Annotated in this window: 59 protein-coding genes (2 of these 59 only partly in view); 32 read left to right on the top strand and 27 right to left on the bottom strand. The window is 67.0% G+C overall.

Annotated features, from left to right (window positions below):
* From AU198_RS15820 to AU198_RS15850, 7 genes are all read left to right on the top strand, one after another.
* A protein-coding gene (locus tag AU198_RS15820; protein ID WP_064349106.1) for a hypothetical protein crosses the window boundary here: on the top strand, positions 1 to 88 show its 3' portion. The gene continues 398 nt to the left of window position 1, outside the view; only the last 88 of its 486 coding nucleotides appear in the window; the start codon falls outside the window, past its left edge; it ends in the stop codon at positions 86 to 88.
* Positions 85 to 1,050: an AAA family ATPase gene (locus AU198_RS15825; protein WP_064349107.1), complete on the top strand. Its 966-nt coding sequence runs from the start codon at positions 85 to 87 to the stop codon at positions 1,048 to 1,050. The genes AU198_RS15820 and AU198_RS15825 overlap by 4 nt, the downstream gene beginning before the upstream one ends.
* Positions 1,047 to 2,297, top strand: a complete 1,251-nt coding sequence (locus tag AU198_RS15830; RefSeq protein WP_064349108.1) for a DUF58 domain-containing protein — start codon at positions 1,047 to 1,049, stop codon at positions 2,295 to 2,297. The genes AU198_RS15825 and AU198_RS15830 overlap by 4 nt, the downstream gene beginning before the upstream one ends.
* Positions 2,298 to 2,329: 32 nt before the next feature.
* On the top strand, positions 2,330 to 2,716 hold the full coding sequence (locus AU198_RS15835) for a hypothetical protein (RefSeq protein WP_064349457.1): 387 nt from the start codon (positions 2,330 to 2,332) through the stop codon (positions 2,714 to 2,716).
* A gap of 89 nt (positions 2,717 to 2,805) precedes the next feature.
* On the top strand, positions 2,806 to 3,825 hold the full coding sequence (locus tag AU198_RS26670) for a DUF222 domain-containing protein (RefSeq protein WP_064349110.1): 1,020 nt from the start codon (positions 2,806 to 2,808) through the stop codon (positions 3,823 to 3,825).
* 836 nt (positions 3,826 to 4,661) lie between these two features.
* Positions 4,662 to 5,966, top strand: coding sequence for an MFS transporter (locus AU198_RS15845; protein ID WP_064349113.1), 1,305 nt, complete (start codon positions 4,662 to 4,664; stop codon positions 5,964 to 5,966).
* Positions 5,963 to 6,238: a hypothetical protein gene (locus tag AU198_RS15850; RefSeq protein ID WP_064349114.1), complete on the top strand. Its 276-nt coding sequence runs from the start codon at positions 5,963 to 5,965 to the stop codon at positions 6,236 to 6,238. Before AU198_RS15845 ends, AU198_RS15850 begins: the two co-directional genes overlap by 4 nt.
* 19 nt (positions 6,239 to 6,257) lie before the next feature.
* On the opposite strand, the gene AU198_RS15855 is transcribed toward AU198_RS15850, so the two are convergent.
* On the bottom strand, positions 6,258 to 6,608 hold the full coding sequence (locus AU198_RS15855; protein WP_064349116.1) for a hypothetical protein: 351 nt from the start codon (positions 6,606 to 6,608) through the stop codon (positions 6,258 to 6,260).
* A gap of 148 nt (positions 6,609 to 6,756) precedes the next feature.
* On the opposite strand from AU198_RS15855, the gene AU198_RS15860 reads away from it, so the two are divergent.
* A complete protein-coding gene (locus AU198_RS15860; protein ID WP_064349118.1) occupies positions 6,757 to 7,683 on the top strand; it encodes a DMT family transporter in 927 nt (308 codons plus the stop codon).
* Positions 7,684 to 7,691: 8 nt separating this feature from the next.
* On the opposite strand, the gene AU198_RS15865 is transcribed toward AU198_RS15860, so the two are convergent.
* The 3 genes from AU198_RS15865 to AU198_RS15875 all read right to left on the bottom strand — a co-directional run bounded on the left by AU198_RS15865 (position 7,692) and on the right by AU198_RS15875 (position 10,992).
* On the bottom strand, positions 7,692 to 8,501 hold the full coding sequence (locus AU198_RS15865; protein WP_064349119.1) for an ANTAR domain-containing protein: 810 nt from the start codon (positions 8,499 to 8,501) through the stop codon (positions 7,692 to 7,694).
* A gap of 10 nt (positions 8,502 to 8,511) precedes the next feature.
* Entirely contained in the window at positions 8,512 to 8,856 is a 345-nt protein-coding gene (locus tag AU198_RS15870) for an STAS domain-containing protein (RefSeq protein WP_231744684.1), read from the bottom strand.
* Positions 8,857 to 9,024: 168 nt separating this feature from the next.
* A complete protein-coding gene (locus AU198_RS15875; protein ID WP_064349122.1) occupies positions 9,025 to 10,992 on the bottom strand; it encodes a SpoIIE family protein phosphatase in 1,968 nt (655 codons plus the stop codon).
* A gap of 183 nt (positions 10,993 to 11,175) precedes the next feature.
* Between AU198_RS15875 and AU198_RS15880 the strand changes: the two genes are divergently transcribed.
* The 5 genes from AU198_RS15880 to AU198_RS15900 all read left to right on the top strand — a co-directional run bounded on the left by AU198_RS15880 (position 11,176) and on the right by AU198_RS15900 (position 15,450).
* Positions 11,176 to 11,535, top strand: coding sequence for an STAS domain-containing protein (locus tag AU198_RS15880; protein WP_197416126.1), 360 nt, complete (start codon positions 11,176 to 11,178; stop codon positions 11,533 to 11,535).
* Between the two features lie 121 nt (positions 11,536 to 11,656).
* Positions 11,657 to 11,923, top strand: coding sequence for a hypothetical protein (locus tag AU198_RS25835; RefSeq protein WP_082691051.1), 267 nt, complete (start codon positions 11,657 to 11,659; stop codon positions 11,921 to 11,923).
* Between the two features lie 25 nt (positions 11,924 to 11,948).
* A complete protein-coding gene (locus tag AU198_RS15890; RefSeq protein ID WP_064349127.1) occupies positions 11,949 to 13,535 on the top strand; it encodes a S53 family peptidase in 1,587 nt (528 codons plus the stop codon).
* On the top strand, positions 13,532 to 14,725 hold the full coding sequence (locus tag AU198_RS15895) for a zinc ribbon domain-containing protein (RefSeq protein WP_064349129.1): 1,194 nt from the start codon (positions 13,532 to 13,534) through the stop codon (positions 14,723 to 14,725). The genes AU198_RS15890 and AU198_RS15895 overlap by 4 nt, the downstream gene beginning before the upstream one ends.
* Positions 14,722 to 15,450 carry a hypothetical protein gene (locus AU198_RS15900; RefSeq protein WP_064349130.1) on the top strand — a complete coding sequence of 243 codons (729 nt, stop codon included), beginning with the start codon at positions 14,722 to 14,724 and terminating at the stop codon, positions 15,448 to 15,450. Before AU198_RS15895 ends, AU198_RS15900 begins: the two co-directional genes overlap by 4 nt.
* A 5-nt stretch (positions 15,451 to 15,455) precedes the next feature.
* Here the strand turns inward: AU198_RS15900 and AU198_RS15905 are convergent, their stop codons facing one another.
* The 3 genes from AU198_RS15905 to AU198_RS15915 form a co-directional block, all read right to left on the bottom strand.
* A complete protein-coding gene (locus AU198_RS15905) occupies positions 15,456 to 17,624 on the bottom strand; it encodes an elongation factor G-like protein EF-G2 (protein ID WP_064349131.1) in 2,169 nt (722 codons plus the stop codon).
* 99 nt (positions 17,625 to 17,723) lie between these two features.
* Positions 17,724 to 18,131, bottom strand: a complete 408-nt coding sequence (locus tag AU198_RS15910) for a TIGR03668 family PPOX class F420-dependent oxidoreductase (protein ID WP_064349132.1) — start codon at positions 18,129 to 18,131, stop codon at positions 17,724 to 17,726.
* A complete protein-coding gene (locus AU198_RS15915) occupies positions 18,131 to 18,706 on the bottom strand; it encodes a hypothetical protein (RefSeq protein ID WP_064349133.1) in 576 nt (191 codons plus the stop codon). Before AU198_RS15915 ends, AU198_RS15910 begins: the two co-directional genes overlap by 1 nt.
* A gap of 179 nt (positions 18,707 to 18,885) precedes the next feature.
* Between AU198_RS15915 and AU198_RS15920 the strand changes: the two genes are divergently transcribed.
* From AU198_RS15920 to AU198_RS15935, 4 genes are read left to right on the top strand one after another with little or no spacing between them, the layout of a single operon-like run.
* The gene (locus tag AU198_RS15920; protein WP_064349135.1) at positions 18,886 to 20,016 is read left to right on the top strand and encodes an ABC transporter substrate-binding protein; all 1,131 of its coding nucleotides are present in this window, start codon (positions 18,886 to 18,888) and stop codon (positions 20,014 to 20,016) included.
* A gap of 31 nt (positions 20,017 to 20,047) precedes the next feature.
* A complete protein-coding gene (locus AU198_RS15925) occupies positions 20,048 to 20,893 on the top strand; it encodes an ABC transporter permease (protein ID WP_064349136.1) in 846 nt (281 codons plus the stop codon).
* Positions 20,890 to 21,672: an ABC transporter permease gene (locus tag AU198_RS15930; protein WP_064349137.1), complete on the top strand. Its 783-nt coding sequence runs from the start codon at positions 20,890 to 20,892 to the stop codon at positions 21,670 to 21,672. Before AU198_RS15925 ends, AU198_RS15930 begins: the two co-directional genes overlap by 4 nt.
* On the top strand, positions 21,669 to 22,709 hold the full coding sequence (locus AU198_RS15935; protein ID WP_064349139.1) for an ABC transporter ATP-binding protein: 1,041 nt from the start codon (positions 21,669 to 21,671) through the stop codon (positions 22,707 to 22,709). Before AU198_RS15930 ends, AU198_RS15935 begins: the two co-directional genes overlap by 4 nt.
* A 75-nt stretch (positions 22,710 to 22,784) precedes the next feature.
* On the opposite strand, the gene pyrE is transcribed toward AU198_RS15935, so the two are convergent.
* Positions 22,785 to 23,369, bottom strand: coding sequence for an orotate phosphoribosyltransferase (pyrE, locus tag AU198_RS15940; RefSeq protein WP_064349141.1), 585 nt, complete (start codon positions 23,367 to 23,369; stop codon positions 22,785 to 22,787).
* A 14-nt stretch (positions 23,370 to 23,383) separates the two neighbouring features.
* Positions 23,384 to 24,184: a HugZ family pyridoxamine 5'-phosphate oxidase gene (locus tag AU198_RS15945; RefSeq protein ID WP_064349143.1), complete on the bottom strand. Its 801-nt coding sequence runs from the start codon at positions 24,182 to 24,184 to the stop codon at positions 23,384 to 23,386.
* A gap of 79 nt (positions 24,185 to 24,263) precedes the next feature.
* On the opposite strand from AU198_RS15945, the gene treS reads away from it, so the two are divergent.
* Positions 24,264 to 26,081, top strand: coding sequence for a maltose alpha-D-glucosyltransferase (gene treS / locus AU198_RS15950; protein WP_064349144.1), 1,818 nt, complete (start codon positions 24,264 to 24,266; stop codon positions 26,079 to 26,081).
* The gene (locus AU198_RS15955) at positions 26,078 to 27,412 is read left to right on the top strand and encodes a maltokinase N-terminal cap-like domain-containing protein (protein ID WP_064349145.1); all 1,335 of its coding nucleotides are present in this window, start codon (positions 26,078 to 26,080) and stop codon (positions 27,410 to 27,412) included. The genes treS and AU198_RS15955 overlap by 4 nt, the downstream gene beginning before the upstream one ends.
* 6 nt (positions 27,413 to 27,418) lie before the next feature.
* On the opposite strand, the gene AU198_RS15960 is transcribed toward AU198_RS15955, so the two are convergent.
* Complete coding sequence (locus AU198_RS15960) at positions 27,419 to 27,979, bottom strand: TetR/AcrR family transcriptional regulator (protein ID WP_064349460.1); 561 nt, start codon at positions 27,977 to 27,979, stop codon at positions 27,419 to 27,421.
* Between the two features lie 355 nt (positions 27,980 to 28,334).
* Here AU198_RS15960 and AU198_RS15965 point away from each other — a divergent pair, with 355 nt between their 5' ends.
* The gene (locus AU198_RS15965) at positions 28,335 to 28,757 is read left to right on the top strand and encodes a hypothetical protein (RefSeq protein ID WP_502689298.1); all 423 of its coding nucleotides are present in this window, start codon (positions 28,335 to 28,337) and stop codon (positions 28,755 to 28,757) included.
* Here the strand turns inward: AU198_RS15965 and glgX are convergent, their stop codons facing one another.
* On the bottom strand, positions 28,758 to 30,905 hold the full coding sequence (glgX, locus tag AU198_RS15970) for a glycogen debranching protein GlgX (protein ID WP_064349147.1): 2,148 nt from the start codon (positions 30,903 to 30,905) through the stop codon (positions 28,758 to 28,760). It lies immediately after the preceding gene.
* Between the two features lie 109 nt (positions 30,906 to 31,014).
* On the opposite strand from glgX, the gene AU198_RS15975 reads away from it, so the two are divergent.
* On the top strand, positions 31,015 to 31,836 hold the full coding sequence (locus AU198_RS15975) for an enoyl-CoA hydratase/isomerase family protein (RefSeq protein WP_082691052.1): 822 nt from the start codon (positions 31,015 to 31,017) through the stop codon (positions 31,834 to 31,836).
* Here AU198_RS15975 and AU198_RS15980 read toward each other — a convergent pair.
* The 9 genes from AU198_RS15980 to AU198_RS16015 form a co-directional block, all read right to left on the bottom strand.
* The gene (locus tag AU198_RS15980) at positions 31,833 to 32,384 is read right to left on the bottom strand and encodes a nicotinamidase (RefSeq protein WP_064349148.1); all 552 of its coding nucleotides are present in this window, start codon (positions 32,382 to 32,384) and stop codon (positions 31,833 to 31,835) included. The two genes, AU198_RS15975 and AU198_RS15980, sit on opposite strands and share 4 nt — an antisense overlap.
* Positions 32,385 to 32,395: 11 nt before the next feature.
* Positions 32,396 to 33,724: a hypothetical protein gene (locus AU198_RS15985; RefSeq protein WP_064349149.1), complete on the bottom strand. Its 1,329-nt coding sequence runs from the start codon at positions 33,722 to 33,724 to the stop codon at positions 32,396 to 32,398.
* Complete coding sequence (locus AU198_RS15990; protein WP_064349150.1) at positions 33,724 to 34,149, bottom strand: hypothetical protein; 426 nt, start codon at positions 34,147 to 34,149, stop codon at positions 33,724 to 33,726. Before AU198_RS15990 ends, AU198_RS15985 begins: the two co-directional genes overlap by 1 nt.
* Positions 34,146 to 34,313: a hypothetical protein gene (locus AU198_RS26455; RefSeq protein ID WP_197416127.1), complete on the bottom strand. Its 168-nt coding sequence runs from the start codon at positions 34,311 to 34,313 to the stop codon at positions 34,146 to 34,148. Before AU198_RS26455 ends, AU198_RS15990 begins: the two co-directional genes overlap by 4 nt.
* A complete protein-coding gene (locus AU198_RS15995; protein WP_064349151.1) occupies positions 34,310 to 36,160 on the bottom strand; it encodes a hypothetical protein in 1,851 nt (616 codons plus the stop codon). Before AU198_RS15995 ends, AU198_RS26455 begins: the two co-directional genes overlap by 4 nt.
* A 204-nt stretch (positions 36,161 to 36,364) precedes the next feature.
* Positions 36,365 to 37,543, bottom strand: coding sequence for an alcohol dehydrogenase catalytic domain-containing protein (locus AU198_RS16000; protein ID WP_064349462.1), 1,179 nt, complete (start codon positions 37,541 to 37,543; stop codon positions 36,365 to 36,367).
* Between the two features lie 84 nt (positions 37,544 to 37,627).
* Positions 37,628 to 38,602, bottom strand: coding sequence for an EspK C-terminal domain-containing protein (locus AU198_RS16005; protein ID WP_231744685.1), 975 nt, complete (start codon positions 38,600 to 38,602; stop codon positions 37,628 to 37,630).
* Positions 38,603 to 39,819: 1,217 nt separating this feature from the next.
* Positions 39,820 to 40,740, bottom strand: a complete 921-nt coding sequence (locus AU198_RS16010) for an ESX-1 system-associated protein (RefSeq protein ID WP_231744686.1) — start codon at positions 40,738 to 40,740, stop codon at positions 39,820 to 39,822.
* A 197-nt stretch (positions 40,741 to 40,937) separates the two neighbouring features.
* A complete protein-coding gene (locus tag AU198_RS16015; RefSeq protein WP_082691072.1) occupies positions 40,938 to 41,273 on the bottom strand; it encodes a type VII secretion target in 336 nt (111 codons plus the stop codon).
* 307 nt (positions 41,274 to 41,580) lie between these two features.
* Between AU198_RS16015 and AU198_RS16020 the strand changes: the two genes are divergently transcribed.
* The gene (locus AU198_RS16020; protein WP_064349154.1) at positions 41,581 to 42,246 is read left to right on the top strand and encodes an O-methyltransferase; all 666 of its coding nucleotides are present in this window, start codon (positions 41,581 to 41,583) and stop codon (positions 42,244 to 42,246) included.
* Here AU198_RS16020 and AU198_RS16025 read toward each other — a convergent pair whose 3' ends face one another.
* Positions 42,247 to 42,918 (bottom strand): IclR family transcriptional regulator, encoded by a 672-nt coding sequence (locus AU198_RS16025; RefSeq protein ID WP_064349155.1) that lies wholly within the window; start codon positions 42,916 to 42,918, stop codon positions 42,247 to 42,249. It abuts the gene before it with no gap.
* Positions 42,919 to 42,984: 66 nt separating this feature from the next.
* Here AU198_RS16025 and AU198_RS16030 point away from each other — a divergent pair, with 66 nt between their 5' ends.
* From AU198_RS16030 to AU198_RS16050, 5 genes are all read left to right on the top strand, one after another.
* Positions 42,985 to 44,322, top strand: coding sequence for an FAD-binding oxidoreductase (locus tag AU198_RS16030; protein ID WP_064349156.1), 1,338 nt, complete (start codon positions 42,985 to 42,987; stop codon positions 44,320 to 44,322).
* Position 44,323: 1 nt separating this feature from the next.
* Positions 44,324 to 45,097 (top strand): DAPG hydrolase family protein, encoded by a 774-nt coding sequence (locus AU198_RS16035; RefSeq protein WP_064349157.1) that lies wholly within the window; start codon positions 44,324 to 44,326, stop codon positions 45,095 to 45,097.
* Positions 45,098 to 45,122: 25 nt separating this feature from the next.
* The gene (locus AU198_RS16040; protein WP_082691054.1) at positions 45,123 to 45,638 is read left to right on the top strand and encodes an MBOE_33420 family protein; all 516 of its coding nucleotides are present in this window, start codon (positions 45,123 to 45,125) and stop codon (positions 45,636 to 45,638) included.
* A 40-nt stretch (positions 45,639 to 45,678) separates the two neighbouring features.
* On the top strand, positions 45,679 to 46,086 hold the full coding sequence (locus AU198_RS16045; RefSeq protein WP_064349158.1) for an SRPBCC family protein: 408 nt from the start codon (positions 45,679 to 45,681) through the stop codon (positions 46,084 to 46,086).
* A gap of 111 nt (positions 46,087 to 46,197) precedes the next feature.
* Complete coding sequence (locus AU198_RS16050; protein WP_156431636.1) at positions 46,198 to 46,692, top strand: MBOE_33420 family protein; 495 nt, start codon at positions 46,198 to 46,200, stop codon at positions 46,690 to 46,692.
* 27 nt (positions 46,693 to 46,719) lie between these two features.
* Here the strand turns inward: AU198_RS16050 and ilvD are convergent, their stop codons facing one another.
* A complete protein-coding gene (gene ilvD, locus AU198_RS16055) occupies positions 46,720 to 48,450 on the bottom strand; it encodes a dihydroxy-acid dehydratase (RefSeq protein WP_064349159.1) in 1,731 nt (576 codons plus the stop codon).
* Between the two features lie 80 nt (positions 48,451 to 48,530).
* On the opposite strand from ilvD, the gene AU198_RS16060 reads away from it, so the two are divergent.
* Together AU198_RS16060 and ricR are read left to right on the top strand one after the other, a co-directional pair.
* The gene (locus AU198_RS16060) at positions 48,531 to 49,145 is read left to right on the top strand and encodes a DUF305 domain-containing protein (protein ID WP_064349162.1); all 615 of its coding nucleotides are present in this window, start codon (positions 48,531 to 48,533) and stop codon (positions 49,143 to 49,145) included.
* A gap of 2 nt (positions 49,146 to 49,147) precedes the next feature.
* Positions 49,148 to 49,438, top strand: a complete 291-nt coding sequence (ricR, locus tag AU198_RS16065) for a copper-sensing transcriptional repressor RicR (protein WP_064349164.1) — start codon at positions 49,148 to 49,150, stop codon at positions 49,436 to 49,438.
* Here the strand turns inward: ricR and AU198_RS16070 are convergent.
* Entirely contained in the window at positions 49,435 to 49,728 is a 294-nt protein-coding gene (locus tag AU198_RS16070; RefSeq protein WP_064349166.1) for an MTH1187 family thiamine-binding protein, read from the bottom strand. The two genes, ricR and AU198_RS16070, sit on opposite strands and share 4 nt — an antisense overlap.
* Before the next feature lie 189 nt (positions 49,729 to 49,917).
* Here AU198_RS16070 and AU198_RS16075 point away from each other — a divergent pair, with 189 nt between their 5' ends.
* The gene (locus AU198_RS16075) at positions 49,918 to 50,982 is read left to right on the top strand and encodes a L,D-transpeptidase (RefSeq protein WP_064349170.1); all 1,065 of its coding nucleotides are present in this window, start codon (positions 49,918 to 49,920) and stop codon (positions 50,980 to 50,982) included.
* An 84-nt stretch (positions 50,983 to 51,066) separates the two neighbouring features.
* Here AU198_RS16075 and AU198_RS16080 read toward each other — a convergent pair whose 3' ends face one another.
* Together AU198_RS16080 and AU198_RS16085 are read right to left on the bottom strand one after the other, a co-directional pair.
* Positions 51,067 to 53,046, bottom strand: coding sequence for a M13 family metallopeptidase (locus tag AU198_RS16080; RefSeq protein WP_064349172.1), 1,980 nt, complete (start codon positions 53,044 to 53,046; stop codon positions 51,067 to 51,069).
* Positions 53,043 to 54,356: a glycosyltransferase gene (locus AU198_RS16085; protein WP_064349174.1), complete on the bottom strand. Its 1,314-nt coding sequence runs from the start codon at positions 54,354 to 54,356 to the stop codon at positions 53,043 to 53,045. Before AU198_RS16085 ends, AU198_RS16080 begins: the two co-directional genes overlap by 4 nt.
* A gap of 121 nt (positions 54,357 to 54,477) precedes the next feature.
* On the opposite strand from AU198_RS16085, the gene AU198_RS16090 reads away from it, so the two are divergent.
* Both AU198_RS16090 and AU198_RS16095 read left to right on the top strand, forming a co-directional pair.
* A complete protein-coding gene (locus AU198_RS16090; RefSeq protein ID WP_064349176.1) occupies positions 54,478 to 55,068 on the top strand; it encodes an Rv1363c family protein in 591 nt (196 codons plus the stop codon).
* Positions 55,065 to 55,754 (top strand): hypothetical protein, encoded by a 690-nt coding sequence (locus AU198_RS16095; RefSeq protein ID WP_064349178.1) that lies wholly within the window; start codon positions 55,065 to 55,067, stop codon positions 55,752 to 55,754. The genes AU198_RS16090 and AU198_RS16095 overlap by 4 nt, the downstream gene beginning before the upstream one ends.
* 8 nt (positions 55,755 to 55,762) lie before the next feature.
* Here AU198_RS16095 and AU198_RS16100 read toward each other — a convergent pair whose 3' ends face one another.
* Positions 55,763 to 56,158, bottom strand: coding sequence for a CoA-binding protein (locus AU198_RS16100; RefSeq protein ID WP_064349179.1), 396 nt, complete (start codon positions 56,156 to 56,158; stop codon positions 55,763 to 55,765).
* Between the two features lie 28 nt (positions 56,159 to 56,186).
* Positions 56,187 to 56,280, bottom strand: partial view of a transcriptional regulator gene (locus tag AU198_RS16105; RefSeq protein ID WP_064349180.1) — the final stretch only. The gene runs 428 nt beyond the window's last position; 94 of the gene's 522 nt are visible here — the last part of the coding sequence; its start codon lies beyond the right edge, outside the window; the stop codon is at positions 56,187 to 56,189.

A 56,280-nucleotide genomic window follows, 5' to 3' on the forward strand; every position in this document is an offset into this window, starting at 1 on the left:
CGAGAACGTCGCCAAACGCGGGGCGGACGAACCCGGACCCGGCCGGGCGACTCTCGATGAGATCCTGCAACGGTTGGAGCGGGTATGACGACAGGACTGCCTGCGGCGGCCACCACCGCCAACTGCGAAGCGGTGCTCGACGAGATCGGGCGGGTGGTGGTCGGCAAACGTGGTGCGCTGGCGCTGATCCTGACGACCGTGCTGGCAGGCGGACACGTTCTGATCGAGGACCTACCGGGCCTGGGCAAGACGCTCATTGCGAGGTCCTTCGCCGCGGCGCTCGGGCTGGAATTCAAGCGCGTGCAGTTCACTCCCGACCTGCTGCCCGCCGACTTGCTCGGGTCGACGGTGTACGACATGCAGTCGGGTCGTTTCGAATTCCGTCGCGGCCCGATCTTCACCAATCTGTTGCTCGCCGACGAGATCAACCGCACACCACCCAAAACACAGGCGGCGCTGCTCGAGGCGATGGCCGAGAGCCAGGTGAGCATCGACGGCGCGACGCACCCGCTGCCCGCCCCGTTCATCGTCCTGGCGACCGACAATCCGATCGAATACGAGGGCACCTATCCGCTGCCCGAGGCTCAGCTCGACCGCTTCACGATCCGGCTCGAACTGCGGTACCTCTCCGAACAGGAAGAGGCGTCGATGTTGCGTCGCCGCCTCGAGCGCGGCTCTGCCGAGCCCACGGTCAACCGGGTGGTGGACGCGCACGATCTCGTCGCGATGCGTGAGTCGGTGGAACAGGTCACCGTGCACGACGACGTGCTGCGCTATGTGGTGTCGTTGGCCGCCGCCACCCGGAACCACCCGCAGATCGCGGTCGGCGCCAGTCCCCGCGCCGAACTCGATATCGTCCAGCTGGCCCGCGCCCGCGCACTGCTGCAGGGACGCGACTACGTCGTGCCCGAGGATGTGAAATCGCTTGCCGTTCCGGCAGTTGCGCACCGGATCACGTTGCGGCCGGAGATGTGGGTGCGACGAGTACGGGGCAGCGATGTGGTCGACGAGCTACTGCGGCGGCTACCGGTGCCGCGGACCGACCCGTGACCGAGAACCGCTGCACCGAGGCCGAGTTACGTTGGCGCGCTTCACCTCTGGCCCAGACGCTGCTGACCTGTGCCGCGGTCGCCATGGCTTTGGCGGTTCTCGGGTCACGTTGGGAGCTCATCGCGTTCGCCGCACCACTGATCGGGGTGCTGTGCTCAGTCGCGTGGCAGCGAGAAGTTCCCACGGTGCGCGTGTGCGCCGATCCCGGCACCCACCGATGCTTCGAAGGTGAGCCGGCGCGCGTCATGATGTGGGTGGAGGCAGACGGCGAGACGGCGAAACTGCTGAGCGGCACCGTCTCAGGGATGACGCTCGAGGTCGCCGAGGCGGGGAACGCGAGGCAAACGGTGGTGGCGACCGCGCGACGCTGGGGCCGCTATCCGCTGCAGGCACACTTGACGGTCGCTGCGCGCGGCGGTCTGGTCGAGGGGATCGGGAAGGTCGACGCCGCCGACGTCTTCGTGTTCCCGATGGCGCCGCCGCAGTCGACGGCGGTCCCGCGCACCGAACTGCTCGATCGCCTCGGCACCCACCTGACCCGCCACATCGGTCCTGGTGTCGAGTACGCCGACGTTCGCCGGTACGTGCCGGGAGATCAACTGCGAACGGTGAACTGGGCTGTCAGCGCGCGTAGGGGCAGCCTGCATGTCACCGAACGGTTGACCGACCGCGCCGTCGACGTGGTCGTGCTGATCGACAACTACGCGCAGCCGGCCGGCCCGGCGACCGAGGCCGCCGAGCGCACGGCGCGTGGTGTGGTGCAGGTGGTACAGAGCGCGTTGCGCAGTGGCGACCGGGCCGGCATCGTCGCGCTCGGCGATCGGCACCCGCGGTGGTTGGGCGCGGACATCGGCCGACGGCAGTTCTATCGGGTCCTCGATGCGATGCTCGGCGTAAGCGGTGGTTATGACACCACGTCGGGGACTCTGGCGCCGCGCGCGGCGGTGCCGCCGGGTGCGATCGTCGTCGCGTTCTCCACAATGCTCGACACCGAGTTCGCGCTGGCGTTGATCGACCTCTGCAAGCGTGGCCACACCGTCGTGGCGGTGGACGTCCTGCAGGGTGCGCCGTTCGAGGAGGGGTGCGACGCATTGGTGGCGCGGATGTGGGCGCTGCAACGCTCTTTCATGTATCGAGACATGGGCACCGTCGGCGTCGACATCGTGGCGTGGCGCGAGGGTGACACGCTCGACCAGGCCATGCAGCTGGTGCCCCAGCACCGCAGACCGGTGCGGAGGCGACGGTGAATCGCGCGCTGTCGACGGGGTTCGGTTTCGTCATGGTGGCTGCGGCCGCGCTATCCGCTGACGATATTGCGCTGGTGGTGTGTGGCGTTGCGGTGGTCATGGTGCTGCTGGGCAATGTGTTTCGAGTAGCTGCCACCTTGGCGGTGCTGTTGACGGCTGCGGCGATCGTGATGGCATCGGCGAGTCCGGTGTTGGCGGCGCTGTGCGGTTTGTCGGGTGCGGCGTATCTGGTGTTGCGGCATACCGCCGACGTCACCGTGCCGACTGTCGTGGGGGCACTGGGGTTTACAAGTATCGCTTTGACGGCGGTTCTGCTCTCACCGGAGTTGCCGTGGTTGCCGTTGGCGGCGCCGCTCGCGGTGTTGGCGGTCGTCGTGCTCGCGACGCGGCCGTTCTGGTTGAGCGCATCGGAGCGGTGAACCAGGCGCCACTCGACGCAGATGCGTGCCTACGCGCGCATTTCTGATGAGTCAACGCGGTGTCATACCCCGGTGGCATACTCGAACGCATGTTCGGATCGGAGTTTGGGGCTGCTGACGATGGGTCGGTGGTGGCGGCGATCCAGGAGTGCGCGCGCGCTGAGGCGGTGTGGGCCGCGCGGCGGTTGGCCGCCGTTGCGGAGTTGACCGCGCGCTACACCGAACCCGATGAGGAACGCGAGCATTTGGCCGTCGATGGGTGGCGGATGGCCTCGGCGGAGGTTTCAGCGGCGATGCGGGTCGGGGATCGGGCCGCATCGGGGCAGATGTGTATTGCGATGGCGCTGCGTGAGCGGCTCCCCAAGGTGGCGGCCCTGTTCGCCCGGGGGCAGTTGAGTGCGGCGATGGTGTCGGCGATTACCTGGCGCACTCAGCTGGTCGTGGATTCGCAGACCGCCGAGCGCATCGACACCGCGATTGCCGCGCGCGCCGGTGCGTGGGGGGTGTTGTCGGTGGCGCGGTTGGAAGCAGCCATCGATGCGGTGGTCGATCAGTACGATCCCGATGCGCGCCGGCGCCTGCGTGAGGCCGCCCGTAACCGTGATGTGCGGGTGGGCAAGCGCGATGACGTGACCGGCACGATGTCGTTGTGGGGCCGGTTGAGCACCGCTGATGGAGAACTGCTCGAGCGTCGGCTGGCCCAAATGGCCAGCCAGGTGTGCCCCGATGATCCGCGTACCACCGGGCAGCGGCGCTCCGAAGCGATCGGGGCGATCGCCGCGGGTGCTGAAGGTTTGAGTTGCCGGTGCGGCAACCCGCAGTGCCCCTCGCCGGGCACGACGATGCCCGCGCAGCCCACTTCCTCATCAACATCATCACTGACGCCACCACCGTTGACGCAGCACAAGCCGAAACCGCGCCAACACCAGCCGAAACCGCGCCAGAGCCGGCCGAACCCGCGCCAGCACAAGCCGAACCCGCCCCAGATCCGGCCGAAGCCGCAACCGGGCCAGAGACTGAGCAGCAGTCGCCGCCTGCGGCAGGCCCGCAGCCCGCCGAGCACCCGGCGCCCTCAACCAGGCCCAAGGCGCAGCCGCCTGCGGCGTTGATCATCGGTGGTGGGGTGATCCCGACACCATTGTTGGCTGAGCTGATCCGCAACGGAGCCAAAATCCAGCCGGTGCCCCAGCCCCAGACCGCCCCTGGCAATGGTTATCGGCCCTCGCCCACCACCGCGCGGTTTGTCCGGATGCGCGATATGACGTGTCGGTTCCCCGGATGCACGCGCCCAGCCGAGTTCTGCGATTTCGACCACACCACGCCCTATCCGGCCGGGCCCACCCATCCCTCCAACATCAAATGCCTGTGTCGAATTCATCACCTGCTCAAGACCTTTGGCGGGTGGGGCGATCAGCAGCACCCCGATGGGACCGTGCTGTGGACCGCACCCTCGGGGCGAACCTATCTCACCCACCCGGGGAGTCGATTGTTTTACCCCGGCTGGGACACCACCACCGCCACCCTGCCCACCATCACCCCACCCGCAGCGCGCGCCGACAAAGCCGCGATGATGCCGCGTCGACGACGAACACGAGCCCGACCGGCTCCAACGAATCACACGCGAACGCGCCCTCAACGCCCTCGACCGCCAGCGCAGCAGCAGGCCCACACCCGCGGCCACCCAACCCAGCAGACCCCCACCCGTCGACGACGCATACAACATCACCGTCGACGCCGGCATCCCCACCGCCGACCCCGACCCCCCACCGTTCTGACCAACTCGTCGCCTCGGCGAAGGCTGAAGGCGTCTTGACGAGGATGGGCCGTCTTGGGATGAACCAGTCCGGTCACTCGCGGACGGGGACCCAGCCCGATATCTTCTTGGGATCGCTTACCGGTCGGGTAAGCGAAATGCTCAGCGCAGCGCTTACTTTCGGGAGGTCGGATGCCAAGCGATGTGCGCAAGGCGGTCACGGGCGCGTCTATCGGAAACGCGGTCGAGTGGTTCGACTTCGCGATCTACGGCTTCCTGGCGACGTTCATCGCGGCCAACTTCTTCCCGGCGGGCAACGAGACGGCGGCGCTGCTGAACACGTTCGCAATATTCGCGGCCGCCTTCTTCATGCGGCCGCTCGGCGGATTCGTCTTCGGACCGCTGGGCGACAAGCTCGGCAGGCAACGGGTGTTGGCATTGGTGATCCTGCTGATGTCGGGAGCGACCGTACTCATCGGCGTGCTGCCCACCTACGCGTCGATCGGTGTCGCCGCGCCGCTGCTGCTTCTGCTCCTGCGTTGCCTGCAGGGCTTCTCGGCAGGAGGTGAATACGGCGGGGGCGCCGTCTATCTCGCGGAGTTCGCATCTGAACGCCGCCGCGGACTGACCATCACTTTCATGGCGTGGTCCGGCGTGCTGGGCTTCCTGCTCGGCTCCATCACCGTGACCCTGCTCCAGGCGCTGTTGCCCACCGAGGCGATGGAAAGCTACGGCTGGCGCATCCCGTTCCTGATCGCGGGCCCGCTGGGTCTCGTCGGCCTCTACATTCGGCTGCGCCTCGACGACACACCGCACTTCGCCGAACTCAGCAAGACCGACCGCGTCGTCGAGTCACCGCTGCGGGAGGCGCTCACGACGTCATGGCGGCCGATCCTGCAAGTCATCGGCATGTTCATCGTCTTCAACGTCGGCTACTACGTCGTGTTCACGTTCCTGCCGACCTACTTCATCAAGACGCTCCAGTTCTCCAAGACAGACGCGTTCCTGTCGGTCACGCTGGCCAGCCTCGTCGCGCTCATCCTCATCCTTCCGCTGGCCGCATTGTCGGACCGGATCGGCCGCCGTCCAATGCTGATCGCCGGATCGGTGGCCTTCGCGGTTCTCGGCTATCCGCTCTTCCTGCTGCTGAACTCCGGGTCGCTGGTCGCCGCGATCGCCGCCCACTGCGGACTGGCGGTCATCGAGTCGATCTACGTCTCCACCGCAGTGTCGGCGGGCGTCGAACTGTTCGCCACCACCGTGCGCTACAGCGGATTCTCGATCGGCTACAACATCTGCGTCGCCGGATTCGGCGGTACCACCCCGTACGTCGTCACCTGGCTGACCGCCGAGACCGGCAACGACCTCGCACCCGCGTGGTATCTGATCGTCGCCGCGGTCGTCTCACTCGCGACGATCATCACGCTACGAGAATCTGCAGGCCAACCACTCGCGCAGACCGCGGATCGCCAAGCCGAGACTAGGGTGGGTCCATGAAGCTTCGCGTGATGCCGTACGTCACGGTCGAGATCGACGATCGGTTGCGTCGCCGCGTGCGATCCGCCGGCGAGCGACTTCGCGTCAATGTGCGCGCTTACCTGTTGAGCGCTGCCGACGACGTCGACACGGCCAGCGACAAGGTCCGCGGTCTGTGTGACCGGGCGGTCGACCGCGTCGACACGGTCGTCGCCACCGTCAGCGACCGGATCGCCCCCGAACACGAGGCACCATCGCTGCGCGTGGTCGCCGGCGGCCGCGAGGCCAGTTAGCGCCGCGAGGTCGGACGGGTCAGCCGGCCCGCGCGGTGCGCCCGCCGACCAGGAAACCGGCGGCGAGCACGACCAAACCGATGATCGCCAGGGGGATCGACCACATGCGCCGGTCGGAGACCGCCGAATGGCACTGCGCGACATAGTCCGGCGGATCCTCCGTCAGCTCATCGATGATCGGCAGGTTCTTCAACTGGTTCGGATCGTTGCTGTTGGCCTGGCTGGCTTCGGTGTCGTCCGCGGCGATGGCGTTGCCACACGAGATCTTCTGATTGTCCGGTCCGGAGATCGAGACCGGGACCAGCAAAGCGATGACTCCGACCAAGAGGACCACCGCACCGACCAGTACAAGCAAACGTCGCAGGTTCATGATCGGTTTGATGCCCCGATAGGTGGGGCACCAAACCTCGCAACGGTCACCGCCGCCGAGCCAGGCGGGCGAGTCCGCGGTCCGTAATGTTGTGCTTGTCCGATCCGCAGTCGGGCCGGGAAGGAGCCAACGCTTTGGTAGGCCACTCGTGGTAGAGCAGGGTGTCGTAGTCCTGCTCGCCCTGCTCGCCGCGGTCTTCTTGGCGATCGGCATCGTGGTTCGGCAGCGCGCCACCATGGACGTCCCGGAGGAGCACGGCGTCAGCACCGTGATGGTGATGACGCTGCTGCGCAGACCACTGTGGTGGGCCGGCACGGCCGCCGCACTGGCGGGCTATGGCTTTCAAGCCCTCGCCCTGATCAATGGATCGTTGCTACTGGTGCAGCCGATCCTGGTCTCGGCTCTCCTGTTCGCTCTGCCGCTGAGCGCCCGGCTCGCCAACCGCCGCGTCACCCGCGGCGAGTGGATGTGGGCGGTGGTACTCACCGCGGCGCTGGCGGTGTTCGTGGTGCTGGCCAAGACCCGACCCGGCGACTACGAGGCGTCCGTTCCCTTGTCCGCGCTCGTGGCCGTCGTCTGCACCGGTTTCGTGACGGCGTGTGTGATCTTGGCCGTCCGCACCGCGGGATGGAGACGTGCGGTGCTGCTCGCGGTCGCCGTCGGATTGCTGTTCGGAGTGGTCGCGCTACTGACGAAGATCGTGATGTTCCTGCTCGCCAACGGCGGAGTGGGCAAGGTGATCACCACCCCGGCGCTCTACCTGCTCCTCGTGCTGGGCGTCCTTGCGGTGTTTCTGCAACAGTCCGCATTCCACGCCGGGTCCCTGCAGACCTCGGTGCCGACGATGCTGGTGTTCGAACCGGTGGTCGCCGTCGTGCTGGGGGCGGTGGTCCTCGGCGAGCACATGACCGTCGGCGGCGTGAAGGCTGTCGCGATCTCAGCCGCCGTCGTCGCGATGGCGGCGGCCACGATCGCGCTCGGTCGCGAGGAGGGCGCGCTCGAAGAGGAGCTCGAGGCGGAGGCCGCCGCAGAGGCCGCCGCAGAGGCCGCCGCGGCGTCGAAGCGCGGCCCCTGACGGCGAAGCTACGGCCCGCCGGATCGACGCTCCTCGTTCGCCATTGCCGTCCACAACAGCCGAGCAGCGTCACGCGCCGACTGCTGAGGAGCGATCGGCTCAGCGACACCTGGCTGCTGGGCCGGACGACCGCTGATGTGTTCCAACAACGCCACCGCCAGCTCGCGCAGTTTGACGTTGAACTCCTGGCTCGCGCGACGCAGCATGCTCCACGCCTGCTCGGCGTCGCAGCCGACCAATCCCATCAACGCGCCCTTGGCCTGCTCGATGGCGCCGCGAGACTGCAGCGCGGCCAACAAATCCTCGAACGCGGCCTCGTTCTGGGCGGCGGTGGTGACCAGTGCCGCTGAGACGAGTTGCTCGTAAGCGATCAGCGTCGTAACCGTGATCGCCGAGGCCGGCTCGGTCAACGTGCACGACAAGACGATTGCCGCGTCCTCGCGCCAGAACCCCGGCACCGCCGCCGCTCCGTGAACAGCTTTCAACTCGGCGGTGATCCCATTGGCCTGCTCGGACGCCGCATCGAATGTCAGTTCGGGCCAACGGTCATCGGTCCACAGATCGAGGCTCAGCACCGGCACCTGATGAGTCAGCGCGTCGGCGACCGGACCGCCCAGTCCCGACAGCTGCACGGCGATCATCTCGCCTTCGACACCGAGCGTCGCGAGGGCTGATACGTCTTCGTTGAAACGCTTGTCTTGAACGGTGACAGCGACGCCCAGGGTGTTGGTCAGGTCGGCCTGCAATCGTTGCAGGATCCGATGCAACAGCGTGATCAGCTCGGGGTGCTGGCGAGGCTGAAAACTCGGTGCTGGCACGGCTATCCGCTCAATCGACGACGGTGACCGTCGCGACCTTGTCGAGGCCGGAGATACCGAGCAGCGTGGTGATCGGCCCGTACGTCGGCACCACCAGCTCCAGTTTGGCGTTCGCCGCGACAGAGAACAGCTCCCGCAAGGCTGCGCTGTCGCAATAGGTGACCCCGGTGAGGTCGACCGTGACGGAGGAATTGGCCGCGACCGCCCGCGACAACACGTCGCTGAACTCGTCGACGTTCGCCAAGTCGATCTCACCGACCGCGGTGACGACCGGGGGCGTCTCAGCGCCCCCGGACTCGAGCCGGAACTGGTTGCGGGTCACTACTTTCAGTCCCCCACCGTCAACGAGCCACACCGATGGACGGCAGCGTGAGCGAATCCGATCACAGAACCTCCCGATGTCCTAGCGGCCCCACCGCCCCTGCGCACGCCAAACAGTCCGCATCGCTGCCTCTTCCCGACAGACATTCCTTGCCGATAGTTTTAATACCACGGCGGCGGTGTCCAGGCGGGCAGAGCTGGTTCAAACTCGAATCTCCGGTAAGTGAAACGTCATATCCACGGTGGTGCCGGCCGCTGTGCCGTCGAGGTCTACGCGATCGCTGACGGCGCGCATCAACAACAGGCCGCGGCCCCGGGTGCCGGGGTCGGGGGGCGGCGGCTTCCACGATCCGAAGTCGGTGACCCGCATGTGGATCGCCGCGTCGTGAATCTCGGCCTCGACGCGCACGCGTCCTGGCTCATGACCGCGGTAGGCGTGCTCCACGCTGTTTGAACAAGCCTCGTTGACGACGAGGATGAGATCCGACGTCGATTCGTCCGAGGCGCCGTTGGCCGCCAGCCACGCCGCCAATTTGTGCCGGATCTCGGTCAACTTCGCCGCGGTCGCGGTGTCGTCGATGACGAGGGAGGCCTTCGGCGACCGGTAGATCACGATCGCCACGTCGTCATCGAAACCGCCGTCGGGTACCAGCGCGCTCAGCACCGCGTCGGCGACGCCCTCGATCGGCAGGCTCGCGGTATCGGCCAATACCGCGGACATCCGGTCGATCTGGGAGTCGATCGACCGGTCACGGCGTTCGACCAGGCCGTCGGTGTAGAGCATCAGCGTCGAGCCCGCGGGCAAGGGATGCGTCGTCTGGGGCCGGGGCCGGGAATGGGTCACGGCGAGCGGGACCGTAGTCGCCTGGTCGAGCAGTTGCGGCGGTGCGGTTCCCGACACCAGCACCGGCGGGACGTGACCGGCGCTGCTGTACTCCACGGTTGCCGACACGGTGTCGACGATCGCGACGAACACGGTGGTGCAGTAGGCGTCGGGGATGAACTCCGCGACCGAGTTGAGGTGTTCGAGCACCGTCGACGGTCGTGCCCCGGTGAGCAACAGGGCGCGTGTCGATGCGCGCAACTGCCCCATCACGGCGGCGGCAGCGAGGCCGCGGCCGACGCAGTCTCCGACCACGATCCCGATCCGGCCGTCACCGACGGGAAGGACGTCGTAGAAGTCGCCGCCGATCTCCAGTGGATGGACGGCAGGTTCGTAGCGCACGGCGAATCCGGGCGGCAGATCGATCGGGGACAGCAGCGAGCGCTGCAGCGTCAGCGACGTCTCCCTGGCGCTCTCGAACTGCCGCACGTGCTGCAAGGCCGAGCTGAGGTGGCCGACGAGCGCCGAGACCAGGCGTCGGTCCTCGGGGCTGACCATCCGCGGAACGTTGTGCTCGAGGCACAGCACCATGTCCCGGGCACCCGACAGCACCGCGACGAAGCCCCTGGTGGTGCCCGCGCTGGGTACCGCGCCGACCGGCGTCACGGTCAGCGGGATCCAGGTTCGGGCGTCTTCGAACGTGCGACGCCAGTCCTCACCGAGGCCCCGCCATGAGCTCACCGCGGGTTCGCCGGCCACCCGAACGGTCGGCTCCTCACCCTCGGCCTGCGGCCACGTCACCGTGATCAGGCGCTGTGCGTCCAGCGGCACGCGGCACTGCGCGAGCGTTATCGCCAGCACCTCGTCGACGTCCTTGGCGACGCTCACGGCCGTCGCCAACCGCGCCATCGCCCGGTCGCGCTCCGCTGCTGCCCGGGGCGCAGTGATATCGCGGATGGTGCCGACGTAGAGACCGCGCCGCGAGTGGTGGTCCGGGACGGCGTTGATGCTTATCGCGACCCACCGCGTTCGTCCATCGCGGTGCCTGATCTTGGTTTCGGCGGTCAGGCGGCCCTCGCGGACCAGGGTGGCCCTACGATCGTCGGCCGCGACCCCGTCGACCGCCCAGGGATGCGGCATCGGATAGGGCAAGCCGTCCTGACCGTAACCGGTGATCTCCGCGAAGGCGTCGTTGATCTCGACCACGCAGCCCGTGGCGTCGGTGACGAAGAAGCCCTCTTGCAGCGAGTTGACCAACGCGCCGCGGAACACGTCGCGATCGGCGAGATCGTCGGCTCTCGCCCGTTCGCGCTCGTAGCGCTGGTAAAAATCTGCGGTGTCGGTCATGTTCGCGGCAGTCGGCCCTTCCAGCTCGCGCTCACACCGGAATCACCCAGCGCACAAGTCTGTCCTCGACATTAGCCTGCGTATCGCAGCATCAACCGCTGAAGCACTGATCTGTGTCAGGGCGCGACGGGTTAAGCTCGCCCCATTGCCGTCGTGGTGGCGGCGCGTACCGGAGGACCACCGTTGTCACGTAATGAGCCGATAAGCACTTCGATCTCCCACGAGGACGGCATCGCTGTGTTGACGGTCGGCGGTGACGTCGACCTCGCCACGGTCCCGACGTTCCAGGCGGCGATCACCGAGGCGCTCACGCAGGAGCCCACCGCCCTCGTCGTCGACCTGCTGGCGGTGGACTTCCTCGCGTCGGCGGGGTTGCAGGCGCTGGTCGCGACACACGAAACCGTGAGCAAGTCAGCACGCTTCGCGGTGGTGGCCGACGGGCCGGCGACCAGCAGACCGATCCAGCTGACCGGGCTCGACCAGGTGTTCTCGCTGTATCCGACGCTGGCCGAGGCGCTCGGCGCGCTGAAGTCCGGCTCCTAATCCGCAGCGTCGCTAGCTGCGATTTCGAACTGAGCGCGGGTGCCGATCTTCGGTTAGAGTTCGAACGCCGGCTTTGATCTTGAAGCCTTCTGGCACCGGTCGCGACAGTTAGGACTGCAACATGAGGTCAGCTCGGATCGGTCGTCGCATCGCCGCCGTCGCGGGTGGTGCCGCCGCGGTCGCGATGGTCATGTTCAGCGCGTCGTGCTCCACCGAGGAGAAGGCGCCGGAAGAGACCACCACGACGACGACCACGACAACCACCACCGAGGCCCCGCCGCCGATCGAGACCACCGACAAGGCGCCGCGCCTCTCACCCGGGCCCAACCCCTTCTCGCCGACGGTGACTGCAACGCCGGCGCCGACTGCCATCCCTGGCGACAACTAGCCGTCCACCGATCCGGGTTCGCACGGTGAGTCCGCGGCAACTCGGCGTGCTGGCGCTGATCGCGGCGGGCGTATTCGTTTTCGTCTCCGATCTGCGCCCCGCCGCCGTACGCGCCGGCGGCGAGGTGATCGCCGACCCCTACTCCTACCTGTTGGCGAGCTCGACCGATCTGGGAGCCTCGCGTGACAGCGGGGTGCAGCTGACGATGGCGTTGCGCGACGGGCACCGCCCAGCGGGGGTGTACGCCTGGGCGGACGGCCGAGGCCTTTCCGTGCGGTGGCGCCCCGGACATCAGTGGGCCGTGGTGGAGGGTCCGGCGGCATCGGTCGCCGAGGCGTTCGACGTCGAGGTGCGTGACTACCGCGGGCGCCGCGGCCAGGTGTTCTACGCATCCCCGCAGCAGCCGGACGTGCCGGATGTGTTGCGTGACGAGGTATTCGAGGTCGGGCGGATCCTCGGTTACGTGCCGCATCACACGTCGCACATCTGGACGCTGCCGCTCGATGTTCCGGACAAGGGCCTGACACCCGAGGCGCTGCGCAACACCTACAACGCCGCGCCGCTGGCCGCGGCCGGCTACACCGGCAAGGGCACCACGATCGTGTTCTTCGCCTTCGACGGGTTCGACCAGGCCGATCTCGACAGCTTCGCCGACACCTACGACCTGCCGCGGTTCACCCCCGAGGTGGTCGGTGAACTCGACGAACCGCGCGGCGAAGCCACGATGGACCTTCAGGTGGCGCACGCGGTCGCTCCCGATGCCCGCAAGGTCGTGGTCAGTGCCCTTCCGACCGTCACCGCCGACGGCGCATTCGAACGCATCGGCCAGATGCTCGAGGAGACCGACCGTCGGTATCCGGGCGCCGTGTGGAGCTTCTCCATCGGATGGGGCTGCGACAAGCTGATCACCGCCGCCGACCTCGCCCCCGTGCGGTCGGCGCTGGCCACCGCGCAGTCACGGGGAACGACGGCGTTCAACGCCAGCGGTGATCTCGCGGGGCTGGAGTGCAAAGGCGGCGACGACTGGTCCTCGCCGCCAGGTGAGTCCGACATCGGCCTGGACTCGATCGCCTCGCTGCCGGAGATGACGGACGTGGGTGGCACCACGCTGTCCACGGACGGCGAGGGTCGGTGGCTGTCCGAGCAGGCGTGGTTCGACGTGCCGCTGTCGGTGGGCACGGGAGGTGGGGTCTCGGCGGTGTTCGACCGTCCCGACTGGCAGCGCCAGGTGTGGCCCGACCGCGACACCGACCGCCGGCTGACTCCGGACGTCGCGGCCGTCGCTGACCCGTTCACCGGCGTTCGCATCGTCTTTGAGCAGACGCCCCTGGTCGGTGGCGGCACGTCACAGTCGGCACCGATCTGGGCCGGGCTGGCCGCGGTGATGAACCAGTACCTGCTCGCCAACGGCGGGCGCCTGCTCGGTGACCTCAACCCGCTGCTGTATCGGATCTCGCAGGGTGCCCCGCTGCCGGCCTTCCGCGACGTCACCCTCGGAGGTAACGCGGTCGCGGACGCGCTGCCCGGCTACGACCTGGTGACCGGCCTCGGCACCCCGGACGTCGACAACCTCGTGCGCAACGTGCTCATCCTCCAGAAGGCGGCCGCGTGAGCACCGGCGACGACGGCACCGTGCCGACCGCGGAATGCCGGGTCTGCAAGACCGACGTGCCGGCCGGCGAGTACTGCGGGTTGTGCGGATGTCACCTGACGCCGCGGCCGCGGGAGGGCCCGGATTGGTTGCGCCCGCTCGATTTCAGCGCCGCGCCCAACGAACACCTCCTGCAGGTCTCGGTCGCGAGCTCGCTGTTCCCGCACCTGCCGCAGCGGTCTCGCAGCGCGTTCCGGATCGGCCTGCTGGTGTTGGTGGTGGCGCTCATCGCTTTCACACTGCTGCGGTTACCTGCCGCCGTGGTGACCGTTGCTGCGTTGGGTCTGCCGCTGCTGTTCGTGCTGTATCTGCGCGAGTCGGATGCGTTCCGCGACTTTCCCGTTGGCACACTGGTTCTCACGGTCGTTCTGGCGGTGGGGCTCGCGGTTGGTTGGGCGCTGTTGACCGGTGCGATGTTCGCCAAATCCTATGGTGTCGCGTTAGGTTCGGCGATCGTCGGCACGCGCATGTTGAGCATGGGCATCGTGGTTCCACTCGGCGGGGTCGTTCTGATGTTGTTACCCGCCGTGATCATTCGCCTGACTCGTCCGTCGTCACGAGAAGCGCTGGACGGCTTCATGATCGGAGCGTTGGCCGCGTTGAGCTTCTCCGCGGCGGCGACGCTCACGCGGCTGGCCCCGCAGTTCGGCACCGGCGTGGTGAGCAAACGGCCGCTGGAAAGCCTGCTGGTCGAGGCGGGCATCCGGGGACTGGCGGCGCCGTTGATCGCCGCGGCGGCCGGCGGATTGATCGGTGCCGCACTGTGGTTCACCCGGCCACCGAGCAAACGCGATCAACGCCCGGGTGTCGTGCGCGCGATGCTGATCGGCTTCGCCGCCGCGGTGCTCATCGTGTATGTGTCTCTCGGCCTGATCGACGTGGCCCGTTTCCCGCAGGTGCTGATGCTGGTTCTGTACCTCGCGTTGGCGGGGGTGGCGCTGCTGCTGCTGCGGCTGGGTCTACACCTGGCGTTGCTCCACGAGGCGCACGACGAGATCCGCGCGGAGGAACCGCTGTTGTGCCCCCACTGCGGACACGTCGTGCCGGACATGGCGTTCTGCCCGGCGTGCGGGGTGGCGACGCGCGCGTCCTCGCGCTCATCACGCAGGGCGCGGCGCGAATCGCGGCCGGTTCGCGGTGACCCGGAATGAGCGGGACCACCGATTTCTTTCCCGGCTACGCGGTTCCGGCCGGCGCGTACGCGGCCGCGGCGCCGCGGCGCACCTCCCGCAGGCGGCTGGTGCTGACGTGGTTGGTCGCGATCGTGCTGATCGCCGCCGCCCTGGTCGGGGTGTCGGCGATGATGGCCAAGCCGCCGGTGCGCTACGTGTGCCCGCCAGACTGCGGACGTCCCCCGACCGGCACGCCGGTGTCGATCAACCCGCGATTCACTTCGCCGGACGGCGCGTTCTCGGTGTCCTATCCCGCGCCCGAGTCGGCCTACCGGGTGAGCACCAAACCCAACGGTGTGACCGCCGAACTGCTCGCCGGGGACGGCGGGACTCTGCAGTTGTTCAGCGAACCCGCCGCGGGCCGATCTGCACAGGAGATCGCAAAGTCGTTGGTGAAAGCCACTTTTCCCGACACCCGGACCGCATATGCGATTCCCAACGCCATGGTCGGCTTCCATCCGGGATACGGCGAAGTCGCCGACTGTTGGCCACAGGGCGCCAACAGCAGCTATCTGCGCATGCGGGTCCTCGTGGTGGCCGCGGTGAAGAATGACCTGGCGTTGGTGGCGGCGGCCGTGGGGCCGTACCACCAGTTCAGCCCCGACTTCGGGTTCGGCAAACCGTCCGGCGCCAACCTCCAGATCGCCCTGGATATGGGCAAATACGTCAACAGCTTCAGTTGGCGTGGGGACCGGCCCCGGTGATGTGCTCAGACCGCTGATGCGACCTTGGCGGCAGCGTGGTCGGGCATCGGGTCGTAGCGGGCGAAGGTCCTGCTGAACGTGCCGGCTCCGTGGGCCAGCGAACGCAGATCGATGGCGTAGCGGGTGAGCTCGACCTCGGGGATCTCGGCCTTGACCAGTGTGCGGTCGTCGCCGACCTTTTCGGTGCCCAGCACGCGGCCCCGTCGCCCGGCCAGATCGCCCATGATCGCGCCGACGAAGTCGTCGGGAATCAGCACCGTCACTTCGTCGACAGGCTCCAGCAAGTTCACCTTGGTCGCCGCGGCCGCTTCCCGCAGCGCCAGCCCGCCCGCCATCTGGAAGGCGAAGTCCGACGAGTCGACACTGTGGGATTTGCCGTCGAACAGCGTGACGCGGATGTCGACGACCGGGTAGCCGGGTCCGACACCCTTCTCCATCTGCGCCCGAATGCCCTTTTCGACGCTCGGGATGAACTGGCGGGGCACCGCGCCGCCGACGACCTTGTCGACGAACTCGAAACCGGAACCTTCGGGCAGCGGCTCGACCTCGATGTCGCAGACCGCGTACTGGCCGTGCCCGCCGGACTGCTTGACGTGGCGGCCATGTCCTTTGGCCTTGCCGCCGAACGTCTCTCGTAACGGGATGCGTAACTCGACGGTGTCGACGGCGACACCGTAGCGCCGGGAGAGCGCGTCCAGGACGACGTGGGCGTGCGCTTCGCCCATCGTCCACAGCACGATCTGGTGCGTCTCGGGGTTCTGCTCGATGCGCAGGGTCGGATCTTCGGCGGCCAACCGTTGCAGACCGCCGGACAGCTTGTCCTCGTCGGTCTTGGCTCTGGGCTGCACCGCGATGGGCAGCAGCGGTTCGGGCATGCTCCATGGCCGCAGCACGAGCGGATCGGACTTGTCGGACAGCGTGTCGCCGGTCTCGGCCCGGCTGAGTCGCCCGATCGCGCAGATGTCGCCGGCGATCACCGAGGGGGCGGGACGCTGTTGCTTGCCCAGGGGAAAGGACAGCGACCCGATGCGCTCGTCTTCGTCGTGGTCCTCGTGAGTGGCGAGCGAACCGGTCAACGAGCCGCTACCGCCGAAGAACGACGAGAAGTGGCCGGACACATGCACTGTCGAGTCGGGCGTGATGGTTCCCGAGAACACCCGGACCAGGCTGACCCGTCCCACGTAGGGGTCGGACGTCGTCTTGACCACCTCGGCCAGCAGTGGACCGTTCGGGTCACACGGAAGCTCGGCGCGCGGTTTGCCCTGCGGCGTGAAGACCTCGGGTAACCGGTGCTCGGGCGGTGAGGGGAAGCCGGCGGTGATGATCTCGAGCAGTTCGAGCGTGCCGACGCCTGTGCCGCTGCACACCGGAAGTGCGGGGAAGAACGTCGCCCTGGCGACGGCCTTCTCCAGATCGTCGATGAGCACCGACTGGTCGATCTGCTCGCCACCGAGGTAACGCTCCATCAGCGTCTCGTCCTCGGATTCCTCGATGATGCCCTCGATCAGCGCGCCGCGGTGTTCGGCGATCGGGCCGGCGTACGACTCGTCGGGTTCGTGGGCTGCGGCGCGCTTGCCGTCGGCGTACTCGTAGTGCGTCTCCGACAGCAGCCCGATCAACCCGGTGCACGGCGAGTTCGCCGGCAGGTACAGCGGAAGCACCTTGTCACCGAAGGCCTGCTGGGCGGCGGCCAACGCGTTGGCGTAGTTCGCGCGGGCGTGGTCGAGTTTGGTGATGACCACGGCGCGCGGCATGCCCACCTGGCTGCATTCGAGCCACAGCGCCTTGGTGGGTTCGTCCACGCCCTCGTTGGCGGCGATGACGAACAGCGCACAGTCCGCGGCTCGTAACCCCGCCCGCAGTTCCCCGACGAAATCGGCGTAACCGGGAGTGTCGATGAGATTGACCTTGATGCCGTCGTGTCGCAGCGACGCGAGCGCAAGGCCCACCGAACGCTGTTGGGAGATCTCGGCTTCGTCGCTGTCGCAGACCGTGGTGCCGTCCTGCACGGAACCCTGTCTGGTCAGGACTCCCGCGGCCACCAGAAGTGCCTCGACGAGTGTTGTCTTGCCGCCACCCGATGGGCCCACCAGCACCACATTGCGGATGGCGGCCGGACTGTCCGCGGTCGGGGCGGCTCCGGCGCCCTGGGAATGTGTCGTCTTGTCAGCCATGACGTTCCCTTCCACGACGGCTGCGCTGCCGCCAAAGTGTGTGTTAGACCACAATTGCCCTAACCGACAGCGAGCACAAGGGCTTGACCGATTTCGCGCTCAGGCCTGCCACGAAGCCCACTTCGTGATGGTCACGCTGACGACCGGGCCGTCGAGGGCGATCCGCTCGTACTGCGGATACTTGTTGCGCAGCAGCGTGTACCCGGTGGCCAATTCTTCGCCGCTGTAGTGAATTTCGGCTCGGCCGTCGACACGCACCCACCACAGCTGCGCCCAGTCGTCGTCGTAGTGGTCGACGAGCATGCTCACGTGCGGGTTGCCCTCGATGTTGCTCAACCGCCGCAGATTGCGCGTCGACTTCCGTTTGGCGTCGACGGCGGTGTAGACCGTTCGGGCGTGCACGGCGAATACGACGGGCACCAGGTGTGGCGAGCCTGCGGGCCCCATGGTGGCGAGCGCCGCGACGGGCGCCGCGGCGAACATGGCCTCGGCATCGAATGCTGCCATCATCGCTGAGGCGGGCTGGGCCGCTGCGGCGCGACGCTGATCGGTGACCGGGTCACCGGTGTGCGGGTCACCCCGATCTCCGGGTCGCGGCCGGTTCTGCTCGGGGGAGTGCGCGGCCGGTAGGTCGCGGGCGGCGGAGGGGCGACCGGCGCCGCCGAGGTCTCGACCCGCGGGGGTGGAGCCGGCCGCTGCGGCTGGGTGCTCGGTGACTGGGTCTGCGTGCGCGCCGGTGCGGTGGTCTGGACGGTCGGGCGGACCGGTTCGGGTTCCCGGCCGGCGGGTTCTGCGGGCGCGCGCAGAACCAGCAGGACAGCGGAGACGACGAGTGCGACGGCCGCGATCGCGGCGGCCAGAAGAAGGCTGAGATTTCGTCTCGTTCGATACCAGGGTGGCGGGGCGGGCTCGAAATACCAGGAGTTCTCGTCGAAGGCGTCGAACAGCATGTCCCGGCCCGGCACCTTCGCGGGATCGAAGACGTCCGCGTCCGCTTCCGCCCCTGAATCGGCGGCTTCCACGACATCGACCGGGTCGTCTATGAGGTAGTCGAAGTCCCCCGAAACTTCGCGTCGCGCCACACGAGAATGCTAACGCCGGGCAAAGGCGGCGGCCTGGCAAACTCCGATGCAACTTGCACGTCGCCACAACCGCCGCGATAGGGTTTCGGACGCCGTCGCGCGGAGTCGTTCACCGCGGCGATCCGGTGCGGTTACCGCTGCGTCGCCGCGCCGACTCCTGACCATCGGAAGGTTCGGCAATGAAGATCACCAGCCTGGCGGCCACGTTGGCCGCATCCGTTCTGCTGCTGGCCGGTTCGGTTGCGTGCGCGCCGCCGGACAAGAGCGGTGACGGGCAGCAGACGCAGTCCGGCGTCAAGGCTGCCGAAGCCACTTCGGCCGAGGACTTCGGCGGGATCGACGGGCTCGTGGAGGCGGCCAAGACTGAGGGTGAGCTCAATGTCATTGCACTACCGCCGAATTGGGCGAACTACGGCACGATCATCAAAGCGTTCACCGACAAGTACGGCATCAAGGTCAATTCGGCGCAGCCCGATGCATCGAGCCAGGACGAGATCAACGCGGCCAATCAGCAGAGGGGCAGGAGCACGGCCCCCGACGTGTTCGACCTCGGCCAGTCCGTCGCGTTGGCCAACACCGGAGAGTTCGCGCCTTACAAGGTGGTCAATTTCGACGACATCCCGGCGGCGTTCAAAGATCGGGACGGAACCTGGGTCAACGATTACGGCGGATACATGTCGATCGGCTTCGACTCGGCCAAGGTGCCGCCGGTGACGCGCATCGACGACCTGCTCAAGCCGGAGTACCAAGGCAAGGTGGCTCTCAACGGTGACCCCACGCAAGCGGGCGCCGCGTTCTCCGGTGTGCTGATGGTCGCGCTCTCCCAAGGCGGTTCGGTCGACGACATCGCCCCGGGCGTCGAATTCTTCCGGAAACTGGCCGACGCCGGCAACTTCCTGCCCGTGGACCCGACGCCGGCCACCATCGGATCCGGTCAGACGCCGGTGGTGATCGATTGGAACTTCACCAACGCGGCGCAAAGCAAGAAACTGCCGTCGTGGCAGGTTCTGGTACCGCCGGACTACGCCGTCGCGGGCTACTACTACCAGGCGATCAACAAGGACGCGCCGCACCCGGCCGCCGCGCGCCTGTGGCAGGAATTCCTCTACAGCGGCGAGGGCCAGAACTTGTTCGCGCTCGGCGGTGTTCGACCGGTTCGCGCCGACAACATGGCCACCGACGGCACATTGGACGAGGCGGCCGCGCAGACCTTGCCCGTCATCGACGGACCGGTGACGGTTCCCTCGCCCCAGCAGACCGAGGCGGCCACCAAGTATCTGTCGGAGCACTGGGCCGCCGCGATCGGCTGACCGAGCACGGGAGCGAGCGAGTCTGACCAGGTTGCGGGGCACCGCGCGAGACATCCTGCCGCTGCTGCCGTTCCTGGCGGTGGTGGTGGTCTTTCTGCTCATCCCCACCGTGACGGTGATCGCCAATGCGTTCTTCGTCGACGGTGTGTTCTCCTTGGAGAGCATCAACGCGTTGTTCTCTGGTCCGGCGTTGTCGGCGCTGAGCAAGAGCATGGTGCTCTCGGGCAGCACCGCGCTCATCGGCGCGGTCCTCGGGGCGGTGCTGTCCTGGTTGATCGTGTCCGGCCCGCCGACGTCGATGGTGCGGCGCGCCGTGCTGGCGCTGTGCAGCGTGCTCGCGCAGTTCGGCGGTGTCGCACTGGCTTTCGCGTTTCTGGCGACGATAGGGCTCAACGGCGTGTTGACGTTGTGGCTGGAGCACCCGCTCGGATGGAACCTCGCGGCGTCGGGGTGGTTGTACGGGTTGCCGGGCCTGATTCTGGTCTACACGTACTTTCAGATACCGCTGATGGTGATCGTGTTCATGCCCGCCCTCGAGGGTTTGCGAGAGCAGTGGCGCGAAGCGGCGCTCACCCTGGGCGCGTCACGGCTGCAGTACTTCCGCGAAGTGGTCGTGCCGTTGTTGAGGCCGGCGTTCCTGGGGTCGGCACTGTTGTTGTTCGCCAACGCATTCGCGGCGTATGCGACGGCCGCGGCGTTGGTCAGCCAGGGCAGTCCGATCGTGCCGTTGCTGATCAGGGCGGCGCTCACCAGCGAGGTGGTGTTGGGTCAGACGGGCTTCGCGTATGCGTTGGCGCTCGAGATGATCGTCGTCGTGGCGGTGGTGATGGTGGGCTACCACAGGTTGGTGCGACGTTCGGCGAGGTGGCTTCGATGACCGGCGGCACCAAGGTGATTCGCGGCGCGCTCTGGGTGCTTTTCGGAGCGTTCTTCCTGTTCCCGCTCTACGCGATGGCCGACTTCTCGACGCGCAACATGCTCGCGGGTGGGCGCACCCTGCGGGCGTGGGGCAATCTGATCGCCGATGACGCGCTGTATGCGGCCATCGTCGTATCCCTGCTGCTCGCGGTGTTCACCGTGATGGCGATGTTGGCGATCCTGTTGCCGACCATGATCTGGGTACGGCTGCGGGCGCCGTGGGCGAAGGGCGCAGTCGAGTTCCTGTGCCTGTTGCCGTTGACCATTCCCGCGTTGGTCATCGTGGTCGGGTTGCGCAATGTCTACCTGTGGGTGACGTACTTCCTCGGAGAATCGGCATTGACGCTGACGTTCGTCTACATCGTGTTGGTGTTGCCGTTCGCATACCGCGCGCTGGACGCGGCGCTGTCGTCGATCGACCTGCGGACCCTCACCGATGCCGGCCGATCGCTCGGAGCCGGTTGGGCGACAACGATTCTGCGGGTGGTCGTACCCAACATCTGGTCGGGGATTCTGTCCGCGTCCTTCATCTCGGTTGCCGTCGTTCTCGGCGAGTACACCATCGCATCACTGAGCGGTTATGAGACTTTGCAGGTGCAGATCGTGGCGATCGGCAAGGCGGACGGCCCCACGTCGGTGGCCGCGTCGTTGGCCGTGCTGCTACTGGGTTTCGTTCTGCTGATGGGCCTTTCGCTGGTGAATCGTGGCCACCGCCGAGTTCAGGGAGTCACCGCATGACCGCCGGAGTCGCCGTCGAACTCAACGATTTGACGCGGGTCTACGGGTCGATGAGGGCACTCGACGGGCTGACGCTGCGCGTCGAACCCGGCGAGCTCGTCGTGCTGCTGGGTCCGTCGGGATGCGGTAAGACCACCGCGCTGCGCATCCTTGCCGGGCTGGACACGGCGACGTCGGGCACGGTGTCCGTCGACGGGAGAGACGTCAGTCGCGTACCCGCGAACAAGCGCGATATGGGCATGGTGTTTCAGGCATACAGCCTGTTCCCTCACCTCACCGTGCTCGACAACGTCGCGTTCGGCCTGAAGATGCGCGGGACCTCCAAACGCGAACGCCTGTCCCGGGCCGCCGAGACGCTGGAGCTTGTCGGGCTGTCGGCTCACACCGACAAGTACGCCAGCGAATTGTCCGGCGGGCAGCAGCAACGCGTCGCACTGGCCCGCGCCCTGGCGATCACGCCGCGAGTGCTACTGCTCGACGAACCGCTGTCGGCGTTGGACGCCACAGTCCGGTCCCAGTTGCGCGACGAGATCCGCCGCGTGCAGTCGGAGGTCGGTACGACGACGTTGTTCGTCACCCACGACCAGGAGGAAGCACTCGCGGTGGCCGACCGTGTGGGTGTGATGAACCAGGGCAGACTCGAACAGGTGGCCGCGCCCGCCGATCTCTACGCCAACCCGGCGACGCCTTTCGTCGCGGAGTTCGTCGGCCTGAACAACAAAGTGCGCGCGACGGTTTCGAACGGCCGCGCCCAACTGCTCGAGACATCGTTGCCGACGCTCCCGGGTTCGGTGGCGTCCGGGCCCGGGCTGGCGATGGTCCGGCCGGAATCGGTGACGGTAACCGCTGACCCGGCAGGGACCTCGACCGTCAGCTCGGTGGCGTTCCTCGGCGCGATCTCGCGGGTCTACGCCGCGATGGGCGACGGCACGGTGATCTGCGCGCAGATGGCGAGCCCGGCGGCGCGCCACCTCGCACCCGGCGACTCGGTCAGCGTCGGTGTGGAATCCGACGGCGTGCTCGTCGTGCCGGCCTAACCCCGCCGAGTGTGGGCTCGTGTCACGCTCCGCGCGCGAAAAATGTGCGGGTAACCCACGTTCGCGGAAGAGGGGCTAGACGTCCTTGACCGGTTCGATGCCGAGGTCGCGGTAGGTGACCAGTGCGGCGAACGGCACACCCCGTGCGGCAAAGCGTTTGGCGGCGATGTCGCCACGGTCGACCATCGGGATCACGCCGGTGACCACCGCACCCGCGGCGGTCACCCGGTCGAACGCGATCTCGGTCGAGCCGCCGGTGCTGATGACGTCGTCGACCAGCAACACCCGCGTACCCGGCGCCAAACGGGTGCCCTCGATCCACTGCTCGCGTCCGCGCGCCTTCTGCTCCTTGCGCACCGAGAACCACGCCTTGCCGGTGACCATCGCGACGCCGTGCGCCAGCGGGTCGGCGCCCATGGTCAGCCCGCCCACCGCGTCGAACTCGATGCCCCGGCTCTCGGCCAGCTCGGCGACCGCGCGACTGACGATCGTCAACCGCTCACCGGTGTCGATCGCGTACTTGCCGTCGATGTAGTCGTGGCTGAGTTGACCGCTGGCCAACTTGAACGGCTCGTCGCGTCGCTCATGACCGCGGGTGGCGATCAGGTCGAACGCCGCTTGCCAGGTGGCCGGTCGCCCGGAGGGAGCCGCAGCAGTCATGAGGTGATCGTATTTCAGCCGCGGCGCGCCAGGCGGGTCAGCTCGACGGCGGCCGAACGCAATTCGTCGATCGAGTCGATCTTCTTCGGATAGCCGATCCGGGTGTATGCCAGCCCACGGTCGGTGGTGAGCCGCAGGTCCAGGCCGTACCGGTCGGCGCCCGTGCACGTCGCCGCGGTGGTGTCCGGGTAGCCGCCCAGCGCCTTGGCCATCGCGACCAGCGTGTCGGCGTGGTCGGCGTTGAGATGTGCGACGGCTCCGGCCGCCAGCGGTTGCACCGGATCGGGCTGCGCGGCCGAATACGCCTCACCCGTCGTCGACTCCATCCGCCCGTAGCCGCCGACCCAGCGCACCCGCCGCACCCGCAGCACCCACAGCGTGAAGTCGCTGTAGTCGATGTAGTACTTGGCGGCCGCCACGGCCGACAGGTGTGCCTCGCGCGCGGCGGCGACTTCATCGTCGGCGGGCCGTTCCACCACCCCGGCCAGCGTGACCCTCCCGCTGGCCAGCGGGTCGGTCTCCGACGTCGGCGCGACGATCGCGATGCTCGCCCGCGGGTCGGCCAACAGGTTGCGGCCGTGCTCGGCGAGGTTGGACACGCACAGCACAGGGGCACCGTCGAGCAACCCGTACGTCACGAACGACGCCCACGGATCGCCGTCGGCCGTCAGCGTCGCCAATGTTGCGGTATTGGTGGATGCGGCGATGGTGCGAGCTTCCTCGGCAGCCGTGGGTCGGACGGAGTTGACGACCTCCGTCAGCGGCGGAGGAATCGACGGTGCGTCACCCGGGTCGCCGTGATCACGTGTGGCCACGCCGGAACGATACCGAAGTGAGCGCCCGCCCGATTTCCACCGATTCGATTCTTCGCGACGTGGGTAGGTTGAACACGGTATGGAACTACACCGGTTGGACCAGCACAGCGGTGCCCGAGCATCCGACGACCACGACCCGGCGGAGGGCAGCCACGTCGAGGACGGTGTCGTCGAGCACCCCACCGCAGAAGACTTCGGACACGCCCGGGTCCTGCCCGAGGACCGCACGTGGTTCAAACGCGCCGTCTTCTACGAGGTGCTGGTGCGCGCCTTCTACGACTCGAACTCCGACGGCATCGGAGACCTGCGCGGACTGACCGAGCAACTCGACTACGTGAAGTGGCTTGGCGTGGACTGTCTTTGGCTCCCGCCGTTCTACGATTCGCCGCTGCGCGACGGTGGTTACGACATCCGCGACTTCTACAAGGTGCTGCCCGAGTTCGGCACCGTCGACGACTTCGTCGAACTGCTGGATGCCGCGCACCGCCGCGGGATCCGCGTCATCACCGACCTCGTGATGAATCACACGTCCGATCAGCATGCGTGGTTCCAGGAATCGCGTAGGGATCCCGACGGACCATACGGTGACTTCTACGTGTGGAGTGACACCAGCGACAAGTACTCCGACGCCCGGATCATCTTCGTCGACACCGAAGAGTCGAACTGGACGTTCGATCCGGTGCGACGGCAGTTCTACTGGCACCGCTTCTTCAGCCACCAGCCCGACCTGAACTACGACAACCCGGCCGTTCAGGAGGCGATGCTCGACGTCCTGCGGTTCTGGCTCGACATCGGCATCGACGGTTTCCGGCTGGACGCTGTGCCCTACCTCTTCGAGCGGGAGGGCACCAACTGCGAGAACCTGCCGGAGACGCACGCGTTCCTCAAGCACTGCCGCAAGGTGATCGACGACGAGTACCCGGGCCGTGTGCTTCTGGCCGAGGCGAACCAGTGGCCGGCCGACGTCGTCGAATACTTCGGTGATCCGGACACCGGCGGCGACGAATGCCACATGGCGTTCCACTTCCCGCTGATGCCGCGGATCTTCATGGCCGTCCGCCGGGAGTCGCGTTTCCCGATCTCGGAGATCCTGGCGCAGACGCCCGACATCCCCGAGATGGCGCAATGGGGCATCTTCCTTCGCAACCACGACGAGTTGACGCTGGAGATGGTCACCGACGAAGAGCGCGACTACATGTACGCCGAGTACGCCAAGGATCCGCGGATGAAGGCGAACGTCGGCATCCGCCGACGACTGGCGCCGCTGCTGGACAACGACCGCAACCAGATGGAGCTGTTCACCGCGCTGCTGCTGTCGCTGCCCGGGTCGCCGGTGTTGTACTACGGCGACGAGATCGGGATGGGCGACATCATCTGGCTCGGCGATCGCGACGCGGTGCGCACCCCGATGCAGTGGACACCGGACCGCAACGCGGGCTTCTCGACCGCGACGCCCGGGCGAGTGTATCTGCCACCGAACCAGGATGCGATCTACGGCTATCAAGCCGTCAACGTGGAAGCGCAGCGGGACATCTCGAACTCGCTGCTGAACTGGACCAGGACCATGCTCGCGGTGCGCAGCCGCCACGAGGCATTCGCCATCGGCAGCTTCCACGAGTTGGGCGGTTCCAACCCGTCCGTGCTCACATATGTGCGAGAGATCGACAAAGCCGACGGGCACAAGGACACCGTGCTCTGCGTCAACAACCTCTCCCGGTTCCCTCAGCCGATCGAGTTGAACCTGCAGGCCTACAACGGATACACGCCGGTCGAGATGACCGGATACGTGGAGTTTCCCCGCATCGGCCAGTTGCCGTACCTCCTGACCCTGCCCGGCCATGGGTTCTACTGGTTCTCGCTGAAGGCGCCCAGCCCGGAGCATGGAGAACTGTCATGACCCTGCCGTTCGAAGAATGGCTGCCACACCAACGGTGGTACGCCGGCCGCACCCGCGAGTTGTCTGCGGTGCACCAGGCGGCCTGCACCGCACTGCGCGACGATCTGGACCTCGTGCTGCTCGACGTCTCCTACACCGACGGCTCCGGCGAGCGCTATCAGGTGCTGATCCGCTGGAACTCCGGACCGATCGAGGAGTACGCCGAGGTCGCCACCATCGGCGCCGACGGCGACCGCACCGCGTACGACGCGCTCTACGACCCCGCAGCCGTGCAGTTCCTGCTGTCGCTCATCGATTCCTCGGCGACGGTCGGGGACGTGCGCTTCGTGAAGGAACCCGGCGTCGAGTTGCCGCTGGATGCGGCGCCGCGGGTATCGGCAGCCGAACAGAGCAACACCAGCGTGGTGTTCGAGGAGAAGGCGATCCTCAAGCTCTTCCGTCGCATCACGCCGGGAACGAACCCGGACATCGAGTTGAACCGCGTGCTGGCCCGCGCCGGCAACCCGCATGTGGCGCGGCTGCTCGGTTCGTTCGAGACGACGTGGGACGGGCGCGAGGACGGTGAGCCGTGTGCGCTCGGCATGGTCACCGAATTCGCCGCGACCTCGGCCGAGGGCTGGGACATGGCGACCGCCAGCACCCGTGATCTGTTCGCCGAGGGGGACCTGTACGCCGACGAGGTGGGCGGCGACTTCGCAGGCGAGTCGTATCGGCTCGGTGAAGCGGTCGCGTCGGTGCACGCCACGCTGGCCGACGAAATGGGCACCGAGACGACGGTTTTCCCGGCCGACACCGCGCTGGAGCGGCTGGACTCGGCAACAAAGTCCGTGCCCGATCTCGAGAAGTACGCGCCACTGATCGAGGAGCGGTACCGCAAGCTCTCGGAGGAGGCCGTCACCGTTCAGCGCATCCACGGCGATCTGCATCTCGGTCAGGTGTTGCGGACACCCGAGGGGTGGCTGCTGATCGATTTCGAGGGTGAGCCCGGTCAGCCGCTCGAGGAACGGCGCCGACCGGATTCCCCGCTGCGAGACGTGGCCGGGGTGCTGCGGTCCTTCGAATACGCCGCCTACCAACGGTTGATGGAGCAGTCGTCCGACGAGGACCACGACCGTCAGCTCGGGGCGCGGGCCCGAGAATGGGTGGACCGCAACGCCGCATCGTTCTGCGAGGGCTACGCCGAGGTGTCGGGCACCGATCCTCGGGACCATGGACACCTGCTGGCGGCTTACGAACTGGACAAAGCGATCTACGAGGCCGCCTACGAAGCGCGCTTCCGGCCGAGCTGGTTGCCGATCCCGATGAAGTCGATCGCGCGCATCATCGGCTGAGCTGGCCTATCGGTGGAGCATGAGGTCGAGCACGCGCTCGCTCAATTCCGCGGGCTCGCGCGGTGCCGATCGGACCTCGTGCAGCAGGCCGATGCCGGTGGCGAACAGGAGAGCCGAACGCAGATCGGCCTCGCCATCGTCGAAGCCGTAGTCGACCAGCGCGTCCCGCACCGCGCTGAGCACGCGCACATCGCTCTGCTGGACGCTGGCCAGCACCGTCTGGTCGGTCAACGACCAGACCCGCATCGCCCGCTCCAACGCCCGCTGGTCGGGACACACCAGTGTCTGGATCATCGCCGCCAGCCGTGCGCGGGGTTCAGCGCCCCCCATGTCCTCGAACCGGCGCCGCTGTTCGTCGTGGAGGTTGGCCCACGCACGAGCGAGCGCGTCGCGGTAGGCCGACATGTCGGTGAAGTGCCAGTAGAAGCTGCCCTTGGTGACGTCGAGGCGTGCACACAGGCGGCCGATCCGCAGCGCGCCTGGGCCCCCGTCGGCAAGCACATCGAAACCGGCCTGGATCCAGTCTTGAGCGGTGACCCGACGCCCGGCCCTGGTGGGGGCGGTCATGGAGGGCAGCATACGGCTGCCGCACCCCCATTACTGACACTCACGAAAATTTTGGCCTGCGCGCGAGTCCCGGCCAAGTGAGCCGCGAGGAAACAGTAGGACGGCAACCGTGGCCGCCGGTAGGCGCCGCCGCTCATCGGCTCCTACTCGCCCCGCCCGGGCGTGTGACAACTCAGACTGTCATTCGCGACGGCCACGGTTGCTGTGGGACAAACCGTAGCACAACAGCAGGTCCATGTCAGGGATTTGGACGGTCAAGAACCCTGTCGCACAGTCGGTTTCGGTCGCGGCAGGGTCGGCGGCAGCGGACTCCCGCGGCCCAACCGGTGAGCGAGCGGGCCCGTCCCGGCGGGCGATGCGGCGTTTAGCCATCCGGCAGGTGGGCAATCGAATACCCGTGAGCGCAAACCCGGACCCAGGTTATTCACCCAACGACGGCGGTGGCGTCGGCGACACGCTGCGCCCGACGGAGGCGTTGGACTCCGACGACGTGCGCAACGCCGACGGTGACGAGACCGTCGACCCGCCAGAAGGATGGCGTGAAGCCGACAAGATCAATGCCGACGGTGAGGTCGACGAGAGCCTCGACGAGAAGCTCGCCGCCGAAGAGCCCGAGCAGCCCGAGCTGAACGAGCCGATGGGCGAGCCGAGCGGCGACACCGAGCTGCGCCCCGACGACGAGGTCGATCGCATCGACCCCGACCAGCACGGCCGCGACGAAGGCCAGGTCGACGGCACCCCGGAGGACGGCGACTCGTTCTTCCCGGTGGTCGAATAGCTACTCTGCCGGGGCCGCCTGCAGCACAATCACTGAGCGCGCTGCGACCTCGACCTTCTGCCCGGCGTCGACCGGGGCCGGCTCGTCTTCGTCGTCGGCCGACGTGTCGATCACCACGATCCAGGAGTCGCCGAACTTGCGCTCCGGCACCACGAAGTCGATCGGTTCGTAGTGGGCGTTGAAGCACAGCACGAATGAGTCGTCGACGATGCGCTGCCCGCGCACGTCGCGGTCGGGAATGCCGTTACCGTTGAGATACACCGCGATTGACTTGGCGTAACCCGTTTCCCAGTCCTCGTCGCTCATCTCGGACCCGTCGGGTGCGAACCAGGCGATGTCGGGCAGCCCGTCGCCGCCGCGCTGGCGCACGGGGCGTCCGGAGAAGAACCGGCGCCGACGGAACACCGGGTGCGCAGCGCGCAGCGCCGACACCTTGCGGGTGAACTCCATCAGCTCGGTGTCTGGGGTGGACCAGTCGATCCACGACAGTTCGTTGTCCTGGCAGTACACGTTGTTGTTGCCCTGCTGGGTGCGGCCGAGCTCGTCGCCGTGGGCGATCATCGGGACACCCTGCGAAAGCAACAGTGTGGTAAGGAAATTGCGCTGCTGGCGCGCGCGCAGCGCGTTGATCTCGGGATCGTCGGTCGGTCCCTCCACGCCGCAGTTCCAGGACCGGTTGTGGCTCTCGCCGTCGTTGTTGTCCTCGCCGTTGGCCTCGTTGTGTTTCTCGTTGTAGGACACCAAGTCACGCAGCGTAAAACCGTCGTGGGCGATGACGAAGTTGATGGAGGCGACGGGTCGGCGACCGGTCTGCTCGTACAGGTCGGCCGAACCCGTTAAGCGATAGGCCAATTCGTCGAGCGTGGCTGGTTCACCGCGCCAGTAGTCGCGGACCGTGTCGCGGTACTTTCCGTTCCACTCCGTCCACTGCGGCGGGAAGTTGCCCACCTGGTAACCACCGGGGCCGACGTCCCACGGTTCGGCGATCAACTTGACCTGGCTGACCGTCGGATCCTGTTGTACGAGTTCGAAGAACGTCGACAGCCGGTCGACGTCGTAGAACTCGCGGGCCAATGTGGAAGCGAGATCAAAACGGAACCCGTCGACGTGCATCTCGGTCACCCAGTACCGCAACGAATCCATGATCAGCTGAAGCGAATGCGGATGACCGACGTTGAGGCTGTTGCCGGTGCCGGTGTAGTCCATGTAGTAACGCTTGTCGTCCTCGACGAGCCGGTAGTACGCGCCGTTGTCGATGCCCCGCATCGACAGGGTCGGACCCAGGTGGTTGCCTTCGGCGGTGTGGTTGTAGACCACGTCGAGGATGACCTCGATGCCTGCCTCGTGCAGTGCGCGGACCATCGCCTTGAACTCCTGCACCTGCCCGCCGGGATTGGGGCTGGAGCTGTATTTGGAGTCGGGTGCCAAAAAGCCGATCGTGTTGTAACCCCAGTAGTTGGACAGGCCCTTGTCGATCAGCGTCGAGTCGTTGGCGAAGTGGTGCACCGGCAGCAACTCGATCGCCGTCACACCGAGCGACTGCAGGTGCTCGATGATCACCGGATGCGCCACGGCCGAGTAGGTGCCGCGGATGTTCTCGGGGATATCGGGGTGCGTCTGCGTCAGGCCCTTGACGTGCGCCTCGTAGATGACCGAATCGGCGTACTCGTAGTCCGGCGGCCGGTCGTTGCCCCAGTCGAAGTAGGGGTTGATGACCACCGACTTCGGCATGCTCGCAGCCGAGTCGTCGTCGTTGCGGCTGTCGGGATCGCCGAAGTTGTAGCTGAACAGCGACTGGTTCCAGTCGAAGTTGCCGTCGATGGCCTTCGAGTACGGATCGAGCAGCAGCTTGTTGGCGTTGCAGCGCTGTCCCGACGGCGGGTCGTACGTGCCGTGCACCCGGTAGCCATACCGCTGGCCGGGCTCGATGTTCGGGATGAAACCGTGCCACACGAACGCGTCGTTCTCAGGCAGCGTGATGCGGGTCTCGGTGCCATCTGCGTCAAACAGGCACAGCTCGACCTTCTCGGCGGCCTCACTGAACACCGCGAAATTGGTGCCCGTCCCGTCATAGGTCGCGCCGAGCGGATAGGCCTTACCCGGCCAGACCTCATGGGACGCGGATTGGGGGGCGGGGGCTTGGGTCAATTCTCACTCCAGACGACGACACACATGGACAACGCGACGATACGGGTGTGCCCGATGCGGCAGCATCACAACCAACTCCGCACGAAATCACACTAGCCAGGAGAAACGCGTGCCCGCCCGCCCCGACCTGCCCGGTTACCGCACACTGCTGACCGGTTTCGACGACGGGGTCGCGACCATCACGTTGAACCGGCCGCGGCAGCGCAACGCCGTCGGCGACGGCATGCGCACCGAACTCGCCGACGCCTACCGGCGACTCGGCCGCGACGACGAGGTGCGGGTCATTGTGCTGACCGGAACCCCGCCCGCGTTCTGCGCAGGAGCCGATCTGGCCGCCGGTGAGGACACCTTCGCCGTGCCGGGGGCAGGGTTCAGCGCGGCCGGAATCGACGTGCCCGCCTGGACGCTGCCCAAGCCGGTCATCGCGGCGGTCAACGGGCACGCGATCGGGCTGGGGCTGACGCTGGCGTTGCAGTGCGACATCCGGTTCTTCGCCGCCGAGGGTCGCTACGGCGTCGTGCAGGTGCGACGCGGAGTCGTCGGCGACGCCTACTCGCACTGGATCCTTCCGCGCCTGGTCGGCGTCGCCACCGCGGCCGAAATCCTGTTGACCGGAGCGACTTTCGATGGTGCGCGGGCGGTCGAACTCGGCATCGGCAGCCGGGTGTTGCCCGCGCCGCAGGTGCTGTCCGCCGCGCTGGACCTCGCCCGCGACATCGCCGTCAACACCGCGCCGATGTCCGTGGCGGCCAGTAAGCGGCTGCTGTGGGACTCCTACGACCTGGACCGGTCGGCGGTCGGCGCCCGGGAGACCGAGATTCACCTGCGCCTGATGGGACACGACGACGCCAAGGAGGGTGTGCGCGCGTTCGTGGACGGCCGGGCGCCGTCGTGGACCGGTAAGCCCGTCGACCCGACGGCAGGGAACTAGACGATCTGGACGCCGACCGCGCGCAAATCTTCGACGGCCTTGGCCGTCGACTCGACGCCGACTCCGGCGGTCAGGTCGAGCAGGACGCGCGTCGTGAAACCGTGGGCTACGGCGTCGGCCGCCGTTGCGCGCACGCAGTGGTCGGTCGCGATGCCGACCACGTCGACCTCATCGACCCCGCGTTGGCGCAACCAGTCGGCCAGCGACGTTTCGGTTTCGTCGCTGCCCTCGAAGCCGCTGTAGGCGGCCGAATACTCGCCCTTGGTGAAGACGGCCTCGACCGCGTCGGACCGCAACTGCGGATGAAAGTCGGCACCGGGGGTTCCGACGACGCAGTGCCGTGGCCACGACGCCACGAAGTCGGGGTCATCGGAGAAGTGGTCACCGGGGTCGATGTGAAAGTCCTTGGTGGCCACCACATGTGCGTATTCGGTCTGGTCGATGAGCAACTGGCTGATGTTGTGGGCGACGTCGGTGCCGCCGCTGACGGCCAGCGAGCCGCCCTCGCAGAAGTCGTTCTGCACGTCGACGACGATGAGCGCCTTCATGCCCTCCGACGTTACCCGCCGAACAACAGGTACAGCCCGGTGAAGGTGTAGCCGACCATTACCAGCATCATCGCCAGCTGCCCAGTCAGTTGATGGGCCGACGGCAGCAGGCGCAAGGCCCGGTCATGCGCCGCGACCACACCGGCGACGTGCCCGGCCAGAACGAAGCCGACCTTGAGCGTCGCCAGCACCGCGGGGTGCTGCGACAGGAAGTAGCTGACCTCCGCGTCTTGCAGCCAGAACAGGTTCCACCCGCGAGCCAACGGGTCGGCGAGCAGGATGATCGTCTGCTGACCACGCTCGACCAGGTAGGTCAGGTAGTGGGCGAACACATAGCCGATGACGATCGGGATCAGCGAGTGCGCCATCAACCCCGGCAACTGGCGGCGCCGGACGCGGTCCACACCGCCGGTGGCGATGGAGGCGAGCCAGAACGTCACCGCGACGACGGCTGCGAACGTCGCCAAGCCGGCGGTCCTGATGAGGGTCGCGCTCAGCGTCGACGAGGAATGGTCGTCGACGAAGTTGCGCCATTCGGGCATGGCCGAAAAGCTGTCGAACGCGGTAGATCCCAGAAGCACAGCCATGACGGCGACGAGGCCCGGGCGTACCGGCAGCGACGGCAGATGGTCGAACGGGTTGCCGATCGCGATGCGGCCCGTGCCGGGGTCGCGGCGAAACGGCGACAGCCGCGAGGCCACCACGCTGTACATCTCGAAAGGGTCGGCCCGCGTGCACCAACGCTCACCACACACCAGCGCCCCGGCCAGCGTGACCACAAGGTAGATCAGCAGCCAAATACGGATTGCGTCAAGCGAACCCGGATCGGGACTGGCCAGCTCCAACCAGACGAACGCGAACAGCCCGAAGGCAGCGGGCCAGTATCCCAGCCACGCGGGGTAAGTCAGGCGCAGCGACCGTCCGCCCAGCAGCCGAAGGACCGCCCGCACCGGTGATATCGCCCGCCACACCGGCCCGATGATCAGCGAGACCGCGACCAGGCCCACCCACAGCAGAACGTAGAACACACCGGGTAGTGGGTTCCTCGCGTCTTGGGGACCGAGGACGGCAGCCACACCGACCCACACCGCGAAACCCAACCCGGCAAGCGCGAGGGCCCAACGGGTCACCGGCGCATCGATCACCGCCGTCACCCAACCAGGAAGGGGGCGAACCGAATTGTCCGGATCGAACCGCGGCTTCTTCCAAGCGAACGCCACCACCGCGAAGGTGAACGTCAACGCCCATGCGGCCCCGACCACCGCGTAGGTGAACGGAATCGGCAGATCCGTCGAACCGCCGAGGCCGTGGGCCAGTACGGAGACCGACGGCCCCGACATCACTGCTGAACTTGAACGGTGGCGATCACGCGATTCAGGTCATGCAGTTCGATCTCGACGTTGCCGGGCACATCGACGGTGAACTGGAATTGCTGGCCAGGCGTCGGGTCCACCTTGAAGGTGTGCTCGGGCACCGAGTGCACATGCAGTTCATCGGCTGCGTCGCTGTTGACCCGCAGCACGATCGGCTCGCCGACCTTGCCCTGGATCTGCGCGTTCGTCGGGTCGACGTTGCCGCCCTCGATCGTGACGTCGATGGTCAAGCGATCGGGCGGACGCTGCTGGTCGGGCATGTCCGCCGCGCCAACAGTCGACTGGGCGGGACTACTCGCTTCCGGTTCGGTATCGCGCGAGCCTCCGCAGCCGGCGACGACAAGTGTCGCGGCGAAGCAGATCGCGCCGGAACGGATGAGTGTCGGATTCACGTTGTGCTTTCCCCGTTGGATTCTTCTCGTTTACGACGGTTCTTCATTGCTATGTAGACCACCACCCCGGCGACGACGATCGCCGGGGCGAAGGCGGGCACCGCTATCCAAATCGGATGGTCGGCGAGGACCACGACATCGGCGCTGTCGGGCGCGCCCGTCATGATTGCGCACTGGGTTGTAGCTCGGCTTCACTTCCGCTGGGCTCGCTGCGGTTGATCCGGCCGCCGCCCCAGGTGACGCCGGCGACCATGGCGAGCGAGCACAGGAGCACCACCAGGCATCCGATGAGCCACAACGACTCTGGGATGTCCGGGCTGCGTTCGCGCTGGAGGATCGTGATCTCCGAGACGAACGGACGCGTCATGTTCGGCTCGGCGGGCACTTCCTCCGCGCCGATGCCGGGATCACCGGCCAGGTAGATCGGCACCGCCGTCAGCATCCGGCCGTCGTGGACACGCAGCAGCGTCTTCCATGTGCCGGAGACCGGCATCGGCTCGGTGGAGCGGTAGTGGCCGGGCCCGACCTGCTCGAGGTTGTCGACGAACATGCCTCGTTGGTTGGGCAGGCCGCCCTGCCAGCCGAGCACCGACACCCAGTTCGGATTCTCGCTGAGCAGGTTGGCGGGCGTGATCTGCACGTCGGCGGTGACGAACCGGGCGTCGTCATCGCCGGGGACTTCGGTCAAGACGATGGTGGCGTTGGCGTTCTCGGGCACGTTGTAGCGCAGGCCGTTGGCGGCGGCGCCTCCGATCGCCAGCACCGTCAACACGACGAGGCCGACGCTCAGCGCCCGGCGCGGGAGCCGTTGTTCGGTCAACACCATGCCGATCAGCGCGCCGCACGCGCCGGTCAGGATGGCGACGGGTACGGACATCGCGAGCGCCTCGGGCCAGATGCTGCTAGGCCACGGCAGGTGGTAGACGGCGTTGATCCACAGCGACTCGAGCCACAGACCGACGGTGCCGACGCCCAGGCCGGCCACGGCGCCGTAGAGCACTGGACGCCTGATCAGCGGGGTCAGGCCGATGAGTTCGACTACGACGGCCGCGCCGAGATAGAGGGGGAACCAGTTGACCGGCGCGTCGAGCACGGGGGCGACGAGGAACGCCACGATCCCGCGCAGGCCGATGGCGATGACGGCCGCAATGATCGCCGCGCCACGGCCGAGGAAGATGCGCGCGGCAACCAGGGCGAGCGCGGCCGCCGCGGCGATCAGCATGGGCTGGAAGACCTGGCGGAACTGCGGGACGCCGAAGTCGAACTCGATCTGGTAGACGGACATGCCGATCAGAACGCCGGCGAATGCCAGGTACTGGATGAATTTCAGACCGATACCGTCAGGCGGCGTGTCCGGTGTCCTGACCCGCTTTCCTTCGAGTTCGAGGTAGGCCGCGGCCAGGGTGGAAAAGCCTGCGCCACCGATCATCATCAGGTGGGTGGGGCCCCACAGCGTGACGTCCTGGCCGAAGATGCGGTGCCACATGTCGTCGAGGGGGAAACCGAGCAGCGCGTACAGACCGCACCCGGCCATGACAATGCCGCCCACCGGGGCATACCAGTGGTCGGTGATGCGCACCGCGGCAGGACCGGGACGCTCTTCCTCACCGCGGGGCAGCACCATTGCGGTGCAGCCGGCGACGAAAATGCCGAATAGGCCGATGAGGATGAAGTAGTGAGCGGGGTTGGCGAGTGCGCCGTCGTCGCGACCGTTGCCGATGTGCAGGCTGACGTCCCAGATGAATCCGAACAGCGCGCAGATGATCGACGCGACGAATAGCGCGATGGGCAAGGCGACCCATGACGGACGCTTGAAGCGGCGTCCGGACCAGTCGCCGAGACGGGCCAACCACTCGATCTTGTGTGTGCGGTGCATCCAGCCGATCCACAACAGCACGACGGCGATCACAGCGGCGGCGATCGACAGACCGATGATCTCGTGGATGGCGGCGCCGCCGCCCTCACTCTGGGCCACTACCGAAATCTCTGAGGCTTTCCAAGTACTCGTCATCTACCCACCTGCCAGAAGTCGGAGAAACTCCTTACTCGTCGGTAATGTTGCCAGAACCCTCGATCCCGAAACCAGGGGTATCAGGTAGCGACAACACGGATTGTCTCAAGCGTTGTGTTGGCCGCGGCCGGGTGGCCGTAGCGGTTGGCTGGCGGTAGTCGACGAGAGCGTCGAGCAGCGGAGCCTCAGACTGATCCATCGGCATCAGGGCTTCAGAATGGTCTTGACCATGCCGTCTTCCTTCTTCTGGAAGGTTTCGTACGCGCCGGGAGCGTCGTCGAGCGGTAGCCGGTGGGTGGCGAACTGCTCGACGCCCAGCGGATCCTCGGCGGTCAACAACGGCATGATGTCGGGTACCCACTTTTTGACGTTGGCCTGGCCCATCCGCAGCTGGATCTGCTTGTCGAACAACGTCATCATGTTGATCGGGTCGGCGGCGCCGCCGTAGACGCCGGACAGGGAGATGGTGCCACCGCGTCGGACGAGGGCGATCGCGGAGTTCAAAGCGGCGAGCCGGTCGACGCCGGCGTTCTTCATCACGACGCGGCCGATGGGGGAGGGCAGGAAGCCGCTGGCGGTCTGCATGGTTTCGGCGACTGGCGATCCGTGCGCCTCCATGCCGACGGCGTCGACGACCGAATCGGCGCCCCGACCGTCGGTGTGGCTCTTGACGACCTCGTCGGTGTCGTCGGCGCGTAGATCGATTACCTCATCGCAATAGGCGCGGGCGCGAGAGAGTCGCTCGTCGACAAGATCGATGCCGATGACCTTGCAGCCCTTGCGGTGCGCGGCGATCCGGCAGGCCATCGAGCCGATCGGACCAAGACCGAGCACGACCAGGGTCCCGCCGTTGGGTACCGCCGCATACTCCACGGCTTGCCAGGCGGTGGGCAGGACGTCGGAGAGATAGACGTAGCGGTCGTCGGGTCCATCGTGGGGAACCTTGATGTGTGTGTACTGCGCCTGCGGGACACGCAGGTACTCGGCCTGTCCGCCGGCGACTTCGCCGTAGAGCTTCGAGTAGCCGAACAGGGCGGCGCCCGTCCCTTGGTCACGGTTCTGAGTGGTTTCGCACTGGCTCTGCAGGCCGTGGTCACACATGAAGCAGTGGCCGCAGGAGATGTTGAAGGGGATCACCACGCGGTCGCCGGGCTGCAGACCGTCGACCTGGCTGCCGATCTCTTCGACGATTCCCATCGCTTCGTGGCCCAGGATGTCGCCGGGATTCATGAACGCGCCCAGCACCTCGTAGAGGTGGAGGTCCGAACCGCAGATGTTGGTGCTGGTGACTCGGATGATCGCGTCGGTGGGTTCCTTGATCGCGGGATCGGGCACGTTGTCGACGGACACCTTCCGACGACCCTGCCAGGTGACTGCTCGCATGCGCGCCTCCTCGTGGTCTGAGGATGGCGTGCCCATTCGGCTGAGCGCCAAACTTCGGCTACTGCTCTGACGTGACCGCGGCGGTCAGACGGTGGCGTCGGTCGCGATCGCGTCCTGCATGAGGACGCTCAGGTGCTGCCAGTAGATCCAGTCGGCGATGGCGGCGCGCTGGTCGGCGGCGTCGGTCGCGGTGTGCGCTCGGTGCAGCGCAAGCTCCTGGGCGTGGTCGGCATACGTGATGAAGCACTGCAACTGGACCGAGGCACGGTCGGGGGAGTTGCTGAGCAATGGACGGAAGACTTCGAACCACAGCTGCGCGCGGCGGTCCTCCGGGGGAGTGGCGTCAGTGAGTGGTGGAGGCAGCACCTCGGACAGCCCGGTCGGTGTGATGGCGGCCAATCTACTTGCCGCGTCAGGGGATATCACCTGGAGGCGATGGCGACCATCCATCTGGCCGCTGTCGGGAATGTCGTCGGGATGCAGGATGATCCGGGGTGCACCGGGGTCGAAGCCCTTGAACTGATCCTCGGTGGCGATTACGGCGCGAAGTTCGGCGTTGTGGTGCTGTGCCCAACCATGAAGTGCGAGAATGGGATACGTTGCCCAAGACCCGCGAACGTGAGCGGGGATACCTTCGTCGGCGGTGGCCATCTTGACGCGGTCGGGCAGTTTTACATCGTCGGGGATGTAGCCGAGGCCATAGTTGTTGGCGACGACGATGGTTCCATCCTTAGCGAGGCCGGTGACCCAGTAGAAGCCCATGTCGGTGATGCCGACGTTCAGGGCCGCCGCGATCCGCTGTGCGAGTTGAGCGGGGTCGCTGCCGGAGGGCCGCCGAAGGGTGGCGGCCGCGATAGCCTCACGCTGGGCGCGTGCGGCCGAAACCGGAACCGGCGCAGGGGCGCCGACTGTGCTGGCGCCGGGTGCTGCCGTGCCGGGCGCAACGCTGGGGCCGACGTTGGCGGCCGGCGCGACAGGAGCGGCCGGCGGCGGAGTGGGTGGTGGACCCAGCGGTACCGGTGGAGCGGGAGCGGCGCCGGGTGTGGGAAGCGGTGCCACGGGGGCCTGTCCGGTCGTCGGGGCTGTCGCGGGCGGGGCTGTGGTCTGGCTGGGCGGTGGGGGCGACGGCGCGTCCGCGATCGGGGGAAGATTGGACGGCTGCATACTCGACGCGGCAATCGGAGCGGACTGCGGTGGCGAAATTGGCGTTTGAGCAACAGCTTTGGATGCTGACTCGGCCATAGTCCGTTGGAAGTCAGCCATTTGCGCCTGAGCCGGTGTGGCGGCTGCCGGGTTTACGGTGCTTGGTGCGCTCGGCGTGGTGGGTGTGGACGGGGTCGACGGGGTTGACGGCGCGGACGATCCGCCGCTCGACAAGGGACTAGCCGGAGCGGTGATGGGTGGAGATGGTGGAGAAGCGGGAGTGCTTGGCGCGCCGGGGATTCCGGGGATGATGGGTTCCGGACTGGACTTATCAACGGGAACCCCAGGTCCTTTGGCAGATTCGGACAAATCGGGGCCAAGATCCTTCGGTCCAGCAGACACGGGCGGGCTATCCGCTGCAGTGGCGGATGGGCTTTTCGGTCCATCGACCGAAGCTGGAACCAACGATTGCGGAGGCGAGCCAGCGATAGAGGGCTCCGATAGCATTGGTGGACCCGTCGGGCCGTCTTCGGAGCCTCCTCCCATGAAACTGGTGGGCAGCGCAGGTGGCCCTTTCTCAGGCTGCTGGCTGAGCAATTGGAGCTGATCCTCAGCGGCCTCCGGTTTCGAGGGCTCAAAGGGGATTTCCCCGGAGATACGAGCGCCAGCCATGGTTACGAGACCTAGGTTATGCCCGCGGACTGTTTGGATGACCTGATCTATGGCGCGCTGCCTGTCCTGAGGTGAGCCTTCAGCGCTGCCGATTATGCGATCAATGAGGTCGTTCGCTCGCACGACGAGGGTCGTTATCGCTTCTTTCGTGTTCCTTACTTCGTCCCGGCTGCCCTCAAATAACCGCTTAGAAGCGATGAGCTGATTGTTTACCGACTCAAGCTGAGATATACGGACATTCAGTGCACCTAGGGCCGCTCCCGCTGCGCCGCCGGACCAAAGGTCGGCGCCCTCCAAAAGCTTGGACCGCTCCCGGTGCAAGCTATCAACCTGGCTGCTGATCTTTTGAGACGCATCGTCGAATGCAATTGCGGACCTCGCGAGCACATCCTCATCGGCCTCCGGCCAAGCTGGTGGTGCCGCCATTCCGTGTGGATCTAATGGCTTGTCAATGCCCACAGTCAGCTCTCGGCTGCCTTGCATGCTTGATAGACGATCGCAGCGGCTCGGGCGGAAGTGCTCGACAGGTACGAATCGGCCTTGGTATACGTCGGGAGTGCAGCGGCGTAAGCCCGTCGATACTGAGCCACAAAGGTCGCTAGATCCTGGATCAGCGGATTCTCGCTCTCGAGACCAAGCTCTTCGATGTCATCAGCGAATCGCTGCATCACAGGGATTGCATTCTCTGTTATCGCACGTTGCTCAGAAGACCACTCGCTCGCAGGTAGCGCCGGGTCAACGTCCTGCCACTGCTTGGTATCTGAATCGACGCGATCTACAAGTCGATACCAACGCGAGCAAATCGGATCGGTCGACTCCAAGAAGCGCTCAGCTGATGCCGGGTTTGTCACTGGCGCAACCTCAGACGGTTGCGACGGTTGGGCTATCAGGGGTGCCCGCGCTTCCGCCGATCCATATGTGATGGCGTAGCACGCCCACGTGATCGTAGAAGCTGTATTTGTGAAGACACCAGCAAGGTGCTCGTGGGTGGGCTCATACGTTGGAACCGCATCGCTGTAAGCCCGCGCGTATGCGATGAACTGCGCGAAAAGCTCGCGCATTACGCGATGTGGAGTGACCTTGGCAACCGCGACGGTTTGCCCGGCGGCCTCCGCGGCAGCTCGGCCGACCTCTTCATACTTCTGGCGCTCGTCTGGTGTCCAATCTGCAGCGGGAATGCTTGGATCACGCGCGTTCCAACCTCGGCGCTGAATATCGATGAAGGTGTCATTGATCGGCCCCCAGGCCGCACAACTCGGGTCTTCGGTAATGATGTTCGCAGGGCCCTTATCGTCGGCGCTTGCGAGGCCGAAAGTCTGTCCTGAAGGCGCTGGATCGTCACCGTCTCCGCTGTCCGATGTCACCGAAACCGTCACTGCCACAGTGACTCCGATGACAGCCAGCAGAGCCACACCGCCGAGCAACCACTTCCAGACATTGCCGCGCTTCTTCGGCGGCGGGCCCGGCGGCCACTGCTGCTGCCACGGCGGCTGCTGCGGGGGCGGACCGTAAGGTCCCGAATATCCCTGTGGCGGCCCGGGATTGCCCGGCGGCGGACCCCCAGGCGGTGGCGGATAACTCACAGCGCGGTCTCCGGTCCCTCCCTGGCCGCATCGCTGAGCTGTTCGACGCGCTTCCGTATCTCCTCGGCAATCTGCCGGTCCACCGCGTCGTAGGTGTTGGCGGCGTTGACCACTTTCTGCGCGTACTTCGCCAACTCCGCCTTGACGACCGGCAGCTCAGCGATCGCCGGGTCGACCACTTCGGCGACCTTGGCAGCGATCGCCGTCGACAAGGCGTCACCACCCGCCGGCTTGAACGAAGCTGGCGGCTCAGGGATGGCATCCGCGACCGCGCGCAACCGCCCGCCGGCCTCGAGCACCAGGTCGGTATCGATTCGCAGCGTCTCAGTCATCGTCAATCCGCGCAGCCACCAGCGTCGCACCGATCGGTTGGCATGCTCCCTCCCGCATCACCCGGCAAATGCTACCCGACCCGCAACACCGGCCAGCGCGCTAATTTTCATCGCTGCGGCTCGCCACATTCGACGCAGATACCTACGTCCGACACCTTCCTGCCACGGACGACGAGCTACTCACCAGCGCGGCTTCTGGGCCGAACCGTCACCGGACAAGCCGCCACAGCCACAGGCGCCAGCAAACCCCTATTCGGCCAGCCGCCGGGCGTCGCCGCCGAGAAGCGCTTCCGCTATCGTTCCGCAGATGTCCGACCCCGACTCGAAGACGCTCGACGAGCTTTTCAATCGCATCCTGCACACCGAAGACGACGCGCTGCGCGCCGCGCGTGAGTCCGGTAACGCCGCAGGCATGCCACCCATCGAGGTGTCCGGCCAACACGGCAAGCTTCTCTACTTGTTGGCGTCGTTGTCCTCGGCCACCCGCGTCCTGGAGATCGGCACCCTCGCCGGTTACAGCACCATCAACCTCGCGCGCGGCGTCGGGTCGGCCGGCCACGTCGTCACCCTGGAGTACGACCCCAAGCACGCCGAGATCGCCAGGGAGAACTTCGCCCGCGCCGGCGTGCAGGACCGCATCGAGATCATCGTCGGCGCGGCACTCGATACACTTCCGATGCTCGCCGACCGCGGCGACGTGTTCGATCTGGCCTTCATCGACGCCGACAAGGAGAACAACGTCGCCTACGTCGAGTGGGCCATCAAGCTGGGCAGGCCGGGCTCAATCATCGTGGTGGACAACATCGCTCGCTTCGGCCGCGTACTCGAGCCTGCCGCCGACGACGCCCAGGCCCGCGCCGTGCGCGAGATGCTCGAGATGATGGGTGACCATCCGCAATTGGAAACCGCTGCGATACAGACCGTCGGGCTCAAAGGCTGGGACGGCTTTGCCGTCGCCCGCATCGTCGAATAGTCACCTCGACCAGGGTGCCGTCGCGGCCGCGGCCGTCAGCGCCGCGACGATCCGCTCCTCATGGGCCACGAACCTTTCGGTCGGCGCGGGTACCGAGATGGCGACGACGTGTCCGCCGGCCGAACGCCCCGCCACACCGGCGGCCGAAATCCCGACGGTGTGCTCGTCCCGATCGAACGCCACCTCAGTTGCCCCCTTCAACAACGCCGTCGCAGCCTTACCGTTGGCCGTCGACTCCAGTGGAAAGCGCATGCCGACCGCCGACACCGCGCGCAGCCGGTGTGCCGATTCCAGCTGGTCGATGAACAACATCTCGCCGCCCCGCAACACCGACAGATCGACCGTCTCCCCGGTGGTCGCCGCGAGCTCCTCGAGCGTCGGCCGAAACACCGCGGCCAGCCCTGCGACATCGGCACTTCCGAGGCCGAGCAGTCGATGCCCAAGCGAGAACCGGCCTTGGTCGTCGACCGCCGCGAAGCCCACCTCGACCAATCCGACGAGCAGGCGGCGCGCGGTCGACTTGGCCAGACCCAGCTGAGCGCCCAGATCGACCAGCCGCAGCCGACCGGGTGCCGCGGCGATCTCGTCCAGTGCCGCTGCGGCGCGGCGCAGCACCTGTATGCCGTCTTCCCGCCCCGCATCGGTTCGTTCATTTCCGTCCGGACGAGTCACGCCCTCACTATATTGATCCGCATACCGGTTCACAATGATTCGGTATACGGACCAAGGAGGTCCCGGATGTCGCTCCCATCTGGTCGTTCCTTCCCCCGCTCCGACGACGGATACGAGGCTGCTCGCCGCGCGACCGTCTGGAATGCGCGCACCCCGGACCGCTATCCCGAAGTGGTGGTGCAAGCCGCTGACGTCGGCGACGTCGTCGCCGCGCTGCGCTATGCGGCCGCACACGACCTCCAGGTCGGTGTCCGCTCGGGCGGGCACAGCTGGGCGGGTAATCACGTACGCGACGGCGGCATGCTGCTCGACGTCAGCCGCCTGAACGACTGCGCCATCGACGCCGAGCGCATGACGGCGGTGGTCGGGCCCGGAAAAGGCGGCAGCCTGCTGGCCGCGGACCTGGAGGCCCACGATCTGTTCTTCCCGGCCGGACATTGCAAGGGCGTGTGCATCGGCGGATATCTGCTGCAGGGCGGATACGGCTGGAACAGTCGCATTCTCGGGCCGGCCTGCGAAAGTGTGATCGGACTGGATGTCGTGACCGCCGACGGCGAGCGGATCCACTGCAGCCCCGACAGCCACCCCGAGATGTACTGGGCAGCAAGAGGTTCAGGACCCGGTTTCTTCGGTGTGGTGACCGCGTTCCATCTCAAGCTGTATCGGCGCCCCGCCATCTGCGGCAGCAGTGTCTACGTGTATCCCATCGAATTGGCCGACGAGATCTTCACCTGGGCCAGGGCGATCAGCGCCGACGTCGACCGACGAGTCGAGTTGCAGATCGTCGCGTCCAGAAGCGTGCCCGGCGCAGGAGTCGAGCAGCCGGGGATCGTCATGGCATCGCCGGTGTTCGCGGATTCGGAGGACGAAGCGAAACAAGCGTTGGCGTTGCTCGATACCTGCCCGGTGCGCGACCGGGCCGTCGTCGCGGTCCCATACGCACCGGCGGATCTCGCGACCTGGTACGACGGGGTCATGAGCAACTATCCGACCGGCTACCGCTACGCCGCCGACAACATGTGGACCTCGGCATCCGCCGACGAATTACTGCCCGGGATTCGCCGCATCATCGAGACTCTGCCCCCGCACCCGTCACACTTCCTGTGGTTGAACTGGGGCCCCTCACCTGCTCGCCAAGACATGGCGTACAGCCTCGAGGACGACATCTATCTTGCGTTGTACACGGTTTGGCACGATGCCGCCGACGACGATCGCTACGCGGACTGGGCCTGCTCGAACATGGCGGCCATGGCGCATCTGGCCACGGGCATCCAACTCGCCGACGAGAACCTCGGGCAGCGGCCGGCCCGGTTCGCCACCGACGACGCGATGACCCGCCTCGATCACGTTCGCGCGCAATACGACCCCGACGGGCGGTTCTACAGCTGGATGGGCAGGGTGTGACGTGAAGTCCTACCTCGGCTACCGCGACGACGACCTCTCCGTCGAGTTCGCGGAGTTCTACACCCCCGAGATGGCCGCTCTTCCACGACATGTCGTCGAGGCGTTGGAGCACGGGCCCCAGGCCGAGCCGACACTTCCGTCGTTTGACGACCTCACCGCGATGCGTGTCGAGGGATATCAGCAGACCGAGAACGGGTACGGCGTCCTGCGCGACGGCGGTATTCAGGTGTCGGTACGCACCGACATGCCCGGCGTCACACCGGCCATGTGGGACTGGTGGTTCGGGTGGCACGGCAGCGACTCGCGCCGCTACAAACTGTGGCATCCCCGCGCGCATGTGTCCGTCCGTTGGGCCGACGGCGGCGGCCAAGGCGGGTACGTCGGTCGGACGTCTCTGGTGCAGGAATACCTCGGTTCGGCCTTCACCCGACCTGCGATCCGGTTCGTGCAGCCGTCCGAGTTGGGACTCGGCGACCTCGGCGACGGTGTGGCGATCTGCGCGCGACTCGGATCCAGCGACATCCCGGTCGATGTCGGCTGGCTGGTGCATCAGGTCCGCGAGACGGCCGACGGCGCCGAGATGCGTTCACGGTTCTGGATGGGAGGAAGCCATGTCGCCGTTCGACACGGAAATCGGTTGACTGACAGGGTCATTCGTCCGGTCGCGGCGCGTCAACTTCCGGATCCGCGGGATTTGATGGTGCACTGTGCGCAGGAAATGAACCATCTCGCCCGATTCCTGCCCGTACTTTTCAACCGATTCTGCGGGCACTGATCGCCTCGGTGTGCTACCCAGTCCTATGTCGAAATCGTTGCCGGTGGCCGTCTTTGCCGTCGCCGCAGCCGCGGTCGTGGTTCCCGTCGCGCACGCGGACCGCGCCGAACCGCCGCCACTGTACGGGTTTTACAACGTCTTCATCGACTTCTCGAAGCAGACGTTCAACGGCCGTCCGACGCCGATGAACGCAATCACCGTGCCCGTCGAGTTGACCACTCAATGTGACGTCAACGGATGTGTCGCACACTGGAACAACGCGGACGACCATGCCCGCAATCCGGGCGCTCCGATGGTCTACGAGTACAGGTGGACCGGCGACCGTTGGGCGACAAGCGGTGAGTATCCCTATCTGTGCGATCGCCACGACCCGAGCAGCGCGGTGCAGGCCACTCGCTCGGACTATCTGATCCCCAACCCGGACGGCAGCTTCTTCGGGGAGCGGACCCTCGTCATCGACGGGGCGGGATGTCCGGGAGAAGGACCGGGCACCCACTGGCTGCCCTTCTCCCTGACTCCCATCGATCCCCCGCCTCCCTAGTCGTCGTTTAACGCGCCACTTGCCGGGGCATCTGCCAGAGATGGACTTCGGATTCCGGCGCGGGATGCCGACGGTGGAGTTACGCATCGACGCTGCTCCCGAAGCGGTGTGGGACGTCATCACCGACCTCGACACGTGGCCTCAGTGGGGGCCGACCGTGTCGGGTGCCGAGCTGGACGAGGCCGGGGCGCTGCACCTCGGATCGCAAGGCAGGGTGTTCACGCCGGTCGGTGTCGCGCTGCCGTTCACCATCACAGAATTTCGTCCCCGCCGCTGCTGGGCATGGAAGGTCGCAGGCGTCGGCGCCACGCGCCATGAGGTGATCGCTGAAAACGGCGGATCCCGAATCGTGTTCGGCGTGCCGTGGTGGGCGACCGCCTACCTGCCCGTGTGTGCGATCGCACTGCCGCGCATCGCCCGGCTGGCGTCCGCGCGCACAACTCGCTGAATCGGCGACATCCGACGTGGCGCTGTGTTATTCAGAGCCGCAGAGTTCTCAGACCGCGGAGGGCTCCGACGAAAAGGAGCTCCGGTGAAGTCCCAAGCACTGTCCGTGGCCATGGGCATCGGCTGCACCGCGGTGGGGCTGGCACCCGTAGCCAGCGCCGACCGTCCCGAACCCGTGCCGATCTACGGCTACTACAACGCTTTACTCGATCACGCGAGACAGACGTTCAACGGTGCGCCGGCGTCCGCGCATCCGGCCACCCAGCTCGGACTCTTCACCACTCACTGCGATGTCAACGGCTGCGTCGCCCGCTGGTTGAGGGAGACGGAGATCACCCAAGACCCCAACGCGCCAGCGCAATTCGAATACCGCTGGAACGGCGATCGTTGGGAGTCCGCCGGCGAGTACCCCTTCTACTGCAATCCCGACGGCAGCGGCGGCACCGTGACGACGCAGCGTTCGGACTGGCTCAAGCCCAACGGCGACGGCAGCTTCTCCGGTGAGCGCACCTTCACGGTGCCCGCACCGGGATGCCCGGGCCAGGGGCCGGGCACGTACTGGCTGCCCATCGCGCTGACACCGACCGATCCGCCGCCGCCTCGATAGCCGTCGTCGAGTGGCCGGCGCCCTGCGCTATCCGCAGACCGCGCCCACCGCCGCCGACCCGACCAGCTTGGTGTACTTGGCCAGCACGCCGGTGGTGTATCGCGGTGGCAGCGGCTCGAAACCGGCCTTGCGCGAGTCGAACTCCGCGGGATCGACGAGAACGTCGAGCGTGCCGTTGGCCACGTCGAGGCGGATGCGGTCTCCGTCCCGCAGAAACGCGATCGGACCGCCGTCGACGGCCTCGGGCGCGACGTGGCCGACGCACAGGCCGGTCGTCCCGCCGGAGAACCGGCCGTCGGTCATCAACAGCACGTCCTTACCCAGGCCCGCACCCTTGATGGCGCCGGTGATCGCCAGCATCTCGCGCATCCCGGGCCCACCCTTGGGCCCCTCGTAGCGGATGACCACGACGTCACCGGCCTGGATGGTGCCGTCCTCCAGAGCGTCCAATGCGGCGCGCTCGCGCTCGAAAACCCTTGCGGTGCCTTCGAAGACGTCCGAGTCGAAACCCGCCGACTTGACCACCGCGCCCTCCGGTGCCAGCGAGCCGTGCAGGATCGTGATACCGCCGGTCGGATGGATGGGGTCGCTGAGCGCGCGCAGCACCTTGCCGTCGGGATCCGGTGGTGCGATGTGGGCGAGGTTCTCGGCCATGGTCTGACCGGTGACCGTCAGGCAATCGCCGTGCAGCAGACCGGCATCCAGCAGCGCCTTCATGACGACGGGCACGCCGCCGATGTGGTCGACGTCGAACATCACGTGCTTGCCGAACGGTTTGACGTCGGCGAGGTGGGGCACCTTGGCGCCCACCCGGGTGAAGTCCTCGAGCGTCAGTTTGACGTTGGCCTCGTAGGCGATCGCCAGCAGGTGCAGCACGGCGTTGGTGGACCCGCCGAACGCCATCACCACGGCGATCGCATTCTCGAACGCCTCCTTGGTGAGGATGTCGCGGGCGGTGATGCCGCGCCGCAGAAGATCGACGACGGCCTGACCGCTGCGCCGCGCGAACCCGTCCCGGCGGCGGTCGGTGGCCGGCGGTGCCGCGCTGCCGGGCAGGGACATGCCCAGCGCCTCGGCGGCCGAAGCCATCGTGTTCGCGGTGTACATGCCGCCGCAGGCGCCTTCACCGGGACAGATCGCGCGCTCGATCGCGTCGACGTCCTCGCGAGGCATCAGCCCGCGCGCGCACGCGCCGACCGCCTCGAACGCGTCGATGATCGTCACCTCGCGTTCGGTGCCGTCCGACAGCTTGGCCTTACCGGGCAGGATCGACCCGGCGTAGAGGAACACGCTCGCCAGGTCGAGGCGCGCGGCCGCCATCAACATGCCGGGCAGCGACTTGTCGCATCCGGCCAGAAGCACCGAACCGTCCAGGCGTTCGGCCTGCATCACCGTCTCGACGCTGTCGGCGATCACCTCGCGCGAGACCAGCGAGAAGTGCATGCCCTCGTGGCCCATCGAGATGCCGTCGGACACCGAGATGGTGCCGAACTCCATCGGGAATCCGCCCGCGGCGTGCACCCCGTCTTTGACGGCCTTGGCCAACCGATCCAGCGAGAGGTTGCACGGGGTGATCTCGTTCCACGACGAACCCACGCCGATCTGCGGTTTGGCGAAGTCGTCGTCCTCCATACCCACCGCGCGCAGCATCCCGCGGGCTGCGGCCTTCTCCAGGCCGTCGGTGACGTCGCGGCTGCGGGGCTTGATGTCGGGTTCCGCCCGACGGCGGGCTTCGGTGCCGGGAGTTTCTGAGGGCATCAAATAAGTATGCCTTCGGTGTTTTCCCCCGGCCAAACCGTTATCTATACCCCGGTGGGGTATCCGGTACCATCGGGTTCATGACGTCGCTGATCGCTCGCCTCGCCGCTTCCCTGATCGCCCTCGCCACCGCCCTGATGCTCGCATCGTGCACCAGCCCGGCCTCTGACGGACACACCGACCACGAGCATTCCGACCAACCGGTGATCAGCGGGCAACCGGCCGGCTACAACGCCGACGATGTCGCGTTCGCGACGAACATGATCCCGCATCACGAGCAAGCCGTCGAACTGTCGGCACTGGTCCCGGACCGCTCCACGAATCCGGAGTTGCAGGCGCTCGCCGAACAGATCTCGAAGGCCCAGGAGCCCGAGATCCGCACCATGCAGGTGCTGCTCGTGCAGTGGCAGGAAAACCCCGACGCCGACACCGGGCAGGGCGGACACGAGGGACACGGCGGTGCGATGCAGGGCATGGTCGACGACGCCACCATGGCCAAGCTTCAGACCCTGTCGGGCCCCGAATTCGACACCCTGTGGCTGCAGTCGATGATCGCCCACCACCAGGGTGCGATCGAGATGGCCCGCGCGGAACTGGCCAACGGCGAGAACGTCGACGCCAAGCGGTTGGCTCAGACGATCGTCCACACGCAGCAGGCCGAGATCGACCAGATGAATCAGATGTTGAGGGGCTGAACATGACTGCGACGCATGGCTATTCGCAGCAGAAGGAAAACTACGCCAAGAGGTTGCGTCGAATCGAGGGCCAGGTTCGCGGCATCGCGAAGATGATCGAGGACGACAAGTACTGCATCGACGTGCTCACCCAGATCAGCGCCGTCAACAGCGCGCTGCAGTCGGTCGCGCTCGGTCTGCTCGACGAGCATCTCGGACACTGCGTGGCCCAGGCGGTCGCCGAAGGCGGTGAGGGGGCCGACACGAAGCTGGCCGAGGCCTCTGCCGCCATCGCGCGGCTTGTGCGTTCCTAGGAGCCCAGGGCCTCGTCGATCCGTCGGACCTTCGCCGTCAACTGGTCGGTGTGGCCGGGGCGAATGTCGGCCTTGAGTACCAGGCTCACCCGCGGAGAGGCTGCGGCCACCGCGTCGACGGCGCGCTTCACGACGTCCATCACCTCGTCCCAGTCACCCTCGATGTTGGTGAACATCGCGTTGGTCTCATTCGGAAGACCCGACTCGCGGACCACCCTGACCGCTTCGGCGACCGCGTCGCCCACGCTGTCGTCGCCACCCGTCGGGCTCACGCTGAAGGCCACAATCATGCGACAAGCCTGCCACCGGCGAGCGGCCTGGTAGCTGCGCTGCTAACACTTTGCGCCCGTGACCGATGAACAGTGCAGGTCACGAGTGTGGATCGAGCGTTTGCCCGAGGTGGAGGGGCGCGCCGACGGGCGGGGATGCCCGGGGCGTTATGCCACACTGGTTGGAGTTCTGCGACTGGGAGGTTGTGTATGCGCAGGGTAAAGCGCAGTCGGCTGCTCACTGCGATGGCGGCGGCGAGCGTCGTCGGGGGGATGCTGGCGAGCCCGTCAGCGCTCGCTCAGCCGGGTGTCCCGCCACCGCCACCGCCGGCGCCGGTCGATCCGGCCGTCGCCGCGGCGCCGCCACCCGCACCGGTGTTCCCGCCGGCCCCACCGGCGGATCCGTTCGCTGCACCAGCGCCGCCGGCTCCGCCGGCCCCGGCCGCCGAGAATCCGCCGCCTCCGCCGCCGTCGAACCCGTTCTTCGCCCCGCCCGATCCGCTGGCTCAGCAGCAGCCGATTCCGGAGGGCACCCCGGCCGGACAGAACCCCACGCCGTACGTCGGCGCACCGGTGTTCGCGCCGCCGTCCTTCAACCCGACCAACGGTTCGATCGTCGGCGCCGCCAAACCGATCTACATCAACTTCCAGCGGCCGATCGCCAACCGTCAAATGGCCGAGAGTGCCATCCACATCTCGTCGAACCCGCCCGTGCCCGGCCGGTTCTACTGGACCAGTGACACCCAGGTGCGGTGGCGTCCGCAGGACTTCTGGCCCGCGGGCACGGTGGTCAACATCGACGCCTCCGGCACGAAGTCCAGCTTCACCGTGCCCGAACAGCTCGTCGCCACCATCGACAATGACTCCTTGCAGATGTATATCCATCGCAACGGCGAGCTCGAGAAGACGTTCCCGGTGTCGATGGGCAAGAAGGGCCACGACACCAAGAACGGTACGTACTACGTGTTGGAGAAGTTCGCCGACATCGTGATGGACTCGTCGACGTACGGCGTGCCCGTGGACTCACCCGAGGGCTACAAGCTCAAGGTGAAAGACGCCGTGCGCATCGACAACAGCGGTGTCTTCGTGCACAGCGCCCCGTGGTCGGTCGGGTCTCAAGGCGAGAGCAACGTCAGCCACGGCTGTATCAACCTGAGCCCGGCCAACGCGAAGTGGTTCTTCGACAACTTCGGCAGCGGTGACGCCGTGGTCATCAAGAACTCGACCGGGATCTACAACCAGCCCGACGGCGCGTCCGACTGGCAGATGTTCTAAAGCGGGTGCGCCGAGACTACGGTTTCTGATGGGAATCGCGAGTGACCCCGTCAAAAACCGTAGTCTCGCGGCGTTCTGGGGCCGCTAGTTCCAGATGTGGACGCGGCGTTCGGGTTCGAGGTAGAGCGCGTCGTCCTCGGTGACGTCGAACGCCTCGTAGAACGCATCCATATTGCGGATGACGCCGTTGCACCGGAACTCCGGCGGTGAATGCGGGTCGATCGCCAGACGCCGGATCGCTTCGGCGTCACGGGATTTGGTCCGCCACACCTGCGCCCAGCCGAAGAACACCCGCTGCTCACCGGTCAGCCCGTCGAGGACCGGCGCGGGCTCGCCCTTCAGCGACAGCCGGTAGGCCAGCAGCGCGATCGACAGCCCACCGAGGTCGCCGATGTTCTCACCGACGGTGAAGGCGCCGTTCACGTGGTGCCCATTGCTCAACTGCCGGGGCACGTACTCGTCGTACTGCTCGATCAACTTCTTTGTCCGCGCGCCGAACTCGGTGCGGTCCTCGTCTGTCCACCAGTCGACCAGGTTGCCGTCGCCGTCGTACTTGGCGCCCTGATCGTCGAACCCGTGCCCGATCTCGTGGCCGATGACCGCACCGATGCCGCCGTAGTTGGCGGCGTCGTCGGCGTCGGCGTCGAAAAACGGCGGCTGCAGAATCGCTGCCGGGAAGACGATCTCGTTCATGCCTGGGTTGTAGTAGGCATTGACCGTCTGCGGCGTCATGAACCACTCGTCGCGGTCGACGGGCCCGCCGAGCTTGCGCAGCTCCCGCTCGTATTCGAACGCGTAGCCGCGACGGTAGTTGCCGTAGAGGTCGTCGCGCTCGATCACCAGGCCCGAATAGTCGCGCCACTTGCGCGGATATCCGATCTTGGGCGTGAACTTGTCGAGCTTGGCCAGCGCCTTCTCCCGCGTCTGCGGCGTCATCCAGTCCAGGGAGTTGATGCTGACGCGATATGCCTCGCGGATGTTGGCGACGAGTTCGTCCATCCGTTCCTTGGCGCGCGGCGGGAAATGTTGCTCCACGTAGAGCTTTCCGACCGCGTCGCCCAGCAGGCTCTCCACCACCGACACGGCGCGCTTCCACCGGTCGCGGATCTGCTCGGTGCCCGAGAGCCGACGGCCGTAGAACGCGAAGTCCTCGGCGACGAGGTCGTCGGTCAGCAGGAAGGCGCGGGCGTGGATGACGCGCCAGCGCAGCCAACGCTTCCAGTCCTCGAGATCGCCGCCTGACCACTCGGCAGCGAACGTGGTGAGGTAATCAGGTTGGCGCACAACGACTTCTGCGGCTTTCTCTGGGGTGGTCCCGAGTTCGGACACCCAACCGGCCCAGTCGAAACCCGGCGCTTCGGTCGGCAGCTCGGCGAACGTGCGCAGGTTGTAGGTGAGGTCGGCGTCGCGCCGCTTGACGACGTCCCAGTGCGCGGCGGCCAGCTTGGTCTCCAGCGCCACGATGCGGGCGGCGGTGTCGGCGTGATCGCCTGCGCCGTACACCAACTCGAACATCGCCGCGATGTGCTGCGGATAGGCGGCCAGGATCTCGGCGTGCTGCTCGTCGCGGTAGTAGGACTCGTCGGGCAGGCCAAGGCCCGACTGGGTCAGATGAAGCAGGTAGCGGGTCGAGTCCTTGGAGTCGGTGTCGACGTAGACGCTCGTGCCGCCGCCGACTCCGCTGCGCTGCAACGCCCCGAGCACCTTGGCGAGTGCGTCGGGGGAGTCGGCCGCATCGATCGCGGCCAATTCGTCGAGCAGCGGTTGGACGCCGCGCGAGGCGACGGTCTGCTCGTCCATGAAGCTGGCGTACAGATCACCGATGCGCTGTTCGTCGGTGCCCGTTGCCGCGTTGGACGCTGCGGCTCCGGTGATGAGGTCGCGCACGTGCTCCTCGGCGCGGTCGTACAGCGATCGGAACGCACCGTCGGTTGCCCGGTCGCCGGGCATCTGGTACTCGGTCAGCCAGCGGCCGTTCACGTGGCCGAACAGGTCGTCCTGCGGGCGGGCGTCGGCGTCGACGTAGCTGAGGTCGATGCCGGATCTGATTGCTTCTACCGTCACCCCACCAGGGTGCCAGAACGCCCTGCCGGCTTGACTGGCCGCTGCGGCACCGCCAGACCAGCCAGCGTCTCGGCGATGCGGTCGAAGGCGCTCACGGCGCGGATCTCGCGGCTCAACCGGCGCGCCGCGGCGCGGTTGGCACCGGTGCCGAGGATCGCCTCGAGCGCGCCGACGATCTCGGCGCGGCCGGGCCGGGACGTGCCCAGGTTGATACCCGCCCGCGCGTAGGCCACCCGGGCGGCGACCTCCGGTTTGTCGGCCGAACCGCCGGCGACGATCAGGGGGATGCCGTGCGAGAGCGCCTGGTGCACACCGCCGTATCCACCGTTGGTGATCATCACGTCGACGTGCGGCAGTAGTTCGGCATAGGGCAGAAAGTCGGTGACGTAGGCGTTCGCGGGCACTCGGCCCGGAATCGTCGTGCGGCCCTCGCGTCCCGTCGTCGCGACCACCAGGAGATCTTCGCGGCCGGCGAGCGCCTCGACGGTGGGAACGACGAGCGCGTGGAGGTCGTCGTTGTCCCACGTGCCCTGGCTGACGTGGACCACCGTGCGCGGATCGCCGGCCGGATCCCACGGCAGTCCCCGCTTCTGAGCTGCGGGCCGCGGTATCACCGGGCCGGTGTAGACGACGTTCGCCGGCAGATCGCTACGCGGATACTCCAGCGACGGCACGGTGAACTGCAGAAGCCGGTCGGCGAGCACGGGCCAGTCCGTCAGGAAAACCGGAGACGGCGGGGCGTCGACGGCGGCGAGCGCGGCGTTCAGATCGGCGCGGACGTCGCCGAACAGCACCCGGTGGGTCACCCAGGTCATCGGTTCGTAGTTGAGGTCCGAACGCGGGGCCCACGCCGTTCCGAACGGCGGTGCGTCGACGCTCGACAAGGTCAGCGGGCCGACGCCGCACACCAGAATCCACGGCCGGGGCCGGTGGCCGGTCAACAGCGGCAGGGCGCCGGTGAAGGCGACATCGCACAGCACCGCGTCGAAGTGGTCATGGCGCAGCGCCTTGCGCAACGCCCAGTACTGCGCCGCCAGCGGCTCGATGAACACCGAGCGCATCTCGGTGCGCCCTCGGTACCAGCGGTCGAGCAGCGGCGGTAGGCCACGCAGAGCGCTGTCGTCTCGTTTGGGGCGAGCCGCGTCCGGCAGCTCCAGGGCCGCGAGGCCCCTCTCGGCCACCGCGTCCTTGTGGTCGGCGTCCGTCAGCACGGTGACGTGGTGACCGCGCTGCAGCAGGTCTGCGCCGACGTGCAGCAGTGGCATGACGTGCCCGGGGATCGGGCTGGCGGCAATCAGGTAGTTGGCCACGCATCCCTTTCTTCGCCGGTCGCATGCCTGCATACCCGTCTTGTCGTTTTCTCCAGCGCGAGGCGGGTGTGACGTTGACCGCTCACGGGCGTTCGCGCCGCAGCCCGGTACCCTCACGCGCATGCCCGAGGACGCGCCCACCGCAGTCGAGGACGGCCCCGTCTTCACCAAGTACGGCGTCGCATCGGCGGTACTGGGGCTGATCTCGGTCGTGGCGGTGGCACTGGCCGCCCTGATCTGGGTCCAGCACCACGACCACACCGACGAGTTGCGCTACCGCGCCCGCGTCATGCAGACCGCGGTCGACTGGACCAACGTGCTGATCAACATGGACAAGGACACCGTGCAGGCCGACATGATCCGGCTGCACGAAGGCACCGTCGGTCAGCTCAACGCGGATTTCGACTCGGCCGTCGAGCCGTACCGCAAGCTCGTGCAGACCCTGCAGTCGCAGACCACCGGGCAGATCGACTCGGTCGCGGTCGAGTCGATCCATCACCCGCCGCCGGGCCCGGACGGGGCGCCGCCGCGGCGACCTCAGCCCGAGCTTGCGGAGTTCGCGTCGCGCACCGACACCGTCATGGTGGTGGCGACATCGGTCAGCGAGAACGTGGGTGGGGATGAGCCCAGGACGGTGCGCTGGAACCTGCGGCTAGACGTGTCCGACGTGGACGGCAAGCTGATGATCTCGCGGTTGGAGCCGATCCGATGAGGAACGTCTTGCGGGTCGCCGCGTTCGACATCGCCCCTCCGGTGGCCGCGGCCGCGGCGCTGGTGTACATCGGCATCGCCTTGGCATGGCCGCTCTGGTGGGTGTCCGTCTGTTCGGTGTTGTGCTTGTTGATCACCCAGGGCGTCGTGATCAACGTGGTGCTGGCGCGCCGCGATGCGGTGACCGTCGGCACCGACGACGACGGCCCGGGCCTGAGGCTGGGAGTGGTCGCGGTCGCGACGGCGGCGGTGGCGGCCGCAGTGCTCGTCGGCTATCTGCAGTGGACGGTGCCCGACCGCGCGCTGCGCAACGCCAGCACCGAGGTCGTCGGCATCGCCAGCAGTGTGGCCGAAGCATCGGCCACGTTCACCCCGCAGAGTCCGACTGCGTCGATCGACCGCGCGGCGGCGATGATGTCTCCGGAACGCGCCGACGCGTTCAAGGACGAGTTCGCCACGGTGGCAAAGGATTTGGCGAACCGCAACGTGTCGGCCCAGGCGAGCACCGTCTCAGCGGGCGTCGAGGCGATCGGCCCGGGCGCCGCCAGCGTCGCGGTGATCCTGCACGCCACCCAGAATTCGCCGGGGAAACCGCCGGACACCGCGGTGCTGGCGTTGCGGGTCACGTTGTCCAAGACCGACGGTCGATGGTTGGTCGACAACGTGTCGCCGATCCACGCGCGGTGACGGATCGGCTAGCGAAGCAGCCGGGCGTGGTCGACCTTGATGCAGCGGTCCATCACAACGTGTAACCCGGCCGCCTCGCCGTCGCGGGCGACCTGCTCGTCCCAGAGGCCGAGTTGCAGCCACAACACCTTGGCTCCGACCGCGATGGCGTCCTGCAACACCGCGGGCAGATGCTCGCGCCTGCGGAACACGTCGACGAGGTCCGGCACCACCGGCAGATCGGCCAGCGACGGGTAGACCGGGGTGCCCTCGATGTCGCTGACGGTCGGATTGACCAGGTACAGGTCGTAATCGGCGACCGCCTTGAGGTAGGTCCAGATCTCGTGGCTGGCCCGGTCGGGGTTCGGCGATGCGCCGACGATCGCCACCGTGCGGGTCTCCCGCAGAATCTGCTCGAGGTCCATTCCCGGCGTATACCCAGCCGGCGGGCCGTCAGCCGTTGGGCCGGTTCGAACGCATCCGCGCGAACCGCTCCGAGAGTCGCTTCATCCGCACCATCAACGACGCCGACGGGCTGGTCTGGCCG

Source organism: Mycobacterium sp. GA-1199, from assembly GCF_001500045.1.
In the GTDB taxonomy this organism is placed as follows: Bacteria; Actinomycetota; Actinomycetes; order Mycobacteriales; family Mycobacteriaceae; genus Mycobacterium.

Coding starts and splice junctions, on each gene's coding strand:
- AU198_RS15825 (WP_064349107.1), top strand. CDS start 85: ATGACGACAGGACTGCCTGCGGCGGCCACCACCGCCAACTGCGAAGCG.
- AU198_RS15835 (WP_064349457.1), top strand. CDS start 2,330: ATGGTGGCTGCGGCCGCGCTATCCGCTGACGATATTGCGCTGGTGGTG.
- AU198_RS26670 (WP_064349110.1), top strand. CDS start 2,806: ATGTTCGGATCGGAGTTTGGGGCTGCTGACGATGGGTCGGTGGTGGCG.
- AU198_RS15845 (WP_064349113.1), top strand. CDS start 4,662: ATGCCAAGCGATGTGCGCAAGGCGGTCACGGGCGCGTCTATCGGAAAC.
- AU198_RS15850 (WP_064349114.1), top strand. CDS start 5,963: ATGAAGCTTCGCGTGATGCCGTACGTCACGGTCGAGATCGACGATCGG.
- AU198_RS15855 (WP_064349116.1), bottom strand. CDS start 6,608: ATGAACCTGCGACGTTTGCTTGTACTGGTCGGTGCGGTGGTCCTCTTG.
- AU198_RS15875 (WP_064349122.1), bottom strand. CDS start 10,992: ATGACCGACACCGCAGATTTTTACCAGCGCTACGAGCGCGAACGGGCG.
- AU198_RS25835 (WP_082691051.1), top strand. CDS start 11,657: ATGAGGTCAGCTCGGATCGGTCGTCGCATCGCCGCCGTCGCGGGTGGT.
- AU198_RS15900 (WP_064349130.1), top strand. CDS start 14,722: ATGAGCGGGACCACCGATTTCTTTCCCGGCTACGCGGTTCCGGCCGGC.
- AU198_RS15905 (WP_064349131.1), bottom strand. CDS start 17,624: ATGGCTGACAAGACGACACATTCCCAGGGCGCCGGAGCCGCCCCGACC.
- AU198_RS15910 (WP_064349132.1), bottom strand. CDS start 18,131: ATGGCAGCATTCGATGCCGAGGCCATGTTCGCCGCGGCGCCCGTCGCG.
- AU198_RS15920 (WP_064349135.1), top strand. CDS start 18,886: ATGAAGATCACCAGCCTGGCGGCCACGTTGGCCGCATCCGTTCTGCTG.
- AU198_RS15930 (WP_064349137.1), top strand. CDS start 20,890: ATGACCGGCGGCACCAAGGTGATTCGCGGCGCGCTCTGGGTGCTTTTC.
- AU198_RS15935 (WP_064349139.1), top strand. CDS start 21,669: ATGACCGCCGGAGTCGCCGTCGAACTCAACGATTTGACGCGGGTCTAC.
- pyrE (WP_064349141.1), bottom strand. CDS start 23,369: ATGACTGCTGCGGCTCCCTCCGGGCGACCGGCCACCTGGCAAGCGGCG.
- treS (WP_064349144.1), top strand. CDS start 24,264: ATGGAACTACACCGGTTGGACCAGCACAGCGGTGCCCGAGCATCCGAC.
- AU198_RS15955 (WP_064349145.1), top strand. CDS start 26,078: ATGACCCTGCCGTTCGAAGAATGGCTGCCACACCAACGGTGGTACGCC.
- AU198_RS15960 (WP_064349460.1), bottom strand. CDS start 27,979: ATGACCGCCCCCACCAGGGCCGGGCGTCGGGTCACCGCTCAAGACTGG.
- AU198_RS15965 (WP_502689298.1), top strand. CDS start 28,335: ATGCGGCGTTTAGCCATCCGGCAGGTGGGCAATCGAATACCCGTGAGC.
- AU198_RS15980 (WP_064349148.1), bottom strand. CDS start 32,384: ATGAAGGCGCTCATCGTCGTCGACGTGCAGAACGACTTCTGCGAGGGC.
- AU198_RS15985 (WP_064349149.1), bottom strand. CDS start 33,724: ATGTCGGGGCCGTCGGTCTCCGTACTGGCCCACGGCCTCGGCGGTTCG.
- AU198_RS26455 (WP_197416127.1), bottom strand. CDS start 34,313: ATGACGGGCGCGCCCGACAGCGCCGATGTCGTGGTCCTCGCCGACCAT.
- AU198_RS15995 (WP_064349151.1), bottom strand. CDS start 36,160: ATGACGAGTACTTGGAAAGCCTCAGAGATTTCGGTAGTGGCCCAGAGT.
- AU198_RS16000 (WP_064349462.1), bottom strand. CDS start 37,543: ATGCGAGCAGTCACCTGGCAGGGTCGTCGGAAGGTGTCCGTCGACAAC.
- AU198_RS16015 (WP_082691072.1), bottom strand. CDS start 41,273: ATGACTGAGACGCTGCGAATCGATACCGACCTGGTGCTCGAGGCCGGC.
- AU198_RS16020 (WP_064349154.1), top strand. CDS start 41,581: ATGTCCGACCCCGACTCGAAGACGCTCGACGAGCTTTTCAATCGCATC.
- AU198_RS16030 (WP_064349156.1), top strand. CDS start 42,985: ATGTCGCTCCCATCTGGTCGTTCCTTCCCCCGCTCCGACGACGGATAC.
- AU198_RS16040 (WP_082691054.1), top strand. CDS start 45,123: ATGTCGAAATCGTTGCCGGTGGCCGTCTTTGCCGTCGCCGCAGCCGCG.
- AU198_RS16045 (WP_064349158.1), top strand. CDS start 45,679: ATGGACTTCGGATTCCGGCGCGGGATGCCGACGGTGGAGTTACGCATC.
- AU198_RS16050 (WP_156431636.1), top strand. CDS start 46,198: ATGGGCATCGGCTGCACCGCGGTGGGGCTGGCACCCGTAGCCAGCGCC.
- ilvD (WP_064349159.1), bottom strand. CDS start 48,450: ATGCCCTCAGAAACTCCCGGCACCGAAGCCCGCCGTCGGGCGGAACCC.
- AU198_RS16060 (WP_064349162.1), top strand. CDS start 48,531: ATGACGTCGCTGATCGCTCGCCTCGCCGCTTCCCTGATCGCCCTCGCC.
- ricR (WP_064349164.1), top strand. CDS start 49,148: ATGACTGCGACGCATGGCTATTCGCAGCAGAAGGAAAACTACGCCAAG.
- AU198_RS16070 (WP_064349166.1), bottom strand. CDS start 49,728: ATGATTGTGGCCTTCAGCGTGAGCCCGACGGGTGGCGACGACAGCGTG.
- AU198_RS16075 (WP_064349170.1), top strand. CDS start 49,918: ATGCGCAGGGTAAAGCGCAGTCGGCTGCTCACTGCGATGGCGGCGGCG.
- AU198_RS16090 (WP_064349176.1), top strand. CDS start 54,478: ATGCCCGAGGACGCGCCCACCGCAGTCGAGGACGGCCCCGTCTTCACC.
- AU198_RS16095 (WP_064349178.1), top strand. CDS start 55,065: ATGAGGAACGTCTTGCGGGTCGCCGCGTTCGACATCGCCCCTCCGGTG.
- AU198_RS16100 (WP_064349179.1), bottom strand. CDS start 56,158: ATGGACCTCGAGCAGATTCTGCGGGAGACCCGCACGGTGGCGATCGTC.